Source organism: Chitinophaga sp. SYP-B3965, assembly GCF_009647655.1.
Taxonomy (GTDB): Bacteria; Bacteroidota; Bacteroidia; order Chitinophagales; family Chitinophagaceae; genus Chitinophaga.
In genome coordinates, this window is the sequence record NZ_WJFD01000003.1 from 1 (window position 1) to 57,671 (window position 57,671).

At 44.9% G+C, this 57,671-nt stretch carries 40 protein-coding genes (1 of these 40 running past the window's edge); 12 read left to right on the plus strand and 28 right to left on the minus strand.

Features of this window, described 5'->3' with window-relative positions; translation table 11 throughout:
* Positions 1–976 precede the first annotated feature (976 nt).
* From GFS24_RS17755 to GFS24_RS17765, 3 genes are read left to right on the plus strand one after another with little or no spacing between them, the layout of a single operon-like run.
* Positions 977–1,666, plus strand: a complete 690-nt coding sequence (locus GFS24_RS17755; RefSeq protein WP_153661658.1) for a phosphoadenylyl-sulfate reductase — start codon at positions 977–979, stop codon at positions 1,664–1,666.
* Between the two features lie 20 nt (positions 1,667–1,686).
* Entirely contained in the window at positions 1,687–2,592 is a 906-nt protein-coding gene (gene cysD / locus GFS24_RS17760) for a sulfate adenylyltransferase subunit CysD (protein ID WP_153661660.1), read from the plus strand.
* Between the two features lie 18 nt (positions 2,593–2,610).
* Positions 2,611–3,855 (plus strand): sulfate adenylyltransferase subunit 1, encoded by a 1,245-nt coding sequence (locus GFS24_RS17765; RefSeq protein ID WP_153661662.1) that lies wholly within the window; start codon positions 2,611–2,613, stop codon positions 3,853–3,855.
* 56 nt (positions 3,856–3,911) lie between these two features.
* Here GFS24_RS17765 and GFS24_RS17770 read toward each other — a convergent pair whose 3' ends face one another.
* The 3 genes from GFS24_RS17770 to GFS24_RS17780 form a co-directional block, all read right to left on the minus strand.
* On the minus strand, positions 3,912–5,300 hold the full coding sequence (locus tag GFS24_RS17770) for a hypothetical protein (protein ID WP_153661663.1): 1,389 nt from the start codon (positions 5,298–5,300) through the stop codon (positions 3,912–3,914).
* A gap of 34 nt (positions 5,301–5,334) precedes the next feature.
* On the minus strand, positions 5,335–6,861 hold the full coding sequence (locus tag GFS24_RS17775) for a hypothetical protein (protein WP_153661665.1): 1,527 nt from the start codon (positions 6,859–6,861) through the stop codon (positions 5,335–5,337).
* Positions 6,862–7,205: 344 nt separating this feature from the next.
* The gene (locus tag GFS24_RS17780; RefSeq protein WP_153661667.1) at positions 7,206–8,165 is read right to left on the minus strand and encodes an NAD-dependent epimerase/dehydratase family protein; all 960 of its coding nucleotides are present in this window, start codon (positions 8,163–8,165) and stop codon (positions 7,206–7,208) included.
* Between the two features lie 160 nt (positions 8,166–8,325).
* Here GFS24_RS17780 and kdsA point away from each other — a divergent pair, with 160 nt between their 5' ends.
* Positions 8,326–9,150 carry a 3-deoxy-8-phosphooctulonate synthase gene (kdsA, locus tag GFS24_RS17785; protein ID WP_153661669.1) on the plus strand — a complete coding sequence of 275 codons (825 nt, stop codon included), beginning with the start codon at positions 8,326–8,328 and terminating at the stop codon, positions 9,148–9,150.
* Positions 9,151–9,480: 330 nt separating this feature from the next.
* On the opposite strand, the gene GFS24_RS17790 is transcribed toward kdsA, so the two are convergent.
* The 11 genes from GFS24_RS17790 to GFS24_RS17840 all read right to left on the minus strand — a co-directional run bounded on the left by GFS24_RS17790 (position 9,481) and on the right by GFS24_RS17840 (position 27,823).
* Entirely contained in the window at positions 9,481–11,928 is a 2,448-nt protein-coding gene (locus tag GFS24_RS17790) for a hypothetical protein (protein ID WP_153661671.1), read from the minus strand.
* Between the two features lie 205 nt (positions 11,929–12,133).
* Positions 12,134–13,447: an HlyD family secretion protein gene (locus GFS24_RS17795; RefSeq protein WP_153661673.1), complete on the minus strand. Its 1,314-nt coding sequence runs from the start codon at positions 13,445–13,447 to the stop codon at positions 12,134–12,136.
* A 28-nt stretch (positions 13,448–13,475) separates the two neighbouring features.
* Complete coding sequence (locus GFS24_RS17800) at positions 13,476–15,662, minus strand: peptidase domain-containing ABC transporter (protein ID WP_153661675.1); 2,187 nt, start codon at positions 15,660–15,662, stop codon at positions 13,476–13,478.
* Between the two features lie 20 nt (positions 15,663–15,682).
* A complete protein-coding gene (locus GFS24_RS17805; RefSeq protein WP_153661677.1) occupies positions 15,683–16,360 on the minus strand; it encodes a glycosyl transferase in 678 nt (225 codons plus the stop codon).
* Between the two features lie 33 nt (positions 16,361–16,393).
* Positions 16,394–17,257 (minus strand): hypothetical protein, encoded by an 864-nt coding sequence (locus GFS24_RS17810; protein WP_173003114.1) that lies wholly within the window; start codon positions 17,255–17,257, stop codon positions 16,394–16,396.
* 24 nt (positions 17,258–17,281) lie between these two features.
* Entirely contained in the window at positions 17,282–17,938 is a 657-nt protein-coding gene (locus GFS24_RS17815; RefSeq protein ID WP_153661681.1) for a hypothetical protein, read from the minus strand.
* Between the two features lie 8 nt (positions 17,939–17,946).
* Positions 17,947–19,386, minus strand: coding sequence for a TlpA disulfide reductase family protein (locus tag GFS24_RS17820; RefSeq protein ID WP_153661683.1), 1,440 nt, complete (start codon positions 19,384–19,386; stop codon positions 17,947–17,949).
* A gap of 86 nt (positions 19,387–19,472) precedes the next feature.
* Positions 19,473–19,733: a hypothetical protein gene (locus GFS24_RS17825; protein ID WP_153661685.1), complete on the minus strand. Its 261-nt coding sequence runs from the start codon at positions 19,731–19,733 to the stop codon at positions 19,473–19,475.
* Between the two features lie 172 nt (positions 19,734–19,905).
* On the minus strand, positions 19,906–21,507 hold the full coding sequence (locus GFS24_RS17830; protein ID WP_153661687.1) for a cysteine peptidase family C39 domain-containing protein: 1,602 nt from the start codon (positions 21,505–21,507) through the stop codon (positions 19,906–19,908).
* 233 nt (positions 21,508–21,740) lie between these two features.
* Positions 21,741–22,634 (minus strand): PorP/SprF family type IX secretion system membrane protein, encoded by an 894-nt coding sequence (locus GFS24_RS17835; RefSeq protein WP_153661689.1) that lies wholly within the window; start codon positions 22,632–22,634, stop codon positions 21,741–21,743.
* Positions 22,635–22,636: 2 nt separating this feature from the next.
* Positions 22,637–27,823, minus strand: a complete 5,187-nt coding sequence (locus GFS24_RS17840; RefSeq protein ID WP_153661691.1) for an Ig-like domain-containing protein — start codon at positions 27,821–27,823, stop codon at positions 22,637–22,639.
* A 310-nt stretch (positions 27,824–28,133) separates the two neighbouring features.
* Between GFS24_RS17840 and GFS24_RS17845 the strand changes: the two genes are divergently transcribed.
* Positions 28,134–28,526, plus strand: coding sequence for a hypothetical protein (locus GFS24_RS17845; protein ID WP_153661694.1), 393 nt, complete (start codon positions 28,134–28,136; stop codon positions 28,524–28,526).
* Positions 28,527–28,729: 203 nt separating this feature from the next.
* Here GFS24_RS17845 and GFS24_RS17850 read toward each other — a convergent pair whose 3' ends face one another.
* Positions 28,730–28,951 carry a PspC domain-containing protein gene (locus GFS24_RS17850; protein ID WP_074243026.1) on the minus strand — a complete coding sequence of 74 codons (222 nt, stop codon included), beginning with the start codon at positions 28,949–28,951 and terminating at the stop codon, positions 28,730–28,732.
* 151 nt (positions 28,952–29,102) lie between these two features.
* Between GFS24_RS17850 and GFS24_RS17855 the strand changes: the two genes are divergently transcribed.
* Positions 29,103–31,376: an aconitate hydratase gene (locus tag GFS24_RS17855; protein ID WP_153661696.1), complete on the plus strand. Its 2,274-nt coding sequence runs from the start codon at positions 29,103–29,105 to the stop codon at positions 31,374–31,376.
* Between the two features lie 123 nt (positions 31,377–31,499).
* Here GFS24_RS17855 and GFS24_RS17860 read toward each other — a convergent pair whose 3' ends face one another.
* The 4 genes from GFS24_RS17860 to GFS24_RS17875 all read right to left on the minus strand — a co-directional run bounded on the left by GFS24_RS17860 (position 31,500) and on the right by GFS24_RS17875 (position 38,158).
* Positions 31,500–33,050 (minus strand): RagB/SusD family nutrient uptake outer membrane protein, encoded by a 1,551-nt coding sequence (locus tag GFS24_RS17860; RefSeq protein ID WP_173003115.1) that lies wholly within the window; start codon positions 33,048–33,050, stop codon positions 31,500–31,502.
* 32 nt (positions 33,051–33,082) lie between these two features.
* On the minus strand, positions 33,083–36,403 hold the full coding sequence (locus GFS24_RS17865; RefSeq protein ID WP_153661700.1) for a TonB-dependent receptor: 3,321 nt from the start codon (positions 36,401–36,403) through the stop codon (positions 33,083–33,085).
* Between the two features lie 105 nt (positions 36,404–36,508).
* Positions 36,509–37,573, minus strand: coding sequence for a FecR family protein (locus GFS24_RS17870; RefSeq protein WP_153661702.1), 1,065 nt, complete (start codon positions 37,571–37,573; stop codon positions 36,509–36,511).
* 75 nt (positions 37,574–37,648) lie between these two features.
* Positions 37,649–38,158, minus strand: coding sequence for an RNA polymerase sigma-70 factor (locus GFS24_RS17875; RefSeq protein ID WP_173003116.1), 510 nt, complete (start codon positions 38,156–38,158; stop codon positions 37,649–37,651).
* 192 nt (positions 38,159–38,350) lie between these two features.
* Here GFS24_RS17875 and GFS24_RS17880 point away from each other — a divergent pair, with 192 nt between their 5' ends.
* A complete protein-coding gene (locus GFS24_RS17880; protein WP_153661706.1) occupies positions 38,351–38,983 on the plus strand; it encodes a hypothetical protein in 633 nt (210 codons plus the stop codon).
* Here the strand turns inward: GFS24_RS17880 and GFS24_RS17885 are convergent.
* The 8 genes from GFS24_RS17885 to GFS24_RS17920 all read right to left on the minus strand — a co-directional run bounded on the left by GFS24_RS17885 (position 38,980) and on the right by GFS24_RS17920 (position 46,897).
* Positions 38,980–39,999 carry a DUF4421 domain-containing protein gene (locus GFS24_RS17885; protein ID WP_153661708.1) on the minus strand — a complete coding sequence of 340 codons (1,020 nt, stop codon included), beginning with the start codon at positions 39,997–39,999 and terminating at the stop codon, positions 38,980–38,982. The two genes, GFS24_RS17880 and GFS24_RS17885, sit on opposite strands and share 4 nt — an antisense overlap.
* Positions 40,000–40,029: 30 nt before the next feature.
* Entirely contained in the window at positions 40,030–40,518 is a 489-nt protein-coding gene (locus tag GFS24_RS17890; protein ID WP_153661710.1) for a metallophosphoesterase, read from the minus strand.
* Positions 40,515–41,477, minus strand: a complete 963-nt coding sequence (hutG, locus tag GFS24_RS17895) for a formimidoylglutamase (protein WP_153661712.1) — start codon at positions 41,475–41,477, stop codon at positions 40,515–40,517. Before hutG ends, GFS24_RS17890 begins: the two co-directional genes overlap by 4 nt.
* On the minus strand, positions 41,474–42,691 hold the full coding sequence (gene hutI, locus GFS24_RS17900) for an imidazolonepropionase (RefSeq protein WP_153661714.1): 1,218 nt from the start codon (positions 42,689–42,691) through the stop codon (positions 41,474–41,476). Before hutI ends, hutG begins: the two co-directional genes overlap by 4 nt.
* Positions 42,692–42,707: 16 nt before the next feature.
* Positions 42,708–44,381 (minus strand): urocanate hydratase, encoded by a 1,674-nt coding sequence (gene hutU, locus GFS24_RS17905; protein ID WP_153661716.1) that lies wholly within the window; start codon positions 44,379–44,381, stop codon positions 42,708–42,710.
* Complete coding sequence (gene hutH, locus GFS24_RS17910) at positions 44,356–45,924, minus strand: histidine ammonia-lyase (protein WP_153661718.1); 1,569 nt, start codon at positions 45,922–45,924, stop codon at positions 44,356–44,358. Before hutH ends, hutU begins: the two co-directional genes overlap by 26 nt.
* Complete coding sequence (locus GFS24_RS17915; RefSeq protein ID WP_153661720.1) at positions 45,921–46,427, minus strand: MarR family winged helix-turn-helix transcriptional regulator; 507 nt, start codon at positions 46,425–46,427, stop codon at positions 45,921–45,923. Before GFS24_RS17915 ends, hutH begins: the two co-directional genes overlap by 4 nt.
* A gap of 77 nt (positions 46,428–46,504) precedes the next feature.
* Positions 46,505–46,897, minus strand: coding sequence for an SET domain-containing protein (locus tag GFS24_RS17920; RefSeq protein WP_253906517.1), 393 nt, complete (start codon positions 46,895–46,897; stop codon positions 46,505–46,507).
* A 91-nt stretch (positions 46,898–46,988) separates the two neighbouring features.
* On the opposite strand from GFS24_RS17920, the gene GFS24_RS17925 reads away from it, so the two are divergent.
* Both GFS24_RS17925 and mgtE read left to right on the plus strand, forming a co-directional pair.
* Complete coding sequence (locus GFS24_RS17925) at positions 46,989–47,864, plus strand: bestrophin family protein (RefSeq protein WP_153661722.1); 876 nt, start codon at positions 46,989–46,991, stop codon at positions 47,862–47,864.
* A 30-nt stretch (positions 47,865–47,894) separates the two neighbouring features.
* On the plus strand, positions 47,895–49,271 hold the full coding sequence (gene mgtE / locus GFS24_RS17930) for a magnesium transporter (protein ID WP_153661724.1): 1,377 nt from the start codon (positions 47,895–47,897) through the stop codon (positions 49,269–49,271).
* Here the strand turns inward: mgtE and GFS24_RS17935 are convergent.
* Positions 49,268–49,819, minus strand: coding sequence for a histidine phosphatase family protein (locus GFS24_RS17935; RefSeq protein WP_153661726.1), 552 nt, complete (start codon positions 49,817–49,819; stop codon positions 49,268–49,270). The genes mgtE and GFS24_RS17935 overlap by 4 nt on opposite strands.
* 56 nt (positions 49,820–49,875) lie before the next feature.
* Here GFS24_RS17935 and GFS24_RS17940 point away from each other — a divergent pair, with 56 nt between their 5' ends.
* From GFS24_RS17940 to glmS, 3 genes are all read left to right on the plus strand, one after another.
* Positions 49,876–52,221: a prolyl oligopeptidase family serine peptidase gene (locus GFS24_RS17940; protein ID WP_153661728.1), complete on the plus strand. Its 2,346-nt coding sequence runs from the start codon at positions 49,876–49,878 to the stop codon at positions 52,219–52,221.
* Positions 52,222–52,289: 68 nt separating this feature from the next.
* Positions 52,290–55,901: a TraB/GumN family protein gene (locus GFS24_RS17945; RefSeq protein ID WP_173003117.1), complete on the plus strand. Its 3,612-nt coding sequence runs from the start codon at positions 52,290–52,292 to the stop codon at positions 55,899–55,901.
* 107 nt (positions 55,902–56,008) lie between these two features.
* A protein-coding gene (gene glmS / locus GFS24_RS17950) for a glutamine--fructose-6-phosphate transaminase (isomerizing) (protein ID WP_153661731.1) crosses the window boundary here: on the plus strand, positions 56,009–57,671 show its 5' portion. Its footprint extends 176 nt past the window's final position; only the first 1,663 of its 1,839 coding nucleotides appear in the window; the start codon lies at positions 56,009–56,011; its stop codon lies off the right edge, out of view.

Below are 57,671 nucleotides of genomic sequence, written 5' to 3' on the forward strand. Positions count from 1 at the left end.
AGATTTGATCTTTAAAAATGGTTGACTGCCTCTAAGACCTTTAACAGGCTTGCCCGCCTGATATTCTAAACAGAGCGCGTCAACTGAAGGGAAATGAGATGGGGACTAATACACAACATGGGCCTCCTGCCCAGTCACTCACTTAGTTCACCCCATCTCTTTCCTTCAATTTAATCCATTATTTTATCCATACAAATCTAAAGGTCACTCACTTGTACGGTTTGTTCTCTGTGCTGCTTCTAAAAATACCTATTTATAGGTATTGCTGTTAATTCCCCACCAAGCTACCTTTAGTTATTAAAAGGCTGACTAGCAACTCGTTAAATATCCTTATCCCTATACAGCAGAAGAATCGTCAAAAACGAACAACGTATACCTGTTCCAGCGGAAATGGAGGTCTAAAGCCAAACCACCCCTGTGAACGGGTTTGCGATTTCAGGAAATACCTTTAAATAACTAGTAATATTAAGCAACGGGCTATTTCGGATAAATAATCAACCGATCATAAGAAGCATTGACGTTCCCCAGGAAGGTTAGAGGGCTGGCTAAGAGTGTGGTTCACTGTTAGTTAGCCCTAAGCTTTTAAGGAGGCTTCTTTGAGGCCTCGGCTCTCCAGCATCCTAAATGGAAGGGGGTTCTTTTTTTATTAAGTTCCCTTTAAAGGCAAATCTCCAAGTCCCCTGAAGGGGGCTTAAAAAAGGGGCTAGCCCCTTTTTTAAGCTTCTTTGGCCACCTCTAAAAAAGCCCTCTCTAACCCAGTCAGGGCTTTGTTGGGAAGGTTTTTATTACAGCCTCTTTAAATGAGGCATCTTTTACCTACCCCCTAAAAAAATCCCCCTCCAAATAAAAAACAATCCGCCCTTTGCTGCACGGCAAACTCCCAGCCTCCCCCGCCTTTTTTCCACAATACCCATATTTAGTCTATCTTTTTTATAGGTTTTATGTATTTTTGCTCTACAGGTAGAGGAAGCTACACATGAAAGATTTACCAGGGCTACTAGCCCAGCAAACAGATATTGCAGCAGGAATACGCATTTTAACGGAGGAATTTCCCGGCACTGTTGCCTTTTCCACGTCGTTCGGCCAGGAAGACCAGGTGTTGGCAGACATCATCTGGAAAAATCAATTGCCGGTACGGGTATTTACATTAGATACCGGCCGGCTTTTCCAGGAAACTTACGATCTAATGGACCTTACAAGGGCCCGCTACAAGCAGCCTTTCGAGATTTATTTCCCGGAAACCGCAGCAGTAGAAGCACTCGTAAAGGAAAAAGGCATGAACAGCTTTTACGACTCTGTAGAGAACCGCAAAGAATGCTGTTATATCCGTAAAGTAGTTCCCCTCAACCGGGCTTTGAAAGGTGTAAAAGTATGGATCACCGGCCTCCGTGCAGAACAAAGTGAAAACCGGCACGACATGCCGGTATTGGAATGGGACGAAGGCCGCCAGCTATACAAATACAACCCCCTCATCCATTGGACGTTTGAAGAAATGATGGCCTACATTGATAAACACAACGTGCCTTACAACAAACTGCACGACAAAGGATTTATCAGTATCGGCTGCGCTCCCTGCACCCGCGCTATTGAACCAGGAGAACATCCCCGCGCCGGACGCTGGTGGTGGGAAGAATCCAAAAAAGAATGCGGTTTACACACTAGTTAGATCAAGTTTAACATCGATATATGAGTAGTATTCAATGGCAATTTCCGCGGGCACTGGAGGATGAAGCAATTTACATCCTGCGGGAAACCGCTGCGCAGTTTGAACGGCCTGCCATCCTCTTTTCAGGTGGAAAGGATTCTATTACCCTCGTACGCCTCGCACAAAAAGCTTTCTACCCCGGTAAGATCCCCTTCCCTTTATTACATGTGGACACTGGCCACAACTTCCCGGAAACCATCGAGTTCCGCGACTGGCTGGTGGAAACCCTTGGTCTTGAACTGATCGTCCGTAATGTACAGGACAGCATCAACCAGGGCAAAGCAAAAGAAGAAACCGGCAAATACGCCAGCAGGAATGCCTTGCAAACAGTCACCCTCCTGGATGCCATTGAAGAACTGAAATTCGATGCCTGCATCGGCGGCGCACGCAGAGATGAAGAGAAAGCACGCGCCAAGGAAAGGATCTTCTCTGTACGCGATGAATTCGGCCAATGGAACTCCAAGATCCAACGCCCTGAACTGTTTGATCACCTCAACGGTAAAGTGAACATCGGTGAGAACGTTCGCGTATTCCCCATTTCCAACTGGACGGAACTGGACGTTTGGAATTATATCCGCGAAGAAGGTCTCGCTATCCCTTCTATCTATTTCTCTCATGAAAGAAAGATCATTGAAAGGGACGGCATGTATTGGCCTTATTCTGATTTCCTCAACACTACGGAAGATGAAAAACCCTTCCCCGCTAAAGTACGTTTCCGCACGGTAGGTGATATGACCTGTACCGCCGCTGTGATGTCCGAAGCAGATAAACTGGAAGACATCATTACAGAGATCCTGGCTGCCAAGATCTCCGAAAGAGGCGCCCGTATAGATGATAAACGCTCGGAAGCTGCGATGGAAAAGCGCAAGAACGCAGGGTATTTTTAAACTACGAATTGACTAACAATGGATGTTTTACGTATAACCACTTCAGGTAGTGTGGATGATGGAAAGAGTACGCTCATCGGCCGTTTGCTGTTTGACACGAAATCTATCACCCAGGATAAAATGGAAGCCCTCACTGCTGCAAGCAAACGCAAGGGCCTGGATTTCACAGACCTCTCCCTCCTCACGGACGGCCTCATTGCCGAACGCGAACAGGGCATCACCATTGATGTGGCACACATTTATTTCTCTACGCCTAACCGCAAATATATTATTGCAGATACGCCCGGCCACTTTGAGTACACCCGTAATATGGTGACCGGCGCTTCTACTGCACAGGTATCGCTCATCCTCATCGATGCAAGAAAAGGTATTGTTGAACAAACTTACCGCCACTTCTTCATCGCCTGTATGCTGCGCATTCCGCACCTCGTAGTGTGTATCAATAAAATGGACCTCGTGGAATATGACGAAGCCCGCTTTAACCAGATCCATGAAGACTTTCAGCAATTGCTGAAAGGTTCTTTCTACGAGGATAAAGAAGTAAAGTTCATTCCTATCTCTTCCCTCTACGGAGAAAACGTGGTAACTAAAACGGAGAAGATCAGCTGGTATAAAAGTCAGCCGCTCCTGGAATTCCTGGAAGAAATAGAACTGGACACAACAGACCGCCAGCATCCTGCACGTTTCCCCGTTCAGTATGTGATCCGCCCTAAAACTGAGCAGCACCATGATTTCCGTGGTTTTGCCGGTAAGGTGGCCAGCGGTAGTTTTCACGTAGGCGCGGAAATTGTTTCCCTGCCTAACGGGCAACGCAGCAAGATCAAATCCATCGAAAAGTTTGAGCAGCAACTGGATGCGGCACATGCCACAGAAAGTGTAGTGATCACACTGGAAGATGAAATAGATATCAGTCGCGGTAATTTGCTGGTTACGCCGGATAACATTCCGGAAGGCCGCAAAGAGCTGGTGGCACAGATCTGCTGGATGGACCAGCAGAAACTCAGCGCAGGTAAAACGTATTTACTGGTGCATGGTGCCAACCGTATCAAAGCAAAAGTGCAGCAACTGCATCACGTGGTAGAAGTAACCACTAACCGGATAGAGGAGAAAACGGAAATGGGATTGAACGATATCGGTAAGATCACTTTAAAAACTGCCCAGCCTGTATTTGCAGATGCCTACCAGGCAAATCCTGCAAACGGCACTTTCATCCTGGTGGATGAATTCAGCAACGCTACAGTTGCAGTGGGTTTCGTGGATTAAGCCATCTGTCAACTAAAATAAAAAAGCCGGAGGTGATTACTTCCGGCTTTTACTTTTTATTCTACCCGTAACCAGGTGATCTTTGCATTCTTCTTTTTGGTCTTTACATGCAGCGTGGCATATACCTTATTCACCGGATCGTAGTCAGCTGCTATAAACAGCCCGAGGTTACTGGCATCTTCCCCGCTAAAAACAGACCGTTGCTTCGACAATTTATTCCCACTCTCTAACGTATAATAGAACCCGCTGCAATTAGTGACCAGCCATACCGTTTTACGGTGATGGTCTGTGGCTTCATTGATCAATACCTGGTCTCCCACCATATCCACATATAAATACTGTTCTCCTTCCCGTAATAGTGTCGCAGCGTTTTCAGTATGTTTCTGATAAAATGGATCAAATGATTTTTCCCTGAACCCATGTTTCTTTCGCAGTAGCCAGTTACCTGTTTGTGTTCCTTTTTTATCAAACTGAAGAATGGTAAGATCACCTAATATTGTATGCTTTGGTGGTTTAACAGCGTAAGGTATTGGTTGTTGTTCATAGTTCTCTTTTTCCTCCATCACTATCCGGAAAGAACCATCTTCCATGATCAATATATTCTGAGGTATGCCTTCCCCGGAAATTTTCTTCGCCTGTTCCAGCACTTTCGTTGTTGCATTCAACAGGGAAATTTTTCCAGGCTGCAACACAATGAGCTGGCTGGTATAGGGATTGTATTTCAGGGCGGCACCTTTAAGCGCCTCTCCCACCGGAGTAGCTTTAAAAGCACTGCTACCTTTTTCCAGTGTGAGCAGTTCCACGCGGTTCTCTACATTAAAGTTGCTGGCCAATATACATACCGCTTTATCCCCCAATACCACCATATCCGTGAACCCATGATAAAACACTCCCACCGTCTCCTTATCAAAAACACCACGGCTCAGTACGGCATGATCCGGGCCATAATGAATGATCTCCGAACCGAGTTCTTCATTCAACCATGTTCTGATGGCATAATATTCTGAGTAAGGGTCCTTTTCGATATTGAAATCCCGTGCCGGATTGGTGAGTATCAACTGATCCAGGCGCAACACTACTTCTTCTTTTTTCAAGGTACCATCTTTGCCATCCAGGATGAGTCTGTATAATACAGGATGTTTGTTTTCCCTTTCGCTGGCAAACACCACTACATCTCCCTGTGTTTCAAAAACAGCGTTGATGTTTTCTGTATGTGCAGTGGGGATGTTTTTATCCTGGATGCGCTGGTGGGCAGCGTTGTATAATTGCAGGTTGATGCCCTCCCTGAAATGCAGGTAAACCGTATTTCCATTCTTTAATTGAATGATCTTTGCAGCGCCTTTCTCCGGTTCATTAAATTCCGGGCCGTCTGCTATGGAAACAAACTGTGCACTTGATCCCTGGTGTATATTTATCAGGAGGTACAGGAATAGTATCTTCTTCATGAAGAGCAATATAATAAAACTTGCTTATTGTGCTTTAATTCAGGTTAAGCCATACCAATTGTACTTCCTTTTTGTTTTGCGACATACGCCGCAAGGTGACCAGGGTACTTTTTTCCATATCGTAATCCGCCATGGAAAATAAAGCGATGTGCCTTTGTTTCTTTTCCACATCTACCGGGAAAACAAAATTCCTGGCGGGAATAATGTTCTTTCCGGCCAGCGTATAATAGAACCCATGTCCTTCACGGGCATCGCGCATCATCGTTAATTTACCTTTCTCCAGTTTCTCTTTATTCTCTTCCAGGTCATTCATCAGGATGTAATCATGTTTGGCGCCAGGAACGAAAGAGAAGAATTTATACTGCTCTGAAAAATCTATTTTGTCCGTAGCGTTCTCCCTGTTCTTCTGATAAAATGCTTTCATGATCAGGCCGGGATTTAATTGCCTTTTAGGGATCATCCAGGTATTGATCTCCTTTCCTTCCGCATCCATATCGATCACCGCTACAGTGGAAAGGATGGTACTGATCACTACCGGCACACTGTTCACCAGGCGCACAAAATTGTCCAGCTCTTCAAACACAATGGAATAACCGCCGTCCTTTTTGATGAATACATTTTGCGGCACGCCTTCATAAGGTGCTTTGGGACCAAATACTTCCAGGCTTTTCAGGTTGGCTTTATCCGGGACGATCTCTCTGGCTTCTGCTGCCACCATCGTACTCAGTTGTACCGTGGTGAGCCAGGTAGCTATTTTCTTTTCTTCTTTCTGATTGGCCTGCAGGAGGATCAGCTGATCCGTGTAAGGATTGTATTTCACGAAACCACCCAGCACTTCTACTCCTTTTGGTAAAGAAAGAGATGAGAAACGAAAGAAGATATGCCCCTTTTCCAGCGTTGCCAGCATCATTTCGCTGCTGGTTACCTGATAGGTTGCATTTTGTGCCATACCCAGGATACAGAGCTTCTTATCGCCAATGACCACCATATCCCAATACTGGAACCTGGTGTCATTATCCGGGCCGGTGAAACGGGCGCGACTGATCTCATGATGATCTGCTGCAAAATGCACGATCTCATAACCGGCATCAGCTTCTTCAAGGTTGGCATACATCGATATCGCATAGTTTTCGCTGTAAGGGTCTTTGATCACCAGGAAGTCTGAACTGCTGGTTTTCTTTTTGCGGCGGTTCACTTTATCCAGGTTGGCCACCGTATCCTCCCGCAATAATTGTCCGGTACCAGCATCAATGGTGAGCCGCACCAATAAAGGGTGCCTGCTTTCCTTCACACTATATAACACCGTAGCATTGCCCTGCGATTCAAAAACAGCATCCAGGTTACCATTCCGGATATGGGCAAAATTCGCCATGGTATCCACCCGCTGGTGACTGGAATCGTATAGCTGGATGTTCACCCCCTTTGCCGGAAAATGTACATACAGGGTGTTCCCGTTCTTCAATTGAAGGATCCGGGCAAGTCCGCCGGATGGTTCCTCAAAGGAAGGACTCTCCGCAATTGTACTGATCTGGGCATGCAGGGCAAGGGGAAATGTTGCCAAAAGGCACAGGTATAAGGCTCTTCTCATTTTTTCATAGGATAATACGATGTAATATACAAATATTATATAATATATATGCCGGTAATAGTGGCCTGATAGAAGTTTGATCGAAGCACTATAGTTGTATATCCCTATATCACTGAAAGCCCATTCCTATAACACTCCTATAGCATAGGTATATCGAAACGATATACCTATGCTATAGGAATGATATAGCAGTGCTATAGGAGAGATATAGGAGAGAGCCGAGATAGTACCTGGAATAGACTGGTTATCAGCCTTTTGCGCACAAAAAAGGCCGGAAGCAATGCTTCCGGCCAGTTAAACATATAGTAATCAATCGTTTATTTAATTCCTTTCTCCAGTTTAAGGTTCCGGAGCATGTCCTCCGTCATCTTTTCCAGGTTGAATTCCGGTTTCCAGCCCCAATCCTGGGCGGCCAGTCCGTCTTCGATGCTTTGGGGCCAGCCGTTGGCAATCTGCTGGCGGTAATCTGGTTCGTAGCTGATGGTGAAGGCAGGAATATGTTTCTGGATGGCTTCGGAGATCTCTTTAGGGGAGAAACTCATGCCGGAGAGGTTGTAGGCAGAACGTACCTTGATCTTTGCACTATCCGCCTCCATGAGCTCAATAGTGGCACGGATGGCATCCGGCATATACATCATGGGCAGATAGGTGTCTTCAGACAGGAAACATTTATAGGTACCTTCTTCCAGGGCTTCGTGGTAGATCTCTACCGCGTAATCCGTGGTACCGCCGCCCGGGGCAGATTTATAGCTGATCAGGCCGGGATAACGGAGGCTGCGTACATCTATACCATAGCGGTGGTTGTAATATTCGCACCAGCGTTCGCCGGCAAACTTACTGATCCCGTAAATGGTGGTAGGTTCGATGATGGTATGCTGCGGTGTGTCCTCTTTGGGGGAATTAGGCCCAAAAACGGCAATGGAACTGGGCCAGTAGATCTTATCCAAGCCTTCTTCCTTGGCAATGTCCAGCACGTTCAGCAGGCTTTGCATGTTGATGTGCCAAGCCAGCAGGGGGTTCTTTTCCCCGGTAGCGGAAAGGATGGCAGCCAGCAGATAGACCTGGGTAATGTTGTGACGGATAACCAGCACATGCAGCATTTCTTTGTTCATCACATCCAGGGACACGTAAGGGCCGCTGCCTTTCAGCAGGTCGTGCTCTTCACGGAGATCGGATGCTACCACGTTATTATCGCCATACATTTTGCGCAGGGCCAGCGTTAACTCTACGCCAATCTGACCGCATGCACCAATAACCAGGATCTTATCTTTCTTCATACTAAGAGGTTGTAAATTTTGTGCCCAAATTTATGTTCCAGACGCAATATTAGATGAAATGGGCATGTAAACAATGACAATACAATAACAATCCGGCCTATTCTATGTTTAGATTTATCATAGGAATCAGCATCAGGGAAAATAACGTTAATTTTGCGCCATGAAAACGTTAAAAGCACTGTTTAAAGAACAATACAATCCTGAAAACTTCTTTCTCATTGCCGGCCCGTGTGTGATCGAAGAAGAAGATCTGGTGATGGGCATCGCTGAAAAAGTATCTGCTATCTGCAAAAAACTGAACATCCCTTATGTGTTCAAAGCATCTTACCGCAAAGCCAACAGAACAAGTATCAATTCCTTTACAGGCATCGGTGATGTGGAAGGGCTGGACCTTTTACAGAAAGTAGGGCAAACCTTTAATCTCCCTGTTACCTCAGATATTCACTCCGCTGCGGAAGCTGCTATGGCGGCCGCTTATGTGGATGTTTTACAGATCCCGGCCTTCCTTTGCCGCCAAACGGATATCCTGCTGGCCGCTGCAGATACAGGTAAGTTTGTGAATGTGAAGAAAGGGCAGTTCGCCAGTGGTGAAGCCATGAAATTTGCGGTGGAAAAGATTGAACAGGCAGGTAATAAACACGTGATGCTCACGGAAAGAGGTAATACTTTCGGGTACCAGGACCTCGTGGTGGATTATCGTAATATTCCCATCATGAAAGAACTGGGTGTTCCGGTGATCATGGATTGCACACACTCTCTGCAACAGCCGAATCAAACTTCCGGCGTTACAGGTGGTAATCCTAAAATGATCGGCACTATTGCAAAAGCGGCTATTGCTACCGGCGCAAACGGGTTGTTCATTGAAACACATCCGAACCCATCTAAAGCTAAATCTGACGGCGCTAACATGCTGCATTTGGATCATCTGGAATCATTGCTGGAAGAACTGGTGAAGATCAGGGAAGCGGTTTATGTGAAAGCATAAAAACTAAAAAGCGGGATACGAAGTACCTGCTCAGCAAAAGCTGTAAGAAATAAAAAGACCGGTACGAAGTACTTGCTCGGCAAGAGCTGTAAGAAATAAAGAACCGGTACGAAATACCTGCTCAGCAAAAGCTATAAGAAATAAAAATCCGGTACGAAGTACCTGCTCAGCAAAAGCTGCAAGAAATAAAAAACCCGTACGAAGTACCTGCTCAACAAGAGCTGTAAGAAATAAAGAAACCGGGTACGAAGTACCTCCGCTCCGCGGGAGCTGCAATAAATTATTCAAAAACATAGGGCCGCATCAAACCGATACGGCCCTTTTTCTTGCTTACTTTCCTACCTTTTCAGCAAGTCCTGAAAACTTAACATCCAGCTTCAATACTGGTCCCTGCTCTCCGGAGTATTCACTTTTCAACGTTATATTATTCTCGCCAGTCTGCCATTGAGGCAAACCGCTTACTTTGATCTCTTTCCTGTTATTCCACCATGCGTCACACTGATAAATAGATACCCCGTCGCAGACAAATTTATCGCCGGCTTTTACCGGGCCTTCTATTTCAATGGGTGGCAAGTCGTTGATGATGATACGTATGCCCGTTACCGTTTCTGTTTTATTCCCTTCTACTGCTTCTGCTGTGATATAGAATTTCAGCGGTTGTGCACCGTAAGGGTTATTCGCTTTGAAGCGGGTTGTAACAGGTTCCCCTGTTTGCATCATTTTGTATTTGTGCGTGAGATCCGTGATGAGCTTCACAGGATAAAGCTCCCAGCTCCCCTCTCCTTTTTTCACGAGGTGAAATTCAGTGGTGGGATCTTTGAACTTCGCTATCTGTGCAGCGGTGAAAGTTTTTGCATTGCGGGCTTTCTGCCATTCGCGTACGGCTTCAAACAATGCTTCTTTATAGCCATTCTTCTCTATGTTCTCATCTACCCTTAAAAGATATCCTGCGTTGAAAGCAGCACTCCTTGCCTGGATCCATTCTATTTCTTCCGGGCGGTAAGTAGGTTCCATCTTAAACCAGCCCAGCATGCCGGGCATGAGGTTACGTTCAAAATAACGCTGATTCTCTATGCGGTAATTCACCTGGCTTTTCCGTAATGCGCTGTACCACGGTTCTCCCCAGTTCATGAAAGAATAGATATGCCAGTAATAATGAGAAGTACTGGCACCACAGGTCATGCGGTAACGATCCAGGTTCCGGTACCAGAGGTCTACAAATTTATTCTCAGCATAGGTGCCATGACCGGTGTATCCCAAAGCTTCAAAACCATCGAAGTCCATGAGGTCTACGCCGGTTTCATTACAAACTTCTGCCAGCCTGCGTGCGTATACATCCTGTAAATTAATATCGGGAAGGAAGCCACTATAGCCACTGTTCACCAGTTTATCCACTACTGTGCCTGCTTTGTGAGGGCTCTTCGTTGTTTTGAATTGTCCTCTTATGCAACCTGTTAAAGCACCATTTGAGATACCTTTATAACCGATCAGTTCCTTTCCTATTTTGATCGTGCGTGTTAATCCCATATTACGGAACCAAGAAGTATCTTTTACATAGACTACATCATCATTCTCTCCCAGGTCCCTGGCCAGTACGGAGCTGCCAGATTTCAGCATACTATCTCCGGGAACAGGGGATACATAAGGATCACCGGTACCGGTAAAAGTGGTGAGTGTATGCACGCCTACAGAAATACCTGCTTCTTTTGCTTTGGTTGTGTACTTCCTCACATCTTCCGCGCCATTGGGGAAACGGCCTGTTTCCAATCTGAAATGCCCCCAGCTCTTGAAGATATCCCCGATGTGCACCAGCCGGAAGTTCCCTTCCTTCGCATACTGCAAAGCGTTGTCTATACTTTTGCCTTCATACATGAGGTAGGCTTCAGACATCCGAGGGGAACGTTTGATCCATACACCATCCAGCATGGGATGTGGTAATCCTTCGCCTGTTTCTACCTGCTCAATTACATCCAGCACGGTAGCGGCAGGGCAACCAAACAAAGCAATAGCACTTCCAACCAGATCTGCATTCACCGGTTGAACTTCCTGCAAAGTAGCACCGCTGCCAATGGTACGCGGTATCCGCCTATCACGGGAGAAGAGCCGCAGATCACTGCCATAAGGTTTTTTAACCGCAAGGCTTCCCCTGTACAGGCGCACAAATTCCGGCATATCTCCATCCGTGTTCACATCTGCTCCCACCGGCTGGCCGATCTTATTTTTCAGCGCTTCGGGTATTGTTTGTCCGGGTAACGGATCTATAAAAGAACCACCACCTGCATTATCTCCGTCGTCTGGAATACCTTCTGTGGTATTGATCTTTAATGCCTGTACGCCCACGGCAAATTCATCATCTCTAACCACACCAACTGTTTCTCCTATCAGCTGACTGATAGTAGTGGGATATGGTCCCCAAACTACGGCCTGCACACCTTTACGCGGGGCTAAGGATAATAATTCGAACCGAAGATATTTCCCTTTACTGGCGGCAGCAATTACCGCCACTGCACCATTTTTATACTTTAGCGTTATTTGCTTCTTTGCTTCATTGTAAGTCATGGAAGCCGGATAAGTATATACGGAATCCTTGAAGAGGGAAAGTAAAGGGGACGGCTGGCCCCGCGGAATGAATTCCCGGCCGGTAGCCTTATCAGTTAAACTGATCATGTTCCCTGTTCCGTCAAAACGAAGACGGATAAAATCTGTTGTAAGTTCCACCCCTTCCGGCAAACGGAAAGCCATCAATAAGAGGAGCGTGAAGAATAGCCCTGTTCTCATGTTAAAAATAATTTAAGCTGTATGTTGGATGTAAGGCACAAGGAACTACAGCATCTTATAAAGACGTTTGCTGGTTCCGGTACCTCCTCGGTGGAGCGGGAGGGTTTTGGTGTTATGCAGCGACAAGTTAGTAATTAACAGCAATATTTCACACTATTCTTTAAGTATCTTTCTGGCTTAAAATAGTATCATATACAAACCGCGATCATTGCCCGCTTCCAATTGAAGTAGATTTTACAGAACTATAGTACAATCTTTCCAGGAACCGCATGTTCTTAGTAAGAATAATAGCTGTTGCTGTCAATCCATTTTTAAATGCAAGCGGGTTATTGGTATTTGTTATCAATCCATTATCCAGCCTTATGGTAGTCAAAAAGCCACTATCCGATGGTACAGAAGAAACATAACTTATGATGCCTTCTACAAAACCAATTTCCTGGAAAGGATAGGCATCAAATCGCAGTTGCACGGTAAGCCCTGTGTCTATTTTACCAAAATTGGCCTGGGGCAGAATGGTTTCAGCATAATAACGGTTATCGCCAGGGCTTATAAATCCAATCTGTTTACCTTGTTGCAGAAATTGATTTTCCTGTAAGGCAACAGTAAAAAATATACTCCCGGAGATTGGAGCTTGTATAACATAGACCTTCTTCCATTCATCAACTGAGTTTTTGAGCGACAGCAAAGCATGTTGAAAACTAAGCTGCTGCTGCATACGATCGTGGTCAAGCTGATCCAATTCCCTGATCTTCTCACGTTTTTGCGTTTCGTTGGAAATAAGTGCAATTTCGAGTAGAGGAATGGTCATTTCCTTATTTGCCAACCTGCTTTTTTCCTGTCTGAACTCCTCCTTAGATAATACGTTCTCTTTAGACAGCGATTCTTTCATTTCATAAGTTTCCTTCGCAAATTCCATATCCTGCTGTGTCAATTTCTTTTGCGTCAGCATAAAATTCCTTGTATTATCCAATGAGATAACGTCATTTTCAAGCATAGTTGCCTTCCTTGAATAAAAGCCATTGATCATATAATCATTAAAAAGCTGCCAGGCTATAACAAATTGTCTATACTCCTGCTGAATACTCCCAACATTATTATACTGCTGCTGAAATAACCTGGCTGCTTCTTTTAATTGTCTGGTATTGAATAAGTAAATACCACTATCCAGTTGTTTAGATAACGCTAAAACCTCATCATGATCAGCGGTGCTTTCTATATATCCTATTACCTGCCCCTTTACTACCTCTTTTTTATTCTGAATAAAGAGTTTTACAAGCCTGCCTTCCCGAAGGCAAATAATTTCCTTAGGAGCATTCACTGCCGTTAGTTTAGCCCTCACTTCTATAATATCCGGGTACCTTATAAACCAGGAGATAGTCACCAACAATAGGAAAATGCTCATAAAAATTAACAAAGCCCACTTTTCCATAAAACCAGGCTTATGAGAAATAATTTCCTGTGCCATCTCTGACCGCTGATTAATATTGCCCCTAAAGTTTATTTCATCCTGATTTTCCATTCTCTTAAGATTATTATAATGTTAGAAGTTAAGATCCAAGTTCTAATTGGTTTTTAACCAACTCATAATACCGGCCTCTAAGTGACACCAGATAGTCGTGTGTACCAACTTCCTCAATCTTGCCTTCATGCAAAACAATGATCTTATCAGCATTCCTAACCGTACTAAGCCGGTGAGCCACCACCACAACAGTTCTACCTTCAAAGAATTGCTGCAGATTCTCCACGATCGTCTTTTCATTATTAGCGTCCAGTGAATTGGTAGCTTCATCAAAAAACAAAAATTGCGGTTGCTTATAGACGGCCCTCGCTATAAGCAGGCGTTGCCTTTGTCCCTGGCTGATGCCCACTCCTTCTGCGCCTAATACTGTATTGAATCCATTAGGCAATGTGTCTATAAAAGATAAGATATTGGCTATTCTGCAACTATTCATTAATTTCTCATGATCAATGTATTCATCTGCAACAGCAATATTTCGGGCAATAGTATCATTAAAAATGAAGCCGTCCTGCAACACTGCACCACATTGGCTGCGCCAGAAAGAGGGGCTGATGTATTTGAAATTAACATCCCCGATCTTCAATTCTCCCTGGTACTGGCTATAAATTTTCAATAACAATTTTAAAAGTGTGGTTTTCCCACTACCACTGGTACCTACAATGGCAGTAACCATTCCCTCAGGTATATTTAATGAAATATCTTCAAAAACAGGATCATTGCCTGCACCGGGATAGGTGAATGACAGTTTACTAAAACTGATACTCTTATTATCAGGCAAATAGGTTAAATTCGTTTTATCTGCTGGTTCCTCATCTTCCATTTCATGTATTTCATTTAGCCGTTCCATACTTATTTTTGCATCCTGAAATCCTTGCGCTATAACAATAAACTGCTGAACCGGGCCACTTAACTGGCCAATGATATATTGAATGGCGAGCATGGCGCCAAATGTCAGTTCTCCTTTTACCACCAGTTGGGCAACCAGGAAACTAATAAAGATGTCTTTACCCTGATTGATGAATAAGGCGCCTGCTGATTGCCATTGATCATAATTAAGGCTTTTAAAATTCAATTTAAATATACCAGCCTGCACATTCTCCCATTCCCAACGTTTCAGCTGCTCTGCATTATTTAATCTTATCTCCTGCATTCCCTGTACCAACTGTAATGTGGCATTATTCTCCTTTGCTGAAATATGAAATGTTTCATAGTTTATTTTGCGGCGAAAACGAAGAAACAACTGTATCCAGCCAAGATAAATGATGTTACCTATTGCAAAAACCAGGAACAACTGCACGCTATAAAACACCAGGATAATGGCGTATATGAAAAAATTAAAAACAGAAAAAATGGTCGTTAATGCCTGACCTGTCAGAAAAGCCTGGATCTGCCTGTTGTCGCCGATCCGCTGTATCGTATCGCCTACATGATGCGCATCGAAGTAAGAAACGGGCAGCCTGGTCAGCTTTAACCAGAAGTCAGAGAGAATGGAAATATTGATGCTGTTAGATATCCTTAACTGGAGGCGGGTTCTAACAAAACCGATTATGGTACTGCTAAAAGTCAATGTGAGTTGCGCAATAAGAACGATTGTGATATACTGCATGTTCCGGGTATTGATCCCGGTATCTACCATGCTCTGGGTAAGAAAAGGGAGCACCAGTTGTAGTATAGAACCAAGTAATAGAGAAATAAAGACTTGTGTGAATTGCCACTTGCTTTGGCGTAAATACTGGGTTATCCTGACCCAGCTTAACCGTTGTTCTTTCTCCCCTTTTCTTTCATAAAAAGCCGAAGATGGTTCCAGTACCAAAACGGTACCGACATTTCCTGCGCCCTCAATATTATTAGATTGCCAAAAATTTAGAAAATCCTGTTTAACATAGGTAAGGATGCCATTAGCCGGATCGGCTATTTTTGCACTCCTTTTATTAATTGAGATTAAAACTACAAAGTGATTCTGCTCCCAATGCAGTATTGCAGGAAGCGAAATTTTTTGCAACTTCTCATAATTGATTTGAACCCCTCTTGTCCGAAAGCCTATCTTCTCTGCGATTTCGCTAATACCGAGTAACGAAACGCCTTGTTTATTAAATCCGGACTTTTCCCTTAATGTGTCTGCATTATAATGCTTTCCATAATGTTTGGCAATCATCCTCAGACAAGTAGGGCCACAGTCCATGGCATTTAACTGTTTATAGTAGCTAAAACTCATTTTTGATTTTAACTGTATGATTAATAACTAACGTTAATATTATATCTATTATAAACATTCATTATAGCAGATAACCGGGCACTCGTATCTCTAAACAGGCGAGTAACCTCGCCATTCATAACATTATTAGTTACTGTTACATCTGAGTAACCAAAATCCTTTTGAATTGAAATAAAAGGGAAAAGCACCATTTTATTACTGGTCATTTCAGAGAATTTCCCATCGGCTGTATCTCCGTCCTCAAAAGGTTCATTCAAAATGGTCTGAAAAAAGCCCCTGTATATCACCATAAATTGTGTACTCCAGAAAGTATCGATCCAACACCTGTTCGGTGTAATAGGCACCGTCTGATTAAATCCTCCTATACCGCCCGATAACAACTTAACACCCTGCTGATGGGCCTCAATAATATTCTTCATTAAAAAATGGCTGCAATAGTCCGCCGTAAATTCATGATCATCCTCACAAATAATAATTACTTCATCTTCTTTAGTGCTGGCATCCTTTATGATCTTCACTATGCTCTGCCATAAACCCACCGCCCCAATCTCATGCCTGCAGGCATCTACAATTAACAGATCAAACTCTTTTCTCCCATTAAATTGCCTTTGGATATGTTCCAGCCGATCAGTTCTTGAAGAAAGATTTATAACATAAGTGGGAATCACTATGCCTTCATAGTCATCGATATTGGTCATACTATTAAAATTAAGCGGCTTTAATGCCATTATTCATAATGTACATTCCTTCACAACATCCATATCGTTGACGGCCATCCAAATAATATTAAGTGGATTAAGATCTGTTAATAATCTCAGCTTTTGCTTACGGATGTAAGGAATTCTTTTTCTCCATGCATTCATATTTATTAGCTCAATGATAGTGTCTATTGAAGCTTGAATGGCTCTTATATTCAATTTCACATAGGCTCTTTCATCGATAAACGATGAAATATTAGTACAACCGTCATAAAAGCATAAGGTTTCAGCTAAGATTGGATCTGTAATCTTTTCAGTAAAATAATTTTCACAGAAAGAGTTTTCACAATTTATATGATACCTATACTTTAGCAGGGCATCAAATTTATCCTCAATGGCTCCCCTATAAGCAGTAATACCCTGAAAGAAAAGCCCGGAGTTATTTCTTCCCCAAAGGTCAAACCCATCTTCTATAATCCTATCAAATGCCTGGATAAAATCCAATCTGGCCTCATGCCCTTCCAAATCATAAAGATCACTGGTTACGGAAGACAGCAGCTCGCTTTTCTTAATTTCCCCCTGTTGTATAATTACCTGGTAGTTTGCCGGTTTTGCCTGGCTCCAGCTAAACAAAGACAATGGCAGGATAACCGATGTTTTATGCTCCCTGATATGATTTGATAACAGGGGCTCAGTTAAAAATGTCATTGCTTTCTTCTCATCGTAATCCATGTTTTCATCAAAGGGCCTGGTTAGAATAATTAATTTATCATAAGCTCCATCCGTAAACTGAACATTCTTCCAATCGGACCTGCCGAACCCATGCATTTTAACCATTTCTAACATCTGTTCATCAGATTGCCAAAAGCCTGTTAGTTTAACCCTGATCTTTTTCATTCCAGGAAAATAAAATATCATGCATTAAAATTCCAGTCCATAAAATACCCCTACATCCTTTAGCTGCCCCAGTTTCTCCAGTGAATCAGCGAATACCTGTGTAACATAACCTGGTAAATTATTCTTTTCAGTTACATCAGAATAACCAAATTCGCGCTGAATAGAAATAAATGGATACAAAAGGAACTTATTGCCGGTAAGTTCAGAGAGTTTATAGTCTGCGGCATCGGTGGGCTCAAATGTGGCATCAAGGATTGCATTAAAAAACTTACTGTAAATAACGGTAAACTGTAAGCCCGTAAAACGATCCACCCAAAACAGATCAGAAGAGATCTGCAAGGCTGTATGAAACCAGCTTACCCCTCCCGATAAGAGATCAGCCTCTTTATCACCGGCCTCAACTATAGCTTTCCTTAATAGCGTTGCATTATAACAATCAGTAAACAGATGATCATCCTCACATATTATTATAAACTTCTCCTCCTTTGACCTGGCTTCTTTCACGATCGTCACCAATGTATTCCACAAACCCAGGGCACCTGTTTCATGTTTAATGGCCTCCTTAATAAACACTGAAAACTCATTCCTATCCTGCATTTGACCTTTTATGTGTTCCAGCCTGTCCTTTCTTTCCTTCAGGTTGATAATATATAAGGGCATCAATAAGTTTTCATTTTTCATAAGACCGGCTATTTCAGGGTTGAAAGTTCACTTAGTAGTTCAGGAGTACTTGGCCTTAGTGCATTCAGTTTTTTTATCCTACCCTCCTTATCTAATACAACATAACGGGGAATAGATTTAATATCTAAGTAATTTGCGTAAGCAGATTTAAAATTATCCGCTATCCGATAAACTGCGTCAGAGAATCCAAATTCATCTGCAACAGCTTTCATCTTCTCATGGTCCTTTTCATTATCAACAGACAAATAGATCAACTGAATCCCCATTTCAGTCATTTTCGCCACATTCTCCTTGCTATATTCCATTTCTTCCTTACATGGGCCACACCAACTAGCCCAATTATCAATCAATATTACTTTCCCGGCATATTTCTTCAGCATATCGCCCAACCGTCCGGGAGTGCCGTCATATGCATATATCCTATTCAACAAAACAGAATCCGGAAATACTTTATTCCCTTTTTTATAATTTGCGTAAGCATAATCTATAAAAAAAAGATACTGAGGATCATGGATATCCTTAGCGTATTTATCATACCATTCGTCAACAAACACATCATTTGATCCATTGCTGGCTAACGCCTTCACCTGATAGTAAAACAAGGTAGAAAGCAGGTATTCCTGCAGGATTCCTGTAAAATTCTTTTTAATGGTTGCCGCTCTTACGAGCAACTGATCTGCATAGCTCTGAATATTAGATGCCATTAATACATCTACTGCTTTAACCATGGCGTACGTATATCTCCTGGAGAACATTAATATTGAATCCTCATTTTTAATGGCCTTAGTAAAATACTTCTTTACAAGATCATTCTCATTAAAGGCAGCATTCTTCTTCTTAAGCTCACTTACACCAAAATAAAGATAATAATACCTGCTGGCGTCCTCTTCCTCTAGTAACATTTTCCTCAAAGCTTCGTTTGGGTATTTGATGCAGTAGGCATTTATCCGCTGACACGTTTCTGCGTAGTTACTATCAATGACTGCTATTATTTGTGCATCATTCTCAACAACCTGCATTCGTTTAAACATCTTTAGCCCGGAAGCTAAAGTAGATAGTTCCGTACTAAAGTTGTAATTCCCTTCATTTTTGCCATGAAAGGTAATTTTCACCGTACTGGAAATGGAATCTTTCTGAATTATTAAGCTTAATTGATCTCCCGGAGATATGAATGCCGGAAAAGCCGGCCTGTTTAATCCAGAACAATTGGATAATATTGGTTCAGTAATCCCCGATATTATTAATCTATATGTACTATCTGATAAGATCTGAATTTTTGAAATAACAGGCTGAGGTTGTACGTCAGATTCAAAAAGTTTCAGAGGTCTTGTAAACCATAGCTTTTCACTTCTGGTAAGATCCTTAACATTGATCACAATATCCTCCCCAGCTGCTAAAGCTTTGCCGGAAAATATCAATGATACCAAAAGGCCCGCAAAATATTTCATGCTTAGATTTTAAACGAAGATTGCTCACAGTATTTTTAAACATAATAACCTGACTATAAAGCCAGGTTATTATGTCAATTATTAAATTAACAGTTGCATTGAGAATGAGCGATATCAAACGTTGGATAAGCGTTGCAAGATGTTGTAACATACGAGCCTAAACAACCCGTACCATTTACTGTACCCAAATCATTGCCGCTATTATCTCTGCATTTAATTACAGAACTCTTTCCAGCGCATGCATCAGGGCCACCGCTGCCAGTTCCGCCTAAAACCTTTTTCAATTGACTTCTTGTTAATACTTCACCGTTTTGGAAGCCCGAGGACTTTAAATTTAATTTTTTCATACTTTTACTTGGAATTATAATTGTTATATGATTCTGTACCCCTATTACACCGGGGTATTTAAGCGGCATGTGTTTTATAACATCCATGCTGGTTACTGGGGCTGTACGTTTGCAACCGGCAGCCCCATTTTCTTATAATAAGGATCGTAAAAAGTATCGATAAGACTAAGGATCAATAGGATAACAAGTACTTAATATCTTCCAGGCGGTACGGCTCCATCAATTCATGTCCATTCACCAGAATGGAAGGGGTGAAAAAAATACCTGCATTTCCGCACCAGGCATTTTGCTTATTAGCCAGGTCTTTTATGTCCTCGTTAAATTGTACGGGGTACTTCTGTGCCCATTTTTCGTATTCTTTGTCGCTCTGCACATACCAGTCGTGGAGGGCTTTCTCTACTATACCCTTGTCCTCAGACAAACTTAACGAAGTAATATGCTGCGCTACTTTAAACCCGATATCATCGTCCTGACCACTTGTAGAGAAAATAATCTTTAATTGAAAACCATCCATGGTAGACAACCATTCATCCAACAACTTATGCGTTTCTGCACAAGGGTTGCAAAGAGGGTTACTTACTACAGTAATGATGTTTTCAGCTACAGGATTGCCCAGTATTACGGGCATTAAACTATCAGGTAGTGTGTGATGAGGCTGGGCTGCTAATAATTGATTAAACAGTGCACTATCATATTTGAACTTCCTTAGTTGTTTCTTTATTGGCTCTATTTCCTCCGATTTCCTAAGAATCGGTTTTAGGAATCCCCAGATGGCAACAGGAAGAAAGAAACAAAGAATTGAACGCACAATAACGGCAGGAGTAAAAAGAAAATCAGATGTTTGTGGATAAAAAGCGCCGGCAGCAATAAAAAACACTGCTTCAAGCCACAACAAAACCTGTATGCTACTGCACAGCGTACACCAGCTTCTTTTTTTCACCTGATACCAGATGGAATAAAAAGTATAAGGTATACATACAATATTTAGCCAGGCAAGTAAAGTTATTGTTCCTGGATTTAATAGTAAACACGCAAATGAGCCTATAAAATAAAATGCACCCACCTCACTCCAGCTTAACCAGGAAGTTACTTTAGCTGCATCAGATCGTAAAATGGCATTACAGCCATTTTTCCCTCCTGCATTGCAAATATTCTGTATAAAGGGATTATTCGCATCCAGGGTGTACAGCAGGAGTAATGCGCTAACAATAATCCCTGCCAGCTTTAAACCTAATAAGCCCAGCAATGGCACACTGATGCTGATATAATTTATAAAAGTTAATGCAAATGCTAACAGTAAAAATAGCAAAACAGGTAAGCGAAGATAACTGACCCACCCTTTTATCAAAGCGCTTTTATAAGCATGCTCCCCGCTTTGAATATCTTTTTCGGCATACAAAATAACACCATCCCACCGTTCCAAAAAGTCAGCTTCTGTAATAGTGTTTTTCTCTTTTTTCTCATTGCTGTATCTCACTTCCCCATTGATAATTTCATGAACGAGGATAAACTGTCCGCGTCCTGTTTCCAAATGAGCAATAAAAGGATAAGCCAATCCTGCTGTATCGTAATTACGCTTATCTATTCTGTAGGTCTCATGAGGAACCTTCCAGGAGGACAGGCAATCACTTAAAGCTAACAAGCTGGGATACGCGGGATGATCCTGTAACTCATCGCTGATGGTGAAAGGACTAACGGGTACATTTAATTTTTTGATAAGCATGGTTAACACGGCAACGGCGTTTACCGGCCTGGGTCTAATCGTCAAAAGCATGGATTAACACGATTTAATAAAATAAATCTCTCTGCACGATCGGATAGTCTCTAAATGTCTAAGTGATTTTAAAACTAAAAAAAGAAAAGCAGATATGCAAGTTTTTTTTAGCAACAATCTTATAATGAAAGATTTAAGGTAAGATTGTATTATTTATTATTACTTCAACATTACTTAAAAAAATAGGGCAGCGCCAATAATGGCATTGCCCCTTTTGTATCCATAACGTGTATTTATCTAAAAAGATGAACGGTTGCCCCTATTTCGTAGGCACCGTCTACATAAGTTTTCATGCCGCCTGTTTGTATGGTATACATGGCCTGGATCATCACCGTTTTCATAATATCCACCCCAATGCCAGTGGTTAAACTGTTAGAGGTATGATACACTGCCATCACGTTTGCTACGTTTTTCAGGAAGGTGACATTCACCCCTACATCCAGGATATTATCGTATCCCCTGATACCCCGGTAGCAGAGTTTCGGTTCCACACTAACTGTTCCTTCCAGGTCAAATTTGTAAGCCGCAGCGGAGAAAAAGATACCTCCCCCATTTACACCTTTGTTCTCTCCGGACACCAGGCTCCTGATATTTGGTAAAGCCGCCTGCAGGGTTAAGCCTTTATGCGCATAAGCCATGCCAAATTCTGCTTCAAAATAATCATCTCTTCTGTTAAATGCGCCAATGGAGGGGTCATTTATTTCGCCGTCTATCAATTTATAATCCAGGCGCTGGATGTTCATGCCCAGTGAAAGCCCGAAATGCAATGTTTTTCCATCCTGGCTGAGCGGCAGGTGGTAAGCATAACTAACGGCCGCACGGGTCCTGTTGATCAGGCCTGCCTTGTCATTGAATACATTTACGCCCCAGCCTACTCTTTTTCCCATTCCATAATCCGCAGTAAAAAATTGGGTAACGGGTGCCCCCTCCATGCCGGCCCATTGTTTACGATAAGCGGCATTCAGATGTAAGCCGGAATCAATGCCCGCCATGGCGGGATTGGCCAGGTACTGGTTTTGAAAATACTGGGTACCTGAGGGTTCCAGTAAAGCCTGTGCTTCACTCAGGCTTTGCGCCATGCTATTCGTTGCGAACAGCATTATTAAAACGACGAATCTGATCTTCATAATTATTTTCTATCTGTGATGATAGTGATATAACCTTTTACAGTTTTGCCACTTCCATCAATGGTTAAGATATAATAGTACGTTCCTTCGGCAAGCCGCTGGCCATTCATGGTGCCATCCCATTCATTGTTATAATTCCTGCGCTGATAGATCATACGGCCGCCGCGGTCAAAGATCTTCAGTTCATTATCCGGATAGCTGCTTATATTCCTGATCACCCATTTATCATTGATCCCATCTCCGTTTGGTGTAAGGAGGTTGGCAGCATCTACTTTAAAGTCTTCTATGATATTGAGGGTGATCTGTGCGGTGCCTTCGCAACCTGCTGCATTAGCACCTGTAACGGTGTAAGTAGTATTAGCCTGTGGCCTTATGGTAAACACAGCACCTGTGGCAGTACCCCAGTTATAAGTAGCGGCACCGGAAGCAGTGAGTTGTACTTCAGTTCCTTTGGAAACAGTGGAGCCTTTGTTGCTGGTAATATTTACAACCGGCAGGCTGTTCACCGTGAGGGCAAATGTGCGCTGGAAAACATCTACGCCACCATTCGTCACGCCACCATTATCTTTTATGATGATGGTGATGTTCGCTTTGCCGGTAGCGGAGGTTTTCAGCTTGTAACTCACTACGCCGGCAGCATCAATTGTCAATGCATCAAATATTTGCTGATCTGCACTGATAGTAAAACCAAATGTTTGTCCGGCTTCTGTAGCAGTAGCGCCTGTTACAGGGAAGGTCTGCGTGGCAGTAGTGATACAAATTTCCCTGTCTGCAACTACGCCAAAGAACGGTGCTTTATTAATAGCTCCGATGGCAATGGTTACTGTTGCCTGCGCGCTGGTATTTAATCCATCGCTCACGGTGATGTTTAATGTAACAGTAGTACCTGCTTTACTATTCAGTAATGCTACGTCTTTCACTGTAATGGTACCATTTGTGTTGATGGAAAAAGCGCCGCCGGAGCCATCTGTTGCGATAGTCCAGTTCTGTAAAGTACCGTTTGCTTCCGTTGCAGTTACAGTACCTGCCACAGTGCCCACAGCATTGTTTTCAAGCGCATTAAATGTTTGTCCTGCATTGATCACCGGAGCTGTTCCGTCATATGTTAAGCTCAAAGTATTAGAAGCCGCGTTACCATTTGCCCCAATATTCTCTGCACGGTCTGCCGGCAATAAGGTAGTTACGGCTCCATCTGCTGACGGTGTTACCAATGCTGTGTAAGTAATGTTATTTGTGGTTTGCAGGTTACTGATAGTTGCGTTAGTTGCTGTAAGATCAGTAGCAGCAAAACCCGTTACTGCTTCACTGAAGGTAATGGTGATGGTATAAGGTGCGTTCACCTTTGCAGCAGCGGCAGTGGATAATACTACAGATGGATGATTTGTATTCACAAATACGTTCTGCGTGTTGCCTGCACTTTGCAATGCATACACCATATTGTTACCAACATCATCTTTTAAGACTGCACCGTTTGGCATCAGGTTCGCACTGAGTGCAATACCGTCCATGTCCATTTCCCCGTTCTGTATCACATAAGAGAAGGTAAGCGCATTGGTATCAAGGCCGGAAACGTAATTAGCCTGGCGGGTGTTTGCTCCTATTAATACTTGCAGGAATGGCGCACCGGAGCCCTGTATCACTTCACTGGTGTTCACGGTGAAGGTGAGTGTGCTATTCTCTTTGTAATAACCATTGGGGGGCACATTAACAGAAGTGATCGCAGGCGATGTTGCATCGTATATTAAACTCAATGAATTAGAAAGTATATTGCCATTTGCACCAATGTTCTCTGCACGGTCTGCCGGTAACAGGATAGTTACGGCTCCATCTGCAACTGGTGTTATCAATGCGGTGTAAGTAATATTATCAGTGGTTTGCAGGTTACCGGCAGTTGCGTTCGTAACTGTAAGGTCATTTACTGCAAAGCCCGTTACCGCTTCACTGAAGGTGATGGAGATGTTATAAGGCGCATTCACCTTTGCAGCAGCAGCAGTGGATAATACGACAGACGGATGATCTGTATTCACAAATACGTTCTGTGTGTTACCCACACTTTGTAATACAGCTACCATGTTGTTTCCTGCATCATCTTTTAAGATGGCGCCGTTCGGCATCAGGTTCACACCGAGTGCAATGCCATCCATGTCCATATCCCCATCCTGTACCACATAAGAGAAAACAAGCGTATTACTGCCAAGGCCGGAAACATAAGTGGCCTGGCGGGTGTTTGCTCCTACTGATATATTCAGGAATGGTGTACCGGAACCTTGTATCACCTCACTGGTGTTCACGGTGAAGCTGAGCGGGCTGTTTGCTTTGTAATAACCATTGGCCGGCACACTTACAGAAGTGATCGCAGGCGATGTTGCATCATATGTTAAGCTCAAAGAATTAGAAAGCATATTGCCATTTGCACCAATGTTCTCTGCACGGTCTGCCGGTAACTGGGTAGTTACGGCTCCATCTGCAACTGGTGTTATCAATGCGGTGTAAGTAATATTATCAGTGGTTTGCAGATTGCTCACGGTTGCATTAGTCGCAGCAAGATCTGAGACGATAAAGCCTGTTACTGCTTCACTGAAGGTAACGGTGATGGTATAAGGTGTATTCACCCTGGCAGCAGCGGCAGTTGATAATACAACTGATGGATGGCTTGTATTCACAAATACATTCTGCATGTTACCCACACTTTGCAATACAGGTACCATGTTGTTACCCGCAACATCTTTTAAGGTAGCGCCATTGGGCATCAGGTTCGCACCCAGTGCAATACCATCCATATCTCCATCCTGTATCACATAAGAGAAGGTGAGCGCATTGGTACCAAGGCCGGATACGTAGGTAGCCTGGCGGGTGTTTGCTCCTATCAATACTTGCAGGAATGGTGTACCGGAACCTTGTATCACTTCACTGGTATTCACGGTGAAGTTGAGCGGGCTGTTTGCTTTGTAATAACCATCGGCCGGTACACTTACAGAAGTGATCACAGGCGGCACATCATCATAATCAACGGAAATCGTATTGGATGCGGTATTACCATTCGAACGCCCGTTACTTGCCATATTGGCGTTTACCCACACTTGCACATTACCATTTACACTGGGTGTGACCGTGAAGGTATAAGTGATGTTATCAGTTGTTTGCAGGTTGCCCGCCAGCGCCATATTTACAGATGACATGCTTGCAAGTGAAAAGCCGGTAACGGCCTCGCTGAATGTAGCTGTTACAGTAAAAGGCCCCGATACAGGACTGCTGGTTGTGCTAAGTGTAACGGTCGGGCGCCTGGTGTCTACATTAATTGCTCCTGCACTGAAATTAGTCATTAGCAGGCCTCCATCATTACCAGCCATGTCCTTTATCGTTCCACCATTTGTTTCAATGGTTGGGATCATTGATACATCATTTGCCACCAGGCCTTCTTCCAGTATATCGTATCTGAAGATGAGCGTATTTGTTCCTGATCCGCTAACATAGGATGCATTCCTGATCGCAGGACCTCCTATCTGGATACCAATATGAGGAGTACCGGTTACATTTACGATCTCGTTGTAATTAACGTTAAAAAACAACGGAGAGTTGAGATGATAATTACCAGCAGGCGGCCTGGTTACACTAGTGATGAACGGTGCATCAGCGTCGTATTGGAAAGAAAGTGTGTTGGATGCTGTATTGGGATTTCCCCCAAATACACCATCCACCGTGGTGGCAGGCAATTGAAGGGTAAAAGCACCTGAACTCGGATCAGGTGTCAGCTGCATTGTATAAGTAATATTATCCGAAGTTTGCAGGTTGCTTACTGTAACCATTATTATAAAGTAGTCTGCCACTGATAAACCGGTTACTGGTTCACTGAAAGTAGTGGTCACTGTAAAAGGTCCGTTTACATAGGGGCCTGCTGTAGTAGATAACACTGCTGATGGGCGCCATGTATTTACAAATATGCTCCCTAAGTATGGGAGGTTATTTAATGCCGGCACTGCATCATACACGAGATCTTTTATAGTACCACCGTTTAAGACGATGGTATTTCCCATACTGATCCCATCCAGATCCACCTCCCCTGGCCCTACGGTATAACGGAAAGTTAACTGGTTAGTTCCTGTACCACCAACATAACTGGCATGCCAGATATATCCCCCGATATTCACTTCAAAGTATGGTACACCACCTGTGGTGACCACATCTACAGCTTCATTGTAGTTCACATGAAAATCCATGTCCCTTGTTTCCGTGTAATAACCATTGGAAGGAGCTGTTACTGAAACAACAACTGGTATTGTAAGGTCCACGCTCCAGTTATATGTTTCTGGTGTAAGATCTGTATTACCTGCAGCGTCTGTGGCACGGACCTGGAAACTATGGTTCCCCTCAGTTAACCCGGACAATGGAAGAGGGAAACTAACCGGCGTGAAGGCTGCACCATCTAAAGATCCTTCAAAGGTGCTACCGCTTTCAGTGGAAGCAGCGTCAAAGAGATCTGCACCATTGCTCACTGCCGGAGGTGTACTTAAGAAAGATGTATTTGGTGCCGTTTGATCTAATATGATATTGTCACTAACAGTAAGCACATTCAAAGCCTGGTCAACCAACTGCACATATACGTTCTTCACACCATCTCCGGCGGGTAAGGTAACATTTAACAGACCAATGTAGGTCTGGTAGAAACCCCAGTTGAAGTTGTCAAAAGAGAAACGCATTTGTAAAAGCGGGTCAGTATCCATTTTTGTGATACTTAATGCCACGTAGGGATCATTCGTATAAGCTGCTCCGCTATTAATACTTACCGTACCGGTAGGTGCCGTTTTGTCAATTGTATACAGTGCACCAGTTGTATAAGGAGCATTGATAAGACCAGGGCTTATACCTGTGCCTGTAACAATTAAACGGAGATTACCATCCCCGGTTCCTGCATTAACAGTAACAAAATATATAGTTCCACTGCCAGAGACGCTGGCAACACTGGCTCCTGTAAGGCCTAAATAAGTATCTACAGAAAAAGATGCAGCAGTTACACCCGTTACAGCTTCTGTGAATGTAACAACATAGTTTACAGTGTTGGCTGAAGTTGGGGAGGAACCCGAACGTGAAACATTTGCAACAGCAGGTGCCCACTTATTTGTAGTACTGTAGCCACAAAGTGTTTGTAATAGTATAACCGGTATAAGTAAGCATATTTTCAACTTATTCATAAGTAAGGATTAGTATTCGAAGAATTATTGAACTCCGCCGCAAAGGGGGCAGGCAAATAAATGGCTGACGATCAGAAAAGATAAAAGGGTCACCATGTTCCTGATGGAACAGGCGTTGTGAGGTTTATTCATACTGGTAAGGGATATTGTTATTAGCAAATAGGGCCTGGGACGCTAAAATCCGGAGCAAGATATATATATTTATTTCAAAGCATGTAAAATATTAAAACAGGCATGGCCGGAGAGCAGGTTTTACTTTTTACTTCTCCTTTTTTTTCATTAAATTCATAGCACACTAATAAGTAGCACCATGATTAATTTTTCAGAATTAAAAGCCGGTGATATTGTACTGGCTAAGTTTGAAGAACAGGTAATGGAGGGAAAGGTCCTCCAGGTAGATCATGAATTGAAGCAGGTTTGTGTGTTAACCCATGAAGAGCAGGAAAGCTGGTACAGTGCGGAAGACCTCTTCCCCATCCCACTCACGGAAGAACAGCTCGTTAAACTGAAGTTCTCTAAAGCAGAAGAAAATGGCAATGGCCAGGCTTATGTACGAGGGCCTTTTACGGTGGTCCTCTCGCAGGGAGCAGCGCCAAATACTGTTTTACATTACCGGGATGAAACGCGCAACATTGCAGGTGGCATCATGGTGCATCAGCTGCAAAATCATTATGCAGGTATGACGTTATTTCATTTAGAATAAAAAGAATATAGTTCTCCTTAAAGAAAAAAGACCTCTCTCTGCCACCAGGAAGCTTCCGGGACAGAGAGAGGTTTTTTCTTTACTTTTATTTGAACCTGAATTTATGCAGCCTGCCTGGGGGCATAAAAAAAGCCGCTCTTTATAGGAGCAGCTGTTATCAATGATGATAAATCAGTTAGTAAATTAAATCTCTGAGGATCAGCTCAAAGGTAACGTAAGGGATTCCGGCGTGCCTTCGCGATGTAATTCTTGATATTCATCCAGAAAGCCAGGATCATATAAACGATCAGGGGAGACCCCATGGCTAAAAAAGTGGCATAAATAAAGAATATCCGGATGCGTGATGTGGCAATGCCCAATTTCTCACCCAGCGCAGTACAAACACCAAAGGCCTTCCATTCTACAAAGTCTTTGATCTTATTCATATATCAAATTTATTACAATCTAGTTTAAATAACAAATGTAATTCCGGGATTTGTACAAGAGAATGGGGGCGTTTTCCTTTAAAAACTCTATGAAAATGTTTAACTTCGCGGTGCAAATTTTAATGTATTCGCTCATAAATTCTTTATTTCCATGGTGTTTGATATTGACATGATTAAAAAATTGTATGCGGCATTACCGGGTAAAGTGGAAGCTACCCGTAAGATGTTAGGTCGCCCGCTTACATTGGCTGAGAAAATCCTTTATGCCCACCTGTACGCACCCACTACTACCCCTTTTGAAAGAGGTAAATCCTATGTGGAATTTGCGCCGGACCGTGTGGCTATGCAGGATGCTACTGCTCAGATGGCTTTGCTGCAGTTCATGACCTGTGGCCGTGCAACGGTTGCCGTACCTTCTACGGTACACTGTGATCACCTGATCCAGGCTAAAACTGGTGCTGTGGCGGATCTGGCTACTGCTATCGACACCAATAAGGAAGTTTACGATTTTCTGGCATCTATTTCTGATAAATACGGTATCGGTTTCTGGAAACCGGGCGCTGGTATCATTCACCAGGTTGTTCTGGAGAATTATGCCTTCCCTGGCGGTCTGATGATCGGTACGGACTCTCATACGCCCAATGCGGGCGGTCTGGGCATGCTGGCCATCGGTGTTGGTGGTGCAGATGCGGTAGACGTAATGGCAGGCCTCGGCTGGGAGCTGAAAATGCCTAAACTGATCGGCGTTAAGCTGACCGGTAAACTGAGTGGCTGGGCTTCTCCTAAAGATGTGATCCTGCGTGTAGCTGGTATCCTCACCGTAAAAGGTGGTACAGGCTGTATCGTGGAATACTTTGGCGAAGGTGCGGATAGCATGAGCGCTACCGGTAAAGGCACTATCTGTAACATGGGTGCTGAGATCGGCGCTACCTGCTCCGTTTTTGCCTATGATACCAAAATGTCTGATTACCTGAAAGGCACTTCCCGCAAAGAAGTAGCTGGACTGGCAGACGGCGTTAGGGAACACCTGCGTCCGGATGAAGCAGTATACAATGATCCTACCAAGTTCTACGATCAGGTGATCGAGATCAACCTGGATGAACTGGAACCTTATGTTAACGGACCATTCACCCCGGACCTGGCATGGCCTATCTCCAAATTTGCACAGGCTGTAAGGGAAAACAACTGGCCAGAGAAGCTGGAAGTAGCCCTGATCGGTTCCTGCACCAACTCTTCCTACGAAGATATCAGCCGTTCTGCCTCCCTGGCAAAACAGGCTATCGATAAAGACCTTCCCGTACATTCCGAATTCACCATCACCCCCGGTTCTGAACTGGTTCGCTTCACCATCGAAAGAGATGGCCTGCTGAAAACCTTCGAACAATTCGGTGGTGTGGTACTGGCTAACGCCTGCGGTCCCTGTATCGGTCAATGGGCCCGTCATATAGACGATCCTTCCCGTAAGAACTCTATCATCACTTCCTTCAACCGTAACTTCGCGAAGAGGAATGACGGTCTGGCTTCTACCCATGCGTTCGTAGCGTCTCCTGAGATCGTTACTGCATTGGCTATTGCCGGTGACCTCACTTTCAACCCGCTCACAGATACCCTGAAGAACAGAAAGGGTGAAGATGTGAAACTGGATGAACCAACAGGTTTTGAACTGCCTCCAAGAGGATTTGATGTGGGTGACGCTGGTTACCAGGCCCCTGCTGAAGATGGCAGCGGCGTCTCTGTGATCGTATCTCCTACTTCAGATCGTTTGCAATTGCTGGCTCCGTTCTCTGCATGGGAAGGTATTGATCTGAAAGGATTGAAACTGCTCATCAAAGCAAAAGGTAAATGTACTACGGATCACATCTCTATGGCTGGTCCATGGTTGAAGTTCCGTGGTCACCTGGATAACATTTCCAACAACATGCTCATTGGTGCTATCAACGGCTTCAATGATAAAACAGATACCGTTAAGAACCAGCTGACTGGCGAATACGGTGCTGTACCGGCTACTGCCCGTGCTTACAAAGCAGCAGGCATTGGCTCCATCGTTGTGGGTGATGAAAACTACGGTGAAGGATCCAGCCGCGAGCACGCAGCAATGGAACCCCGCCACCTTGGTGTTCGCGCTATCCTCGTGAAATCTTTCGCGCGGATCCACGAAACCAACCTGAAAAAACAGGGTATGCTGGGCTTGACCTTCAATGACAAAGACGATTACGAAAAGATCCAGGAAGATGATAACATCGATATCATCGGTCTGACTGAATTCACACCTGGTAAATCCCTGACGGTTGTTTTAAACCACAAGGATGGATCTAAGGATGAGATCGTGGTGAACCATACTTACAATGAACAACAAATTGAGTGGTTCAAAGCAGGTGGTGCATTGAATGTGATCAGAGCACAGTTTGCAGCAGCGAAGAAATAATAACATCATACACTAATACGAAGGGCTGTCTCCTATGAGGCGGCCCTTTTTTATAAAAACCCTCTCTGCCACAGGGAGTATCCGGGGCAAAGAGGGCGTTTTTTATTTTTTGAGTACCTGTTTTTAGTAATTGGGGTTTTGCAACAGCACCGGTGTATTCCGGTCTATTTCCGTTTGCGGCAGCGGCCACATATCATAATGTGCTTCATACTTTGTTTTGATAGTAGGGGTAAGTGGATTCTGTACAAAACCATTCAATTTCGTACTGGCAATTCCCCATCTTCTGAGATCGAAATAACGCGATCCTTCCAGCGCAAACTCTACCCTTCTTTCATGCCTGATGCGGATACGCATCTCATCTTTTGTTAACCCAACAGGAAGGTCCGGCATATTTACCCTGTTCCTCACCAGTTTCATGGCGGTATATACATCTGCATCTGCACCAACCGCTTCATTCTGTGCTTCCGCAAACATGAGCAATACATCCGCATAACGCAGCAATACAAAATCATTATCATCGATGGTACCATAATCCGGATCAACGAGAGAAGGATCCAGCCATTTTTTCACAGCATAATAGCCAACTATCCAGCTGTCTTTCCCAGGAGTGGCAATAGCCAAATCTCCGGTAAAAGGCCAACCCTGTACCTTTGTATCACCAGGGAAGAAAAAGGTCATCCGCATCCTGGGATCCCTGTTTTCAAATGGCCGTCCTTTTACATACACGGCGGAAGAGGCCGTATCCTTACCATCTGCTGCCTCATACTCATCGATCAGGTCCTGCGTGCCCAGCTCTCCTTTCCAACGGTGCAATTGCACCGCCACTGCCACATCCTGGTGTAAGATATTCGGGCGCTGGTATTTTACGGAGAACATGATCTCTTTACTTGTGTTCTGATCCGGTTTATAAAAGTTACCGGCATAATTGGCATACAGGCTGTGCTTATTACCGAGCATGATCTCTTTAGCCAGTGCAGCCGCTTCTCCATATTTCTTCTGAAAGAGCAATGCCCGTACCTTGTATGCCTGTGCCGTACTTTTAACAGCATGGCCATCTCCATACGTTACATCCGGTAAAGATGCAATCGCTAAATTCAGATCGTCTTCCACCAGTTTCAACACATCCCCTCTGTCTGACTTTGCCCGGGTAGACGTAAAATCTATAGAGAAAGGATCTTCTGTAACAATAACGGTATTACCATAAAGCTGCGCCAGCCAGAAATAATTAAAAGCCCTGATGAAATAAGCTTCTGCTTTATACCTGGTGAGCTTATCACCCGTGAGCACCTTATCAACATTTACAATAAATGAATTGGCTGCCGCAATGGCTTTGTAAGAATTTGTGTAGTAATTGGCCACAAAGTCGCCGGATTGCGATGTGATCCCGGAAGAAAGCGCCGTCTGGCCACCACCATAATTATACTGTCCGTAGGAGTTATCACTGAAGTTATCCCATGCAAATATTTCATACATGGATGTGGCATATCCACCGCCACTCTGATACAGGTAGTTGTACAAACCACTTAAAGCGAGGTCTGCATCTCCTTCTGTTTTCCAGAAAAAGTCAGAAGATATTTTGTCCGGAGGTGCTACATCCAGGAATCCTTTTTTACAGGCACCCAGCATGGTGGCAACACACAGGAGCATTAAGATATATTGCTGATACTGTCTCATATGCATATCATTTATCTGAATAGGATTTATAATTAAAACTGCACCATTGCACCTATCGTAAACGTTCTTGTTTGCGGGTAGGTAACGTAGTTGCCATCACTGGTCCGTTCAGGGTCCAGTCCGGGAAATTTGCTCACAGTAAATACATTATCTGCACTTGCATACACCCGGAGTGATTTCATGCTGAACCGGCTGATCAGGTTCAAAGGCATTGTATAACCCAGCTGCAGGTTACGAAGCCGCAAAAAAGATGCATCTTTCAGGAAATAAGTAGAGGCGTATCGCTGTACCGGTTGATAACCATCTGCCACATAGATCTTAGGCATGGTGTTGGTAGGATTCGTGGGTGTCCAGCGGTTCCGCCAGTCTGTAGTAGGCACTGATCCCTGCCTGAAAGGTTCAATCCCCCATCCGTTCACATATATCTTCTGCCCACGTGAACCGTAGAATTGTGCACTCAGATCAAACGCCTTCCAGTTAAGGCCAAGGTTGAAGGCATATTGGAAAGTGGGATATTTCCCTTTCACATACGTGCGGTCCAGGTCATCTACTTTATTATCTCCTGTTACATCCTTTATTTTCAGATCACCTGGTGTTGGTGTAACAAGCTGTGGGGGCGATTTCAGGATTTCGTCAGCGCTTTGGAAGATGCCATCCCATATAAAGAGATAATATCCATCCAGTTCATGTCCTTCTTCCCTGATCGTTGTACCGCCGATCTCTTTCTTTCCGAATTTCTCCAGTGTATTTTTATACGTTTGGAAATTTGCATTGAGGCTATAACTAAAATCTTTTCCAATGTTATCGTTGTACTGAATATTGAACTCAAATCCTTTGTTCCTCACAGCACCGTTGTTGATAATTGGCGCATTTAATCCCAGCCAGAGCGGTACCTGTGACTCTCTGAGGATATCAAAAGTGTATTTATTAAACCAGTCTGCCGTGATGTTCACCCGGTTATTGAAGGCGGAAATGTTGATGCCTAAGTCCAGCACACGGGTGCTTTCCCAGGTAAGGTTGGGATCTACCAGCGAGCTGGCTGAAAAGCCGTTGGTAACCTTCCCCCCGAATACATATGGACGATCGCTCAACGTAGGCTGATAGGGATAAGTACCAATATTCTGATTACCTAACTCTCCAAATGATCCGCGAAGTTTCAGATCATTTAACCAGGAAACATCTTTCAGGAAGGCTTCTTCTGAAATACGCCATGCCCCGGAAAAAGAATAGAACAAACCCCAGCGGTTGCTGGACGGAAGACGGGAAGTACCGTCATAACGAACACTGGCGCCGAGCAGATATTTATCCTTGTAATCATAGTTAACATTACCGTAAAAAGAACGGATGCCCCATTCGCTGGAAGTACCGCTATTTGTTTGTCCTTCAGCAGGGCCTGCATTCAGCTCCCGCAGCAGATTGGTGGCAAACTGTGTACGACCTGCATTTAGTTCATCGCCTGCATTATGTTCCTGCTGATAACCGGCTAATGCAGCCAGGTTATGCACGCCCAGTTTTTTCTTGTAAGTGAACTGGCTGTAAAAAACAGTATACACATTCCCTGTATTGTTCACAGTAAGGCCGGGCGTTCCAACATCCAGCAGCCCTGCAGTGCTCATGTCGTTATAATAGAAGGTGGGCACCACGGGCCTGAAATCGTTGTTCTTTACGGCATTGTAATTCATGCCTGCCCTGTTTTCCCATCTTAATCCATCTATGATATCAACATCGAGAGAAAGATTGCCCTGTGCATAATAATCCAATGAACGCGTGATCACATCTTCACCTACGATGGCAACCGTGTTCTTATTGCCCAATTCATTTGAATATCCTTTCTTGATCCATCTTCCATCAGGGGCGCGTGGAGGATAAAGCGGAGACTGGGCCAGTGTGGAAAGGAACATATCGCCGGCACCCTGCGGCGGGAATTCCCTGTCGCCATACCGCATCTGGATGTTTGTTCCCAGTGTTACTCTTTTATTTACCCTGGAACTAAGCCCCAGGTCCAAGGTGTATTTTTTATAATCAAATCCTATCATCACACCGGGTTGCAGATTTATACCCAGCCCCAGGCTGTAATTGATATTCTCTTTTCCACCGCTCATATTCAGATAATGGTTCTGTGTGTAAGCCGTGCGGAACAGATCGTCCAGCCAGTTATGGTTAGGATATTTCACACGGTCCGTAGCATTCTGATAGAGATCTATCTGCTGCTGCGTGTACAAAGGAGCAAGCCCGGAATTGGTACGTGCCTCGTTGGACAACTGCATGTACTCTGCAGAATTGGTGATCACATCCGGGATCTTGGTTGTTTTTGAAATGCCCAGGTTATATCCGTATTGCAAAGTAAAACCGGTGCCTTTTCCTTTTTTCGTTTTCACCACGATCACCCCGTTGGCCCCTCTGGACCCATAAATAGCGGCAGAAGCAGCGTCTTTCAATACAGAAACAGATTCAATATCATTTGGATTCAATACACTCAGGCTGCCCGGTAATCCGTCTACGATCACCAGCGGATCATTCCCTGCACCACTAAAAGTGCTGATCCCCCTGATCCGTAATACGATGTTCTCATTGCCTGGTTCCCCTGATCCCTGTGTTACCTGCAGGCCGGGCAGTTGCCCCTGCAACAGGCTCACAGGATTGGTGGCGGTACGTTTGTTCAGTTCAGCACCGCTTACAGTGGCTACAGCACTGGTAAGTTTATGTTTTTCCTGTGTGCCGTACCCTACAACCACTACTTCATTCAATCCGGCTACATCTTCTTTCATCACGATATCGAATGTTGTGCGGCCTTCCACACTGATCTCCTGTTTTATATAACCGATACCTGAGATCACCAGTATGGCGCCGGCAGGAACTTCCAGCGAAAAGGTGCCATCTGGATTGGTGAGTGTTCCGGTGCCTGTTCCTTTTACCTGTACAGTAATGTTAGGCACTGGATTTCCTTTTTCATCGGATACTTTACCGTTTATTCTTTGCGCCTGGATCTGTGCGACGTTTTTTTTAAACACTACCATCTTATTATCAATGATCGCATAATGCAGACCAGTGATACCAGAGATAGAATCCAGCACCTGTTTGAAAGGGACCTCTACCAGCTGAAGGCTCAGCCGGGGCAGTTTTTCCACTTCGGTATTGCTGTAATAAAAAACATAACCGGTTTTCTTTTCGAGAAAACGAAAGGCCTTTTCTACTTCTATTTTTTCAAATGAAACGGATACCGTGTTCTGAGAATACCCTGCAGCAGATACTTTGAAGAAGAGCAGTAAAAGTACTGCGGTGAATTTGATCAGTTGTATGATCTTCCCTGCGCATGCGGGCAACTTAAACAATTGTGTAATTGATCTTTTCATACTTCGGTGGAATTAAGGTTAAATGTTCAGAAATCGGGGTGTATGGACATACCATTCCCTATAGGGGAGCGCCCCTTATTTTGGTCGTAGAATACATCATGAAGGTTATTTTATGATTACTGTATCATCTTCTATGGAATAATTAAAAGATTGTATTTCCTGTAGGATAGCCAATAATTTTTCGAGTGACAGGTTATCTGCACGCCCGGTAAATCTCAAAGCAGAAAGTTGCGGGTCCTGTATAATAATTTTAATGCCGTACCAGCGTTCCAGCCTCCGGGCTATCAACTCCAGTGTTTCATTTTCAAAGAGAAAGCGGTTCCTTACCCAGGCTGTTTCTACCACCTGGCCGCTATCCATAGAACCAATGGCAGACAGGGCCTTTCGTTCAATGATCATATTCTCCGACTGTTCGATGATGGTTGTTCCTTCGTTCTTTGCTTTTATATGTTTAAGGTCACTCACCACTAATTTTTGATTGGGTTGCAGCAGTACCCGCCTCACCTTGTTTGCCTCTTTCACCAATACTTCCACTGCTCCTGAGATCAAAGCCGTTTCTTCAAATCCCTCATCCTTGTAGGAACGAACATTGAATGTGGTGCCCAGTACCCTGATATCCATCTTTTCTGTATGAATGATAAATGGTTTGCCGGCATGCTGCTGTACATCAAAATACCCCTCACCACTCAGGAACACTTCCCTTGTCTCTTTATCAAACTTTGGCGGATACTTTAAAGTGCTGCCGGCATTGAGCCACACCATGGAACCATCCGAAAGGCGGATCCGTGTTTTCATGCCCGCATCTGTAGTGGCCAGCTTATATCCATCCTGTTGCCTGTATATAAAAAACAGGCTGGTGGCGATCACAAGGAAAAGCAGCGTGAATAATACAACACGGAACCGTGGCCGCTTTGCGGCTGCAGGCTCCTGCTCCAATATTACCGGAGTACTTTCCATCTCTTCTATTTCGAGCGCCACTTTATCTGCCCATGCAGCCGTCGCCTCTTCATTCATCAGGGGCTTCTTCGAAAAAGAAAGCTGATCCATTAAACCCAACTTCAGCCATAGGTCCGGATGCTCCAGTAACAATTGCTCCAGCTCTGTTTTTTCCTCATTTGAAATATCATTACGCCAGTAAAGGGCTAATAATTCCCATAGTCGATTGGTCATTTATATGAGCATATGCGATTAATTAATAGAAAGACAACTGTAAAAAGTAAAACAATTAAGCGGGGAGAAAAAAAATCAGGAATGGGAAACTTTCAATGCTGTACTCAGCGCGCCCCATATCTTTTTAATAGCGAGGGTCATTTGAACATTCACCGTAGCTTTTGAAATATCCAGCAGATGTGCCACCTGCTCGTAGGTAAGCCCGTCTTCTTTTACGAGGATGAAGATCTGGCGGCATCTCGGGGGCAGCTGGTCTATCACAGACCGTATAGAAGTAACATCTTCTTTGCTGATCAGGATCTCTTCCGGGTTCTGGCCATGAATATTTACCTGCAACTCCCAGGCGGCAAGGTTAGCGGCACGGCGGCCTTTGCTTTTCAGGTAATTGAGGGCGGTATTTTTAACGGCTTTGAAGAGGTAGAATTTGATGTTATCCGGAGGGGGCAGGTTTTCCCGTTGCTGCCAGATCTTAATGAACACGTCAGATACGATCTCCTCAGCTTCCTGGAGATTGTCTGTTATACTATTGGCAAAATAGTGAAGGGAGGGGCCAAATTCATTCATGAGGCATTTGAATGACTTCATGTCCCCTGTTTTCCAAAACGTGCTGTAAGATGGCGGTTCTATGCTCATAAGCTGATCTACTAAAGCTAAAACACATTTTTATTAATTATTTAGCCATATTTAGCTAATTATGGTATTATATTACCGTGAAACTATCGCCAACAAACGCTTTTAAAAAGCCCGAACTGGCCCATTATTTGCAAAACTGCTTATATGCACACAGATAGTATCAAAAACTACTGGCTGTTGTTAACCAATAGAACATCCGCCCGTAACCTAACTTTCGCCTCCCAAACCATTGAAAAGATCATTAAAAGGTACAGTGCGCCGGGCAGGCATTATCATGATATGGCACATCTCAGCGACCTGATATGCCTGCAACAGCAGTATGCACCTTTCATTGTTGATAACGACAGTTTACTGTATGCCATTTACTTCCACGATATTATCTATTCTGTAACCCGCAGTGATAACGAGGAAAGGAGCGCCCACGAAGCAGTGACCTTCTTAAACAGGATCGGTTACCCGGAGGATAAACAGCAGAAAGTATTTGCTTTCATTGCTGCCACCCAAAAGCACATCAACCCCCTTGGGGACCCCGACCTTGATTACCTGCTGGACTTTGACCTCCATATCCTTGGCTCCACCCCTCCCCAATATGAGGCGTATACAAAGCAGATCAGGAAAGAGTATTACCTCTACCCTTCCTTTATGTATAACAGGGGAAGAAAGAAAGTGTTACAGCATTTTTTAAGTCAGCCTGCCATTTACAAAACAGCTGTATTCAGGGAGAAATATGAAAAGAAAGCCAGGGAGAATATGGAGCGGGAATTAGACCAGCTTTAGAACAATGGTTTTTTCAGTTTGAACCTTTTTGCCACACTGAACCTTAAGTTCCCCGTGCCAAAGGTCTGATAGGTGCGGTTCACAGGGGATTCACTCCTGGTAACGAGGTCCACATAATGCACCCCTATAAAGTATTTGCTGGAATTATACCCTGCAGATAAACGGACAGTATTATTCAGCTGCCAGCCAAACTCGCTGCGCTTCTTACGCCCGTCCAGGTAGTTCAGGGAAGTTCTGTTCACGCCTGCGCTGCCGGTTAAGGATGCAGTAATGAAGAAGTGTTTTTTGATCACTAACGTGTACGCATATCCAATATTGGCAGCGATGCTAACGCTGCTTGTTCTATTAAAAGGTTCATTATCGAAAAAGCCTTCCACGCCAAGGTTAGAAGGGATCAGGGCAGAATCGCCTTTCATCTTCCAGGCAAAAACCTCACCACCTACAATAAGGGAACCCGCACTCTTTTTCTGGTAATCGTTTTGGAGATAAGCCGCGCGGTAAGAGAATTTTTCATCGTTAAAGATATACTGCACATTCAGGCCAAGATCTGTATTGTACATATCCGGCCTTAAAGTAAGCGCTTCTGAATTGAACCGGCGGTTAGCCAGGAAATACCCTTTATAGTATTGACCATAGAAATCCACTACCAACTTTCGCAGATACATATGAGCCTGCAGATCGAGGTATTTGGTCTTGCCATATTTGTCGTCGTCATTATTGATGAAGGGAAGTTTGAAACCCAGGTTAACGCCGATGAATTTATAGTTGAAGCCAAAACCCAGGTTATTGCTGGTGTTGGGACGGTACAGCACTTCTTCTTTCAGACGTTTATCTACGATATCATAATAGGTGTATTTCCGGGAGCCATAGATGCGCACGGTAAGATCTTCGGTATGATCTTCTATATAAGCAGAATCATTTTCCGTTTGCAGCAATTTCTTCCAGCGCTGTTGCGCAGTGGCTGCCGATACAAACATAGAAAGCACCAGTAAAAGTACAACACAGCGTATATTCATAACAGTCAGTAGGCTTATAGCAAGATACGATCAATCAGGCAATTCTATTACTTCCATGTTCTTCATTTCTCCTTTCACTATGTCAAAACGCACCAGTGTTTTCACCTTATGCCAGCCCTGTTTACCACATGCTCCCGGGTTGATGTGTAGCAATTGTAATGCCGGATCGGGCATTATTTTGAGTATATGCGAATGCCCGCTGATAAAGAGTTGTGGGCGTTTCTGTTTAATATATGGTTTTAAAGCGGTGGTATACCTGGGAGGATATCCCCCAATGTGGGTCATCCATACCTTCACCCCTTCGCAGGTGAACAGGTCGTGCTCAGGATAACGGACCCTCAATTCCTGCCCGTCCACATTGCCCCATACCGCCCTGAACGGTTTGAATGCTTCCAGTTCATCTGCCAGCGCCATATTCCCGATATCACCGGCATGCCAGATCTGATCCACCTTCTCAAAATGATGGAACACTTTGGGGTGCAGGTAACTGTGCGTGTCAGACATCAATCCAATCTTCATACTGCAAAGTAATTCATCACTATCTCATAGACAAGTGAAGCGGCCAGTTTTGCGGTACGGTTATCCTGGTCAAAAGTGGGGTTCACCTCTGCAATATCCGTCCCGGCCAGCTTTCCGCTCCTTAACACGGTGCGGTAACAATCCAGGAACAAAGCATCCGGCACCAGGCCGTTGTACGCTGTGGCACTCACGCCGGGGGCATAAGGAGAGGCAAATACATCCATGCAGGTGGTGAGGTAGATCTTGTCTGTTCGTTTGATGAAAGCCTGGATGGCGCTCAGCAACTGATCACGATACTTCTGTTGGAAGAGGGAGGCCTGGAGGTATTCTGCTCCGAGGGTTTCTGCGGTTTGAAAGAGTTTGCGGGTATTGCTGTTTTGTTGGATCCCCAGGGCTAAGTAATGGAAAGGCATGTTCTCCGCGGCCCTGTCCTGCGCTATCTGGAAGAAGCCGGTACCGGAACTGGGGCCATTTTCATCAGGCTCCCGGAGATCAAAATGTGCGTCGAAATTGATGATGCCCAGTTGTTCTGTTGTGCCTGTAAAACGCCTGATGCCCCTTTCATGTGCATAGGCTATTTCGTGGCCACCTCCCAGCAATACTGGCAGGTAGCCTTCTTTCAATAAATAATTAACAGTGGTTGAAAGCTCTTCCTGTGCCATCTCCAGCTGATTTCCTTCACATACGATATCACCAGCGTCTACCAATATATGGCCATCAAAATGCACAGGAAAGTTAGCGCACATCTTCCTGATAATACCAGGAGCCGCAGCAGCACCTGTTCTTCCTTTGTTGCGCCGTACACCTTCATCAGATGCAAAGCCTACTATCGCAATGCCTTTCTGGCCCTGTTGCAATATGGGTAATGATCCTCCGGTCTTTACCTGTTGGTGCCAGCGCAGGGACAAGGGGTCATCTCCATCCTTGCGGCCCTCCCATGGTGCAGGTGCTAAAGTCATGCGATAACGGTTTGAATAAGTTCTCCATTCTTCCACACCATAAAAGGTTTCATTCTCCCCTGGTAATAAAGGATGTCCCGGTAATCTTTGCAGGGGTATGCCTGGAAATCTGCTTCGGGTGTTTCAATATCTAATGCTTTGGCGGCACGGGAAGTTAAAGCAGCGAATACTTCTGCGGTGGATAGTCTTTCTGCTGCGCTCATCACAGCTGCCTGCGTTAATAAGTCACCCATTGGTGCAGAGCCTGGATTCCAGTCACTGGCAATGGCTACACAGGCCCCGGCATCCAGGAGTTTGCGGGCAGGTGCATAGTGCATGCCCAATCCTAATGATGCGCCGGGCAATACTACTGCTACTGTTTCAGATTGTGCCAGTTGCCGTATATCCGTTTCCGTGGAAGCTTCCAGGTGGTCTGCGGACAATGCTTTTGTTTGCACTGCCACTTTGGATCCACCGCTGCTGAACTGATCAGCATGTACGGTGAGTTTAAATCCTGCTTTGGCTGCCTGCGTTAAAAATGCGGTTGCATCTGTAGTAGAGAATGCTGTTTCTTCAATGAAGATATCTACCCGGTTGGTGAGTTGTTCTTCTTTCAACACAGGTAGTAGTTCATTTACTATCCAGTGGAGATAAGCTTTTTCATCTCCGTCAAAATCACGTGGGCGCATATGTGCAGCCAGGCAGGTAGGAATAAGGGTTGCTTTGGTGTATAATCCTGCGGAACGAATAGCCCGCAGCATGGTGAGTTCTGCTTCCATATTAAGCCCGTATCCGCTCTTCACTTCTATCGTTGTTACGCCATCTCTCAGATGACGGTCTGCACGGGCAACGGTATTTTCTATTAATGCGGCTTCCCCTGCTTCACGTGTTTTAGTCACGGAATCCCAGATGCCGCCACCGGCGCGGGCAATGTCCAGGTAAGACTTTCCGGCGATGCGCATGGCATAATCACGGTTCCTGCTGCCGGCAAAACAAATGTGTGTATGCGCATCAATAAAACCTGGTAATAACACAGCAGGTTCTTCTATGTAAAACGTGGCAATGCCCGGGTATTGTTTTTGCAGTGCTGCAAAATCCCCCATCGCTATTACTTTCCCTTCCTGCATGATCACGCCACCCTGTTCAATGATCTCCAGCTGCTCGTCTTTCAACGGGCCTTTGAGGTGTAAACCCTTTAAAGGAAGTATTTGTGAAAATGGTCCGGTCAGTTTCATTCGTTTTGGTTTTATGTTAGAACCCTAGTCCATGTTTCTCCTGCCACTCCTGCGCTGTTTCATATCCTGCATCTGCATGCCGGTAAATACCTAATGCCGGGTCATTGTATAACACACGTTTCAAACAAGTGGCTGCACGATCTGTTCCATCTGCCAGTACCACCATGCCTGCATGTTGTGAATAGCCCATCCCTACGCCACCACCATGATGGAAAGAGACCCAGGTAGCGCCACCTGCTGTATTAGACATCAGGTTTAACAAAGTCCAGTCGGATACTGCATCAGAGCCATCTTTCATAGATTCTGTTTCGCGGTTGGGCGAAGCCACAGAACCGCAATCCAGATGATCCCGGCCAATCACGATGGGCGCTTTTACTTTACCTGTTCTCACCAGTTCATTAAAGATCAATCCTGCTTTTTCTCTTTCACCCATACCCAGCCAGCAGATGCGGGCAGGTAATCCCTGGAAGGCCACACGTTCCTGCGCTTTCTGCAACCAGTTGATCAGTGCTGTGTTTTCCGGAAATGCTTCCATCAATGCACGATCTGTGGTATAGATATCTTCAGGATCACCGGAGAGCGCTACCCAGCGGAATGGTCCTTTTCCTTCACAAAATAAGGGCCGGATATATGCAGGAGTGAAACCGGGGAAATTAAACGCATTCGCTTCTCCCCCTTCTTTGGCAAATTCGCGGATATTGTTACCATAGTCAAACGTAATCGAGCCGCGTTTTTGCAGTTCCAGCATATATCCTACATGGCGCGCCATGCTGCGCAATGCACGTTGTTTATATATAGCAGGATGGCTGATCCGTAAAGCAATTGCTTCTGTTAAACTCAGGTCGTTGGGTACATAACCATTAATGGGATCATGTGCAGAAGTTTGATCAGTGAGGATGTCCGGTGTGATATTGTCTTTGATCAAACGTTCCAGCAGATCACCGGCATCACTCACCAAACCGATGGATACTGCTTCTCCTTTACTTTGTGCTTCCCGCACCCATTGCATCGCTTCTTCATAAGAATGCGTCATCCGGTCGATGTACTTTGTATCCAGGCGTTTTTGTATGCGTGTGGCATCTACATCTGCACCCAGGAACACAGCACCAGCCATGGTAGCGGCCAGTGGCTGTGCACCACCCATTCCGCCAATGCCTGCAGTCACCAGCAGTTTTCCTTTCAGGTCACCATTAAAATGCTGGCGACCACACTCCACAAAGGTTTCATAGGTACCTTGCAAAATACCCTGTGTACCGATATAGATCCAGCTGCCTGCTGTCATCTGTCCGTACATCATTAAACCCTTTGCGCGTAATTCATTAAAGTGTTCCCAGGTAGCCCATTTGGGTACGAGGTTACTATTGGCTAACAGTACACGCGGGGCTTGCGGATGCGTGCGTACGATGCCTACTGGTTTACCGGATTGCACCAGTAAGGAATGCTCTTCATCCAGCGTCAGTAATATTTGTATGATCTTCTGCAAAGCTTCGCGGTTGCGTGCTGCCTGACCTATGCCGCCATACACCACTAACTCTTCAGGGTTCTCTGCCACTTCATCATCCAGGTTATTCAGCAGCATGCGCAAAGGCGCTTCTGTTTGCCAGGATAATGCATTCAGCTCTGTGCCGCGGGGGGCTTTGTAATGCGGGTGTGCCGCGTATGTATTAAGAAAGTTGGAATTGTCTTTCATAAGAACCGTTTAAATTGATTTGGTTTACTTCGGCCATATTATTGGCGATACGAACAAATGACTGGTCAACAATGATCTCATGCAGTGCGGCGATATCTGTGGCGAAGATCCTGTCTTTCGTAGCAAAGGTCACTTTAGACCTTGCGTAATCATGGCAGGCTTCCAGTACCGGCGCAGATTTGAAAGGCCGTCTGAAATCTATTGCCTGCGCGGCATACAGGAGTTCAATGGCTAAGATATATTCCAGATTACCGATCACCTGCATCAACTTGCGGCCACTGATAGAGCCCATGGATACATGATCTTCCTGCCCCAGGGAAGTAGGTACGCTATCTGCACTAGCAGGGAAACACAATGTTTTATTCTCTGTTACCAATGCAGCTGTGGTGTATTGCGGGATCATAAACCCGGAATTCAATCCTGCATCCTGGATCAGTAATTTGGGTAATCCATATCGCCCTTCTATCATCATATAACAACGGCGGTCTGAAATATTACCCAGCTCTGCAGCCGCTACAGTAGCATAATCCAGCGGAATAGCCAAAGGCTGCCCGTGGAAGTTACCACCACTGATGGTATCCTCTGCGGAGAAGATGATGGGGTTATCCGTTACGGCATTCAGTTCAATGGAAGTGAGTTCCTGCAAATGTTTCCAGGCCGTGCGGGAAGCGCCATGCACCTGTGGCATACATCTTAATGAATAAGGATCCTGTACCCTGTCGCAATCCTTATGAGAAGCCATGATCTCAGAATTAGCCAGCAGTGCACTCAGGCGGTTTGCCACTAACTGATTGCCGGCATAAGGGCGCAATGCATGCAAGCGGGGATCGAACGGTTTGGCAGTGCCCATCAAACCTTCCAGGGACATAGCCCCGATGAGGTCTGCAGCTTCCAGTGCATTATGCAAACGCGCTACTGCTTTCACGGCAAATGAAAGAATGAACTGTGTACCATTGATCAATGCCAGCCCTTCTTTCGGTCCTAATATAACAGGCGTTAGTCCTTCCTGTTGTAAAGCAACACCTGCGGGTACTTTCGTTCCTTTATACCATACATCTCCCAAACCTATCAGCGGCAGGAAAAGATGCGATAAAGGGGCAAGATCTCCGGATGCGCCTACAGAGCCTTTCTCCGGCACTAAAGGAGTTACGTTGTTATCAATGAACCAGATGATCCTTTCCAGCGTAACAGGGTTCACACCTGAATATCCCTGTGCCAGGGCCTGTACTTTTGTGATCAGCATCAACCGCGCAATCTCTTCCGGAATGGGTGCGCCCACGCCTACACTATGACTTTGCAGGATGTTATACTGCAAAGCCCTCGTATCTTCTTCAGAGATCTTGGTATCACATAAAGGCCCAAAGCCTGTATTGATACCATATACCGTTGTATGCTCCTTTACAATTGCCTGTACATGCTGGTGACTGGTATTCACCCGCTGCATCACTTCCGGTGTGAGTACCCCGCGGGTCCTTCCGGCGGCAATGTCCAACGCAATAGCAACGGTCAGGGATTCCTGACCGTATTTAAAAACCTGACTCATGGATGGATCGTTTTGGTGTTTTTATCTATCGCCATGCTGATGCGTTCTGCCAGTGATCTGTTTTCTACAGACCGCTCCAGTGCGCCGATGGCTTCCAGTATTTTGCTGCTTTGTTTATCTTCCATGGCGAGTTCCGTCATGGCTGTTTCAATACCTTTCCAGATGGGTAATACCTGTGCCAGCAATGCCGCTCCTTCTTTCGTGAATTCCACCCACTGCCTTCGTCCGTCTTCTTCACAACGGCTGGCATCTACCAGGCCTTTCTTTTTCAGGTTGGTAATAAGCTGGCTCACGGCAGAATGGGATACTTCCAGTTCCTGGGCAATATCCATCAGCGTTAAACGCTCTTTGTCTTTCAGGAGATAGAAGAGAGGGAACCAGCTGGCATCAAAAGCAATGCCCGCCTGGTCATAGACCTTATTGACCTCCGCGAGGAAATACTCACTCAACCGCCGCAGGCGGCTGCCGAAGATCAGGTAACCGAGTTTTGGATAGAAGCTCATAAAATATATAAGTGCTTATATATTTTACAATATTAAGAAATCCGGATCATTTCACCCGGATTTCTTTTAAGGGAATTTTACTTGCGTTTTACGTCGAACCAAACAGGTGATTTGTCTTCGATATCTCCATTGTAGTTGATGGAGAGTTCCTCGCCCTTCTTGATATCACGGCGGGTTTTGATGGCCATTGTTTCGGCATCAAAATCCATCTCGTACTCACAATTAGGTTCGTAAGCATGGTTGTAGATAGAGCAGAAACCTAATGCAATACATGAACGTGTTTCACGTACTCCCCAAAGGAAGATGTAATTGTGCAGTTTGGTTTTGTCCACTATAGAGGTATCGTTGCCAGACAATACAAGCACAGGAGAAATTTCAATCTGTGTTCCGGCAGGAATAGCTTCTTTGGTGAAAACACCACGACCTTTCTCTTTGGTCTTATTAACGTATAAATACGGCTTGATCATCATAACTCACTAAAATATAGAAGCCGTAAAGTAAAGCTAAACCCATCAGTTATCAAAATAACAAGTGATCCATATAGATATTATTTTTGCAGGTATGATCAATTATAATCCTCAGGAGTGGTTCACCTTCATCTTCCGCATCCATAAAGCGGACACTGTTAAGAGGCTGGTGCCCATGTTCATAGCCCTATCCATCTACTCTGCCGCCATAGCCTGGCTGGAACTGGAGTTTTTCAGATTATCAGATAATGCACACATCAAGAACATCACGGCTATGCATGGCCTGCTGGGTTTTGTGATCTCCCTGTTGTTAGTGTTCCGTACCAACACAGCCTATGATCGTTGGTGGGAAGGCCGCAGGCAATGGGGCGCGTTAGTGAACACCAGCCGTAACCTGGCTATAAAACTGCAATGCATGTTACCTTCCGGCCACGCCGCCAGAAGATACTTTTCCCATATGATCCCTAACTATGCCATGGTATTGAAAGATCATCTCCGCGGGGAATTCCACCCGCTTAAGCTGGAAGGTTTAACGGAGGAGGAGATGGGACATCTGCATTCAGGGGAACACATCCCTAACCAGATTGCTACCATGATATTGGGCAAAGTGAATGAACTGTACCGCCAGCAGGTGATCTCAGGCGATCAGCTGATCATCCTCAATAACCAGCTGGAATCGCTCACAGATGTTTGCGGTGCCTGCGAAAGGATCAAGAACACCCCTATCCCCTTTTCTTACAGTGTGTTCCTGAAGAAGTTTATTTTCTTTTATGTGATGACCCTGCCCATGGGATATGTATTCGGGTTAGGTTACCTTGTGATCCCCATGGTAGTATTCATCTTCTATGTGCTGGCCAGTTTAGAGCTGATCGCAGAAGAGATCGAAGACCCCTTTGGCAAGGATGCCAACGACCTGCCCATGGAATCTATAGCAGGCAATATCCGCAAGCACGTGCAGGAGATACTGTAATTGCCTAATTTCGCTCAAGCGTCTGATCATATGGAAAATGAAGTTTTACTGGAAAGGTTTGAGCAGTTAGCTCATGAGCATAATTTCCGGGAGTTGAAAGAACTCCTGGACGATCAACTCATTACAGACATTGCGGAACTTATTTATGAGGTACCGGATCAGTCTACCCTGATCATTAATCACCTTACCCTTGGGCGTGCTGCTGCTGCGTTCAGGATCCTTGAATTCCCCACACAGGAAGATCTTATCCGGGACCTGCCGGCACATAAGATCGCAGAACTGCTGAATGAACTGCCGCCGGATGACAGAACGGCCTTCCTGGAAGAACTCCCCAGCCAGGCAGTTACAGAACTCATTAAATTACTGAACCCGGAAGAAAGGAAGATAACCCTTGCCCTCCTGGGTTATCCGGAGAACAGCGTAGGCCGGATCATGACGCCGGACTATATAGCAGCCAAAGCACACTGGACAGTGGAGCAGGTACTCCGTCACATTCGCATGTATGGCCGGGATTCTGAGACCATTGATGTTATTTATATTATTGACAACGAAGGCAAACTGCTGGATGATTTCAGGATCCGTGAGTTCCTGCTGGTATCTCCGGAAACACTGGTGGAAAACCTGATGGACCACCGCTTTGTTTCCCTCCATGCGAATGATGAACAGGAAGAAGCTGTACAGGTGTTCCGGCTGGAAAATCGTGTAGCCCTTCCGGTATTGGACGATGCAGGTGTGATGCTGGGCATTGTGACGATCGATGACATGTTGTGGATCTTAAATGAAGAACATACAGAAGATATCCAAAAGATCGGGGGTACCGAGGCTTTAGATGAACCTTACCTGGATATGCCTTTATTAAGCCTGATCAAAAAACGGGTGGGATGGCTGATCATCCTTTTTATCGGTGAAATGCTCACTGCTTCCGTGATGGCTTATTTTGAAGATGAAATTGCCAAAGCCGTCGTGCTTGCCATGTTCATCCCCCTGATCATTTCCAGTGGTGGCAACAGCGGTTCACAGGCTTCCACCTTGATCATACAGGCCATGGCGCTGGGTGAGCTCACTATCAAAGACTGGTGGAGAGTGATGCGGCGGGAAATCCTTTCCGGTATTATGCTCGGTTCTGTATTAGGACTTATTGGGTTTATAAGAATATTGGTGTGGAATTCTTTTTTCCATACTTATGGCGACCATACTGTTCTCATTGCCCTTACACTGGGCGTATCACTGATAGGTGTAGTGTTATGGGGTACTTTATCCGGCTCCATGCTGCCATTGATCTTGAAGAGAGCAGGTGCTGACCCTGCCAGCTCCTCTGCACCCTTTGTAGCCACGCTGGTGGATGTAACGGGTCTGTTGATCTACTTCTCTGTTGCTTATATTTTCCTGAAAGGGATCTTACTTTAATACCTTGTACGGATCACCTTTGATAGTTTCCTTCCTTTATATACCATAAAGAGGAAATTATAATCATTCTCCCCGATAGTGTCCCGTGGAAAAGTGTTAAGGCTTCTAAGGATAGGGATCAGGGTGTTACTATGCCCTATCACCAGGATCTTTTTACCCCAGTCGTTATTACGGCTGATCTCATACAGCAGGGATTCTCCCGTACTATCCGGTTTATATAAAGCAGTATCTATGTTCCCTAAGATCCGCAGGGAATCTCCTGTTTGCAATGTGCGTCTGAATGGCGTGGAGTAAATGCGGGTAATACCAGAATCCTTCAGTATCCTGTATAATTTCCCGGCCCTTTTCAGTCCGGCCTCCGTAAGTGTGGAATCTGCACCGGGGTTCTTTTCCGCATGCCGCACCACAAAGAAAGTACCTGTAAGAAAAGTACTATCTTCCGTAACAGGTACCTGCACCCGTGGCTGCTGCTTCACCGGCGCTGGTCCGCAGGCTGCTAAGAAGGTGATTACGAACACTGTGCCGGTCATCATTTTGCGTGAGATCATGCTGGGTTGTTTATTATATTGCAACAAATTATAGAATTCTTCACTATTATACAAACATGAAAAAAACACTGCTCCTCCTCGCCGGTCTTTTTTTATCAACCCTTACATATGCACAAACCCTCACCGTTGAGAAGATCATGCGGGATCCGAAGTGGATCGGCACCTCTCCGGATAACTTAAAATGGAGTGCAGATGGTAAAACAGTTTACTTTAACTGGAACCCGGAAAAAGCAATGGCGGATTCACTCTATGCCATTACCCTTGCTAAACAAACACCTGTGAAAACTAATGCAGCAGACAGGTTGCTGATCGCCGCACGGGGTTACGGACAGTATAACAAAGCCCGCACACAACTCGTTTATACTTACTACGGCGATATTTATTTACAGGATATAGCCACCGGCAAAGAGACCCGCATCACCCAAACAGCAGAAACGGAAACGCAGGTGGATTTTGCGATGCAGGATACCCGCATCCTCTTCCGCCGCAACCGCAACCTGTTCACCTGGGATATCAAAACAGGTTTGATCGAGCAATTCACTGACTTTGTGCATGGCGCCAAACCAATAGAAAGAAAAGAAACGCTGAGTAAACAGGACCAGTTCCTGAAGGATCAGCAAATGGAATTAATGCAGGTATTGAAAGATAAAAAAGCAAAGGCAGATGCTGCAGCAGCTTTTACCAAAAGCCAGCCTAAAGCACCTCAGATGCGTTCCCTTTACCTGGAAGATAAAACATTAAGTGAAGTGGAATTAAGCCCCGATGGCCGTTTTGTAGTGTATCGTTTAAGTGAGGAACAGCCGGGAGAAAAAACCACTATCGTTCCCAGCTATGTAACAGAAACAGGTTATACCACAGATATCAGGAGCCGCAGCAAAGTAGGCGCACCATGGGAGAAAAACGAATCCTTTGTGTACGACAGGGAGAAAGACACAGTGATCCTCATTAAAACCGCTAACATTCCGGGCATTACAGATAAACCTGATTATGCCGCCACGAAAGATACCGGCAAAGCAAAGAACCGCGGTGTGATCATCAGCGGCCCTTACTGGTCAGAGAAAGGAACGTATGCAGTAGTAGACATCAACTCACAGGATAACAAAGACCGCTGGATCATGTTACTGGATGCAGCTACCGGTACACTCCGTTTGCTGGACCGCCAGCGGGATGAAGCTTGGATAGGCGGCCCTGGCATTGGCTGGGGAAACATTGGCTGGGTGGATGAACAAACCATCTGGTTCCAGAGTGAGGCTACGGGCTATTCACACCTCTACACCATGAACGTGGCCACTAATAAAAAACAGGCCTTAACCAGTGGAAATTATGAAGTGCAGGATGTAACACTGTCGCATAACAAACAACACTTCTACCTCCTTACCAATGAAGTGCATCCTGGTGAAAAACAGTATTACCGTTTACCGGTTACAGGTGGCAAAGCAGAAAGGATCACCAGCATGGCCGGTGCCCATACTGTTACACTTTCACCGGATGAAAAATGGATCGCTTATCGTTATTCCACTTCCAACAAACCCTGGGAAATGTACCTCCAGGAAAATAAAGCAGGCGCCAAACCGGTACAGATCACAGAGCTGGCACAGTCCGAAGAGTTCAAGGCCTACCCCTGGAGAGAAGCAAATGTGATCACCTTTAAAGCACGTGATAATGAAATGGTGCACGCACGCGTCTTTACGCCGGAAACCGCCAAACGTAACGGCGCTGCGGTGATCTTTGTGCATGGTGCAGGTTATCTGCAGAATGCACACAAATGGTGGAGCCAGTATTTCCGGGAATACATGTTCCATAATCTTTTAACAGACCTTGGTTATACCGTATTGGATATGGACTATCGTGGCAGCGCAGGTTATGGCCGCGACTGGCGCACCGGCATCTATCGTTTTATGGGAGGAAAAGATCTCACAGACCAGGTGGACGGGGCAAAGTTCCTTGCACAGAACTATGGTGTAGATCCTAAACGTGTAGGTATTTACGGCGGCAGTTATGGCGGGTTCATTACCCTCATGGCCATGTTCACCACACCGGATGATTTTGCAGCAGGCGCAGCGCTTCGTTCTGTTACAGACTGGGCGCATTATAATCATGGATATACTTCCAACATCCTCAACGAACCTTTTACGGATAGCATCGCTTACCGCAAATCCTCTCCCATCTATTATGCAGAGGGGCTGAAAGGGCATCTGCTGATGTGTCATGGTATGGTGGATACCAATGTGCATTTCGAGGACATTGTACGCCTCAGCCAGCGCCTCATAGAACTGGGTAAAAACAACTGGGAACTGGCAGTATACCCTGTTGAAGATCACGGGTTTACAGAGCCTGCCAGCTGGACGGATGAGTACAAACGCATACTGGGCCTGTTCGAGAAAGTATTGCAACGGCGCTAATGCCGCCGCGGCCGTATTTTCAGTATATTTGATCGTATCTAATTCCCTACCGTCCTCATATGAACCATTTGAAAAGAAGTGTTCTGGCGTGTGTGCTGTTAGTGACAGGCACTGTTGCAGCTGCTCAGCATAAACAGGTAAATAATAAAAAATACCAGGGTTTATTATGGGAGATCTCCGGCAAGAACATGCCGAAACCTTCCTACCTCTTTGGTACCATGCATGTGAGTAATAAGCTCGCATTCCATCTCAGCGATTCTTTCTATCACTGTATCAAAAACGCAGACATCGTTTCACTGGAAACTGATCCGCAGCAATTGCAGGAAGACTTTTCCAAAAGCAGCATGCTGCGTCTCAGCTCCCGCTATATGAATGAGCTGGCAGGAAGCGGTACCATGAACAAAGATGCTTTTACTATCGGCGCTTACGGAGACCTGATCAGGACCGGCCTTACTTACCGGCCGGAGATGATCAATCACCTGCTCTACCGCTCTTTTGCCGCACAGGAAGATTTTGAGGAAGATACCTTCCTGGATATGTACATCTACCAGGTAGGTAAAAAAATGGGCAAACGTGCAACAGGGGTGGAAAGTTTTGAAGAGTCTGAACGCCTGATGCTGGAAGCATACCGCGATGCTGCAAAAGATAAAAAACAAAAGAAGGTGAACAGGGATGCAGACAATCCCCTGGATTCCCGGAATAAATTAAATGATGCCTACCGCCGGGGAGACCTGGATATGCTGGATTCTATTTCCAGCAACCAATATACTTCTGCTGCTTTCATGGAAAAATTCCTTTACAAGCGTAATGAGAATATGTTCCGGGTGATCGATTCCATCATCCGCATCAACAGTCTCTTTGCAGGAGTTGGCGCAGCCCATCTGCCCGGAGACCGCGGATTGATCTATATGTTACGCAAGGCTGGTTATACCGTACGCCCTGTAGCGTTCAATAACCGGGACAGTGAACAAAAGGACCAGCTGGAAAAAGTAAAAGCACCGGTAGTTTTTCAACCGTATACTTCTGAAGACGGATGGATCCAGGTGGATGTACCCGGCAAACTGTTCAACTTTTCCGGTTTAACCATGCTGAATCAATTGCAGTATGCAGACCTTGCCAACGGCGCTTATTATCTCGTGAGCCGCATCAAAACGAATGCATTGAGCCTCGGGCAAAGTGAAGCAGATGTATCGCTGAAGATAGACAGCCTGCTGTATGAAAACATCCCCGGTAAGATCATCAGTAAAAAACCCATTACCAATAATGGCTTTTCAGGTTTTGACATCCGCAACCGCACCCGGCGGGGAGACATGCAGCGGTATAATATCTTCGTCACACCTTTTGAAGTGTTCATCTTCAAGATCAGTGGTAACGGGGAATATGTGGAAGGAGAAGAAGGGGATCACTTCTTTGCCTCCATCAAATTAAAACCATTACACAGCGGCGTTTGGGTGAACTACCAATCACCCGGTAATACTTTTTCCGTGAAGATGCCGCATACCCCTGTGTTCGCGAATAACATCACCCTTCGCTCCCTCAGCAAACGGCAGGAGTATGAAGCGCTGGATAAACAAACCGGCAACAGTTACCTGGTGATGCGCAAAACAATTCCTGATTATTCTGTGCTGGAAGAAGATACCGTAGAACTCGGATTTGCAGAAGAAAGTTTCCAGCAGTCCCAATTCATTAAACAGCAAAAGAGCAGGAAATTCATTACCTGGCAGGGTTACACCTGCCTGGAAGTGGTGAATCAGAATACAGATAACAGTTTTACACAAACGCGTATCCTGCTGCAGGGGCCGCATTACTTTGTATTATCTGCCCGCTACAAAACGGATAAAAAAGCACTGCCGGATTTCTTTAATTCGTTTGTACCCGCTAATCCTGTTTACAATACAACACAGGCATATACGGACACCAGCCTTTACTTCTCCGTGAAAACGGCTGTTATTCCCAAGGATGATGATGCGCTGATGGAAGCTTTTTCCGGTGCAGGCAGTACAGAAGAAAATACCGATCATGCCTACAAGGTGAAGAATAAAGTTTTCCGCTCAGATAGTACAGGAGAAGAAGTAAAAGTAGTGTTCCAGAAATTCAACCGTTATTTTTCTACAAAGGACAGTGCGCAATTCTGGGGCAGGGAAATAGAAAGTTTATCAGACAGGGGAGATTTTGTGATCCATGCTAAAAAGTATGAGCGCCTCACCGGCTGGGAAAGCACCCTGCTGCAAATGCGGGATACCAACAGTTCCAAAAGTTTCTTTAACAAAGTATTCATCCGTAATGGTGCACAATATACCCTCTCTGCCATTACAGATAATATCAAGGGGCCCTCTTCTTTCATCACTACTTTCTTTGATAGTTTTACGCCCGGCGATACGCTGTTCGGCAAATCTATTTACCTGAGCAAAGCGCCGGAGTTCTTCGCTGATTTTTTCAGTAAGGACAGTACTACCCGCCAGCAGGCTAAAAGTTCTATCAACACAGTCTATTACAAAGATGAACATGCGCCGGAACTGATCAGGCTTATCAAGGGATGGAGCGCCAGTGAAAAGAATTACCTGGAAGTGAAGAATGATCTTATCTCAGAACTGGGTTATATCAGTCATCCGGACATCCTGCCTTTCCTGGAAAGCGCTTACCTCGCGGCCAACGATACCGCCAGCCTGCAGCGTAACATCCTGGAAAGTTTATTAAAACAGCAAACCAAAGAAGCAGATAAAGTGTTTAGTGATCTCGTCCTGAAAGAGATCCCCATTTTCAGCAATGAGGATAACATCTATTCCATGCTGTCTCCCCTCCGGGATTCTTTACAACTCAGCAAATCCCTTTTCCCTGATCTGCTGCAACTCACTGCACTCACGGATTATAAAGAACCGGTGTACAGTTTGCTGGCCACGATGCTGGACAGTAATGTGATCCAGCCATCGCTCTACGAAAGTCATATCAGCCAGATCGCTTTTGATGCCCGCATAGCCCTGCAAAAAGAAATAGCGGATGAACAGGAGCAACTGGGTGAAGATGATGATAACGAAATAGAAAGCCGGTTCCATCCTAATAATGTATTGCACGAATATGCCATACTGCTGTTGCCTTACCGTAACACAAACAAGAATGCGGACAGGTTCTTTACCCGGTATGAAACCACGAAGAATCCTTTACAGCAGATCATGCTGGCGCAGCTGTATCTCCGGCATAAACTACCGGTAGCAGACACCCTGCTGCAAAATATTGCGGCGCAGGAAAAATACCGCGTTACTTTATGGGAAGCACTGGAGGAGATCGGGCAGCTGGATAAATTCCCCAAAGCTTATAAAAAACAGGAATCTATTGCCAGGAGCATCTTATACGGCGAGGTGGAATACAATACCAAACTGGATTCCGTGGTACTGATCGGCAAACAGTTTACCACGCACCGCTTCAAAAAAGGCACTGTTTATTTATATAAATACAAACAAAAGGAAGAAGATGCCTGGTACCTTGGTATAAGCGGGCTTCAGCCGGAAGATGAAAAGCAGTCCAACAACAATGAATCCCTCACTCAACTCACGGATATCCGTTATAATACGGACAGACCTGTTTCCGAACAGTTCAGCAAAGTGATCCGCCAGGTGAAACATAAGAACCGTTACCGGGGGGATAATGATGTGAACCTGGGAGCTATACTCAACGGGAATTGATGGATCATTTTATCACGGCGGCCGGGTAAAGATGTTTAAACACCTTTGCCCGGCCGCTTTTTTTGTGCATATTGCATAGATAACCTTATTAAAACATACTGAATATTATGTGTGGAATTGTTGCATACATAGGTCACCGGGAAGCGTATCCGGTAGTTATCAAAGGCCTGAAACGTCTTGAATACCGTGGATACGATAGTACAGGCGTTGCTTTATTGAACGGTGGAAATTTGAAAGTATATAAGAAGAAAGGAAAAGTAGCGGAACTGGAAGATTATATTACCGGCAAAGATCTCAAGAGCCATATTGCTATCGGCCACACCCGCTGGGCCACCCATGGAGAACCAAGTGACAGGAATGCACACCCTCAAATGTCCGGCGACGGTAAATTAGCGATGGTGCATAACGGGATCATAGAAAACTATACGCAGCTGAAAAAAGAACTGCTGAGCAAAGGACATCAGTTCACCAGTGATACAGATACGGAAGTACTGATCCATTTTATCCAGGAGATCAAAAGCAGCAACCAATGCAGCACAGAAGAAGCCCTCAGGATAGCCCTCAAAAGGGTTGTAGGTGCTTATGTGATCCTCATTGTAGATGAAGACAATCCGGATACCCTCATCGCCGCAAGAAAAGGCAGCCCGCTGGTAATTGGCGTTGGCAAAGGAGAACACTTCCTGGCCTCAGATGCTTCCCCCATCATTGAATACACCAAGGAAGTAGTGTATGTGAATGACTATGAAATAGCCATCCTTAAAGCAGACGAGCTTATCCTCAAAAATATTTCCAACGAAATACAAACACCTTATATACAAAAGCTGGATATGGAACTGGCCGCCATTGAAAAAGGCGGTTATGATCACTTCATGCTGAAAGAAGTATTTGAACAACCACAAACCATCTTCGACAGTTTACGCGGACGCCTGGATGCAAAAGCAGGAAAGCTCACCCTGGGTGGCCTGCGCGAGCATATGGATATGCTGAAGGATGCCAACCGCATCATCATCGTAGCCTGTGGCACCTCCTGGCATGCAGGGCTGGTAGCGGAATACATGATCGAAGAATTATGCCGCATACCGGTAGAAGTGGAATATGCCTCTGAATTCCGTTACCGCAATCCTGTTGTAGGAAAAGGAGATGTGATCATTGCCGTTTCCCAATCCGGCGAAACAGCAGATACCCTCGTAGCCATGGAAAGCGCTAAAGAGAAAGGCGCTATCATCCTGGGTGTATGTAACGTGGTAGGCTCTTCCATTGCCAGGCTTTCCAACGGCGGTGTATATACACATGCCGGGCCTGAAATTGGCGTAGCCAGTACTAAAGCGTTCACAGCACAGCTGGCGGTATTATGCCTCATCGGCCTTAAAATAGCAGAAGCAAAAGGCAGCATCACCGGACAACGCTTCCAGCACCTCCTCGATGAACTGGAAGGCGTACCGGACAAAGTAGCCATTGCCCTCAAGCTGAATGATCAAACCAAAGCCATCGCCGCTAAATATAAAGATGCCCGCGACTTCCTTTACCTGGGCCGCGGATATAATTTCCCGATAGCACTGGAAGGTGCACTCAAACTGAAAGAGATCTCTTACATCCACGCGGAAGGTTATCCTGCTGCAGAAATGAAACACGGGCCTATTGCACTTGTTGACGAAAACCTCCCGGTTGTATTTGTGGCCACCAAAGACCGCTATTACGATAAGGTGGTATCCAACATACAGGAGATCAAAGCACGCAAAGGAAAAGTGATCGCCGTTATCACGGAAGGAG

Coding starts and splice junctions, on each gene's coding strand:
- GFS24_RS17755 (WP_153661658.1), top strand. CDS start 977: ATGAAAGATTTACCAGGGCTACTAGCCCAGCAAACAGATATTGCAGCA.
- cysD (WP_153661660.1), top strand. CDS start 1,687: ATGAGTAGTATTCAATGGCAATTTCCGCGGGCACTGGAGGATGAAGCA.
- GFS24_RS17765 (WP_153661662.1), top strand. CDS start 2,611: ATGGATGTTTTACGTATAACCACTTCAGGTAGTGTGGATGATGGAAAG.
- GFS24_RS17770 (WP_153661663.1), bottom strand. CDS start 5,300: ATGAAGAAGATACTATTCCTGTACCTCCTGATAAATATACACCAGGGA.
- GFS24_RS17780 (WP_153661667.1), bottom strand. CDS start 8,165: ATGAAGAAAGATAAGATCCTGGTTATTGGTGCATGCGGTCAGATTGGC.
- kdsA (WP_153661669.1), top strand. CDS start 8,326: ATGAAAACGTTAAAAGCACTGTTTAAAGAACAATACAATCCTGAAAAC.
- GFS24_RS17790 (WP_153661671.1), bottom strand. CDS start 11,928: ATGAGAACAGGGCTATTCTTCACGCTCCTCTTATTGATGGCTTTCCGT.
- GFS24_RS17795 (WP_153661673.1), bottom strand. CDS start 13,447: ATGGAAAATCAGGATGAAATAAACTTTAGGGGCAATATTAATCAGCGG.
- GFS24_RS17800 (WP_153661675.1), bottom strand. CDS start 15,662: ATGAGTTTTAGCTACTATAAACAGTTAAATGCCATGGACTGTGGCCCT.
- GFS24_RS17805 (WP_153661677.1), bottom strand. CDS start 16,360: ATGACCAATATCGATGACTATGAAGGCATAGTGATTCCCACTTATGTT.
- GFS24_RS17810 (WP_173003114.1), bottom strand. CDS start 17,257: ATGAAAAAGATCAGGGTTAAACTAACAGGCTTTTGGCAATCTGATGAA.
- GFS24_RS17815 (WP_153661681.1), bottom strand. CDS start 17,938: ATGAAAAATGAAAACTTATTGATGCCCTTATATATTATCAACCTGAAG.
- GFS24_RS17820 (WP_153661683.1), bottom strand. CDS start 19,386: ATGAAATATTTTGCGGGCCTTTTGGTATCATTGATATTTTCCGGCAAA.
- GFS24_RS17825 (WP_153661685.1), bottom strand. CDS start 19,733: ATGAAAAAATTAAATTTAAAGTCCTCGGGCTTCCAAAACGGTGAAGTA.
- GFS24_RS17830 (WP_153661687.1), bottom strand. CDS start 21,507: ATGCTTTTGACGATTAGACCCAGGCCGGTAAACGCCGTTGCCGTGTTA.
- GFS24_RS17835 (WP_153661689.1), bottom strand. CDS start 22,634: ATGAAGATCAGATTCGTCGTTTTAATAATGCTGTTCGCAACGAATAGC.
- GFS24_RS17840 (WP_153661691.1), bottom strand. CDS start 27,823: ATGAATAAGTTGAAAATATGCTTACTTATACCGGTTATACTATTACAA.
- GFS24_RS17845 (WP_153661694.1), top strand. CDS start 28,134: ATGATTAATTTTTCAGAATTAAAAGCCGGTGATATTGTACTGGCTAAG.
- GFS24_RS17850 (WP_074243026.1), bottom strand. CDS start 28,951: ATGAATAAGATCAAAGACTTTGTAGAATGGAAGGCCTTTGGTGTTTGT.
- GFS24_RS17855 (WP_153661696.1), top strand. CDS start 29,103: ATGGTGTTTGATATTGACATGATTAAAAAATTGTATGCGGCATTACCG.
- GFS24_RS17860 (WP_173003115.1), bottom strand. CDS start 33,050: ATGAGACAGTATCAGCAATATATCTTAATGCTCCTGTGTGTTGCCACC.
- GFS24_RS17865 (WP_153661700.1), bottom strand. CDS start 36,403: ATGAAAAGATCAATTACACAATTGTTTAAGTTGCCCGCATGCGCAGGG.
- GFS24_RS17870 (WP_153661702.1), bottom strand. CDS start 37,573: ATGACCAATCGACTATGGGAATTATTAGCCCTTTACTGGCGTAATGAT.
- GFS24_RS17875 (WP_173003116.1), bottom strand. CDS start 38,158: ATGAAGTCATTCAAATGCCTCATGAATGAATTTGGCCCCTCCCTTCAC.
- GFS24_RS17880 (WP_153661706.1), top strand. CDS start 38,351: ATGCACACAGATAGTATCAAAAACTACTGGCTGTTGTTAACCAATAGA.
- GFS24_RS17885 (WP_153661708.1), bottom strand. CDS start 39,999: ATGAATATACGCTGTGTTGTACTTTTACTGGTGCTTTCTATGTTTGTA.
- GFS24_RS17890 (WP_153661710.1), bottom strand. CDS start 40,518: ATGAAGATTGGATTGATGTCTGACACGCACAGTTACCTGCACCCCAAA.
- hutG (WP_153661712.1), bottom strand. CDS start 41,477: ATGACTTTAGCACCTGCACCATGGGAGGGCCGCAAGGATGGAGATGAC.
- hutI (WP_153661714.1), bottom strand. CDS start 42,691: ATGAAACTGACCGGACCATTTTCACAAATACTTCCTTTAAAGGGTTTA.
- hutU (WP_153661716.1), bottom strand. CDS start 44,381: ATGAAAGACAATTCCAACTTTCTTAATACATACGCGGCACACCCGCAT.
- hutH (WP_153661718.1), bottom strand. CDS start 45,924: ATGAGTCAGGTTTTTAAATACGGTCAGGAATCCCTGACCGTTGCTATT.
- GFS24_RS17915 (WP_153661720.1), bottom strand. CDS start 46,427: ATGAGCTTCTATCCAAAACTCGGTTACCTGATCTTCGGCAGCCGCCTG.
- GFS24_RS17920 (WP_253906517.1), bottom strand. CDS start 46,897: ATGATGATCAAGCCGTATTTATACGTTAATAAGACCAAAGAGAAAGGT.
- GFS24_RS17925 (WP_153661722.1), top strand. CDS start 46,989: ATGATCAATTATAATCCTCAGGAGTGGTTCACCTTCATCTTCCGCATC.
- mgtE (WP_153661724.1), top strand. CDS start 47,895: ATGGAAAATGAAGTTTTACTGGAAAGGTTTGAGCAGTTAGCTCATGAG.
- GFS24_RS17935 (WP_153661726.1), bottom strand. CDS start 49,819: ATGATCTCACGCAAAATGATGACCGGCACAGTGTTCGTAATCACCTTC.
- GFS24_RS17940 (WP_153661728.1), top strand. CDS start 49,876: ATGAAAAAAACACTGCTCCTCCTCGCCGGTCTTTTTTTATCAACCCTT.